Source organism: Pseudomonas canadensis, from assembly GCF_000503215.1.
Classification (GTDB): Bacteria; Pseudomonadota; Gammaproteobacteria; order Pseudomonadales; family Pseudomonadaceae; genus Aquipseudomonas; species Aquipseudomonas canadensis.
This window is the reverse complement of the sequence record NZ_AYTD01000013.1, coordinates 1-55,510: the sequence shown is the minus strand read 5'-3', so window position 1 is coordinate 55,510 and position 55,510 is coordinate 1. Positions and strand designations below refer to the sequence as shown.

Sequence of the window (55,510 nt, the reverse complement as noted above, 5' to 3'; positions counted from 1 at the left end):
GCGGCGGCGACCTGGCGATGCTCTTCCGAGGTCGGCGCAAAACGGCGCGACTGGCCATGGGCGAGTTTCTGCCCGGCCAGGGTCCAGCCAATGGTGCCGTTGCGTAGCGCCGACACCGGGTTGGCCACGCCGGCATTGATCAGCGACTGGGTGCCGATAATGCTGCGGGTGCGCCCGGCGCAGTTGACGATGATGCGGGTGGCCGGGTCCGGCGCCAGCTCGCGGGCGCGCAACACCAACTCGGCACCGGGCACGCTGATGCCGGTGGGAATGCTCATGGTCTGGTATTCGTCGAAACGCCGCGCGTCGAGCACCACCACATCGGCCTGGCTGTCGAGCAGGGCCTGTACTTCTTCAGCGGCCAGTGACGGTGTGTGCCGCTGGCTTTCCACCAGTTCACCAAACGCCTTGCTTGGCACGTTCACGTCGATGAACAGCTCGCCACCGGCCTTGCGCCAACCGTCCAACCCGCCTTCAAGCAGGCTGACCTGTGTGTAGCCCAAGGCGCTCAGACGCTCGACAGCACGGGCCGCCAGGCCTTCGCCGTTGTCGTAGACGGTGACCTGGGTGTCACGCCGTGGAATGCGTGAATACACCTCCAGTTCCAGTTTGGACAGCGGTATGTTCGCGGCGAACAGCGGGTGGGATTCGGCAAACGGCGCCTCTTCGCGCACGTCGATCAGGGCGACTTCTTGATGGTCCAACAGGGCCTGGCGAAGCTGGGCAAAGCTGCGGGTGGATGCGGTGGTCATAGGGCAGGGCTCTTTTCTTTGGACAAATCCCAGATATTCGGGAGGAAGGCGTTGGAATAACCGGAGATAAACAGTTTCTCGCTGCCGTCGGGCTGGTACACCGCCCGACGCACCGCACCGATGTTGGCGCCGTACACATGGATGCTGATGGACACCTGGTCGCTGTGGGCATTGCTGACTTGGTGGATGTCACCGACCTTGGGCGACACGGCTTCAACCTGGCCCGGCACCAACTGGATCGGTTTGCCTTCAGGCACCAGGCGGCCATCCGGCGCGCGCTCGAAGCCTTGGGAAAATTCGGCACCGCGCAGCATGCCGATCAGGCCCCACACCCGATGGTCATGAATCGGCGTGCTTTGGCCCGGCCCCCACACAAAACTGACGATGCTGAAGCGCTGGCGCGAGTCGGCGTGCAGCAGAAATTGCTGATAACGCTCGGGATCGGGCTGGGCGAACGCATCGGGGAGCCAGTCATCATGGCTGACCAGTTGCGCCAGCAGTTTGCCGCCCCGGTGCAACAGGTCGCCTTCGCGTGGATTGCCGTCGATCAATTCCGCCAGGGCGCCGATGAAGGCTCTGAGTCTTTCGGGATGCTTGGCCTGGGTCATGACAATTCCATGGTGTGGTCGGTGGTGATGGGTTTATCTAAGCATAATGTTTATAGTTAATATGCTATTTTTTAATGATTAGCTTATAGCTGAAGGTAATTTAGAACCGGTCTGAATAGCGTTAGACGTTATCGATCACAGCGCGGACTATCCAGATAGCTTTCCTGCAACTATGCTTCGCACACATCTTAATGACTGTTCTCTATGTGCGGCCCAAATGAAAATTGACGATATCGATGCCTTTGTCGAAGTGATTCGTTGCCAGTCCATTAGCCATGCCGCTGAGTCGTTGCAACTGACCCAGCCGGCCATTACCCGCCGTGTGCAGAACTTCGAGCAGGCGCTGGGCGTGGAGCTGTTCGACCGTAATACCAAACCCCTCAAACCTACGCTGATCGGTACCCGCGTCTACGAGCAGTGCCGGCTGATCCTGCGCGAGATGGATGCCCTGCGTGAGCTGGTGGCCACCGACGCACCGCCCACCGGCGTGCTGCGCCTGGGTGTGCCGCAGACCATCGGCGATGTAGTGCTGCTGGATGCGCTCAAGCACCTGCGTACCGAATACCCGGACCTGCGCGCCCAGGTCGCCACGGGCTGGGGCAGCCAATTGGTCGGCAAGATCGAGCGCGGCGAGTTGGATGCGGCGGCGGCGTTGTTCCCGGCGGGCAAGATCTTCCCGGACAACATCATCGGCGAGTCCATCGGCAAGATGGAACTGGTGGTGGTGTGTGCCAAGGCCCAACTGCCGAAGAAGCCCTGCAAGCTGGCGGATGTGTACCAGAACGGCTGGATTCTCAACCCGGACGGTTGCGGTTTCCGCGCAGGCTTGCAGCGGACCTTGTCCGACCAGGGGCTGGCATTGCGGGTGAACCTGGAGACTTTTGGCACTGAGCTGCAATTGGGCTTGGTGGCGGACGGCCTGGGCCTTGGCCTGGTGCCACGCCCGTTGCTGGAGCGTAGCGCCCATCGTGAGCAACTGGCGGTAATGCCGCTCAAGGATTTCAAGCCGGTGATGGACCTGTGGCTGATCTATCCGCACTTCCTGGGTAACCTGCAGGGGCCGGTAGATGCATTTGGCAAGTGGGTCGCGGCCTCGTTGCACAAGATCAAGGATGCAGCTTGATATGAAAAAAAATAATAATTAGCTTAGATTAAAATGTGCTTTTTATTATTTTTTTGCATCCCCTAGGCTTGCCTGGAAGTCCTTAAGGCCATCCAGGAAGTTTTGCCATGAGCAGCGTCACCTCGATTTCCAGCGTTTCCACTAATGTTCGCCAGCGCGTCACTTCGGAAGAATGGGAAGTGCGCGTCAAACTGGCCGCCGCCTATCGCCTGGCGGCCTTGTACAAGTGGACCGACCACATCTACACCCACTTCTCCGCCCGTGTACCGGGCCCGGACGAGCATTTCCTGATCAATGCCTTTGGGTTGTTGTTCGATGAAATCAGCGCGTCCAACCTGGTCAAGGTCGACCTCGATGGCACCATCGTCGACGATCCTACCGGCCTGGGCATCAACTACGCCGGCTATGTGATCCACAGCGCCATCCACGGTGCACGCCACGACCTGCAAGCAGTGCTGCACACCCACACCCGCGACGGAATTGCAGTGTCAGCGCAAAAAGACGGCCTGCTGCCGATCTCCCAGCATTCCATTGGTTTCTCCGGGCGGGTGGCGTACCACGGGTATGAAGGCGTAGCCCTGGACCTGGACGAGCGTGAGCGCCTGGTCGCGGACCTGGGAGACAAGAGCGTGATGATCCTGCGTAACCATGGGTTGTTGACCGCAGGCGTCAGTGTCGAGCATGCGTTCCAGCAGCTGCAGCAGTTGGAGCGTGCGTGCAATATCCAGGTCGCGGCGCAGGCCGCGGGGAATGCGCAATTGATCTTCCCGCCGAGGGAGGTGGTGGAGAAGGTCGAGCAGCAGGCGAAGGTGTTTGCCAGTGGGGAAGGCCCAGGTGTGGCGCGGCATTGGAATGCGTTGATCCGGCAGTTGGAGCGCAGTGATACCGACTACAAGAACTGAATCTTCAGTGGGGGAGTTGGCTAACCAACTCCCCTGGGGATCAAGCCACTTGCTGGGCCTGCTCGCGCTCAGCGATCAGCTGGCGAGTGAGGGGAATCAGGCGCTTGCCATAGTCGATGGCATCATTCAACGGATCAAACCCACGGATCAGGAACGTGGTGATCCCCAGATCGTAGTAATCCACCAACGCCTCTGCGACTTGCTCAGCGGTGCCTACCAGCGACGTGGAGTTACCCTGTGCACCGAGCAACCCCGCAATCCCCGTCCACAAGCGCTTATCCAGGCGCGACCCCTGCGCCGCCGCTGCGAGCAACCGGCGCGAGCCTTCATTCGGCGGTTCGCGCCGCACAAAACCATTTTTCTCTGCCAGCTCGGTCGCCTGCTGCAAGATGCGCTCGGCCCGTGCCCACGCCAGTGCTTCGGTCTCGGCAAGGATCGGCCGCAGCGACAGGCTGAAGCGAATGGTGCGTCCATGCTTGGCTGCTTCGGCACGCACCTGGGTCACGATCTCGCGCACTTGTTCGTAGGTTTCGCCCCACAGCGCATACACATCGGCGTGTTTGCCGGCCACTTCGATCGCGGCTTTGGACGAACCACCAAAATACAGCGGGATATGCGGCTGTTGCGGCGACTTCACGGTGGAGTGCGCGCCTTCGACCTGATAGTAGGTGCCCTTGAAGTCAAAAGGCTGTTCGCTGGTCCATTCCTGGCGCACCACGCTCAGGTATTCGTCGGTGCGGGCGTAGCGTTCGTCCTTGCCGATGTGGCTGCCGTCGGCACGCAGTTCGCGGTCGTCGCCGCCGGTGATGATATGCACGGCCGTGCGCCCACCGTTGAACACATCCAGGGTGGCGAACTGGCGCGCAGCCAAGGTGGGCTGGGCGAAACCGGGACGGTGGGCGATTAAGAATTGAAGTTTTTGGGTCACGCTGGCGGCGTGGGAGGCGATCAGTGTGCTGTCCGGGCTGTTGGAATGGAAGGCCACCAAGGCGCGGTCGAAGCCGGCGTCTTCGTGGGCGCGGGCCACGGTCTCTACGTAGTCGGGTTGCAGCGTAGGGCCGCTGCGCGGGTGGATTTCGGAAGCGTGATGGCCGCCAATGTAGCCGATGAATTCAATGCTCATGGTCTGTCCTTGTGTCGTGCGTGAGTGACACCTCCACCGGGCAGGGGGTCGGTTATTCGCCTCCAAAGTAGGTGGCGGGACCGGGGCTGTAAAATGCCGATTGGTTCTAACCTAATTATTAAAATGTTTAATCATGAGTTTGGCTATATATCAATAATTTGCATCTGTGCACCGTCCGCACGCGTCGGCAACACCGGTCGCCTTGGCTTAAAGCCCCACGCGTATCTCGGCACACAGCCCACCTTGCGGCCGATTGCTCAAGGTCAGCGAGCCGCCTATCGCCACGGCCAGTTGTTGTGCAATCGCCAACCCCAGTCCGGTGCCGCCGGTTCCGCGATTGCGTGAACTTTCGACGCGGTAGAATGGCTGCATCACCTGAACCAGTTCGTCTTCGGAAATCCCCGGGCCACGATCCAATACCTTGATCGACAATTCCCCGTCCGCCGTCGAGCCCACTTCCAATTCGGCACTGCCTGCAAACTTCAAAGCGTTGTCCACCAGATTCACCAGCACCCGGCGCAAGGCGTGGGGGCGCGTGTCGAACACGACGGCGCTTTTACCCGTGAGGCTGACCTGTTTGTGCATATCCTGGTAGTCGAACACCAGGCTGTCGAGGAAGGCGTCGAGGTTGATCCGGTGGCTGGTTTCGGTCGCGCCGTGGACGCTGCGCGCATAGGCCACGCCTTCGCGCACCAGGTGTTCCATTTCGCCCAGGTCACTCCAGAGTTTGTCGCGTTCGGCGCAATCCTCCATGAACTCGGCGCGCAGTTTCATGCGGGTGATCGGGGTTTGCAGGTCATGGGAAATCGCCGCCAGGATCTGCATGCGTTCCTTGAGGTACTCGGCGATGCGTTTTTGCATCTCGTTGAACGCGGCCGCCGCGTGGGCGACTTCGGTGGGGCCTTTTTCGTCCAACGGCGTGGGGTGGGCGTTGGGATCGAGGGTTTCCACGGCGCGAGCGAGGCGGGTCAGTGGGCGGATGGCCAGGCGCACGGCGATCCAGGTGCAGCCCAGCAACAGTGCCAGCTGTAACACCAGCACCACAGGAAGCCAGTAGGCGACGGGCAGGGCGGCGGGGCGTACGTCGATCGTGATCGGGCTGCCATCGGCCAGGGTCAGGTGCACCTGGAAGTGTTTCTGCATGCCGGGAATGTCGCGCAAGGTCAGCGCGTAGTGTTCGCCCAGCGCGTCTGCGATGGAGGTGGCGGCCATGGGCACATCATCGCTGCTCATCGGTTCGCCGGTCTCGCCGGCGTTCAGCAGGTAGCGGTAGTTCTGCCGGTCGAGACGCGGCAACCAGCTGGACCGTTCGTTGGCCGGTAGCCGGTCGAGGATTGCCACCGAGGTGGACACATCGTTTTCCAGGTTGCCCAGCATGGCAGTGCGCGCACTGATGTAGCGCTCGTAGAACTGCGCACTGAAGGACAAGCCATGGGCACACAGCAGACTGATCAGGAAGATCAGCGACAGTTGCGACGCCAGGGTGCGCGGCCAGCGAAACCTTAGGCTCATTGCTCGGCCCCGAGGATTTCCACCGGCAGCGAAAACACGTAGCCCTCGCTGCGCACGGTCTTGATGTAGGCCGGTTCGCGGGCATCATCCAGCAGGCGTTGACGCAGGCGGCTCACCAGCAGGTCGATGGAGCGGTCGAACAGGTCGGCATCCCGCCCTTGGGTCAGGTTGAGCAACTGGTCGCGGTTGAGCACGCGTTGGGGGTGGTCGAGGAACACCCGCAGCAAGCGATATTCGGCACCGCTCAAGGCCACCAGGGTGTCGTCTTCGTCAAGCAGGTGGCGGGCGGTGGTGTCCAGGCGCCAGCGGCCGAAGCGGATCAGCCGTCCGGTTTCGCTGACCACCAGGTTCGGCGGTAGCATCCGTGTGCGGCGCAACACGGCGTTGATCCGCGCGAGCAATTCACGGGCGGCGAAGGGTTTGACCAGGTAGTCGTCGGCGCCCATCTCCAGGCCGATGATGCGGTCGGTTTCATCGTTGCGCGCGGTGAGCATCAGTACCGGAGTGGCCTTGTGCTTGCCCACCCGCAGTTCGCGGCACAGCTGCAGGCCGTCGTCACCGGGCATCATGATGTCCAGCACGATCAGGTCCACGGGAGTGGTGTCGAGGAAGCTGCGCATCTGGCGGCCGTCGGCGACCACGGTGGTGCGCATGCCGTTTTTCTTCAGGTAGTTGCCTACCAGTTCGCGGATCTCCCGGTCGTCATCGACGATCAGAATGTGATCGACATGATCCATGCTGCCTTCCTCGTTAAATACTCATTGGGGCGCAGTCTAGCCATTGGCGACGCCCTTGCCTTGTACCCTTTGTATTGCAGTGTATCTGGCGATAAGCAGATACACGACGATGCAAAATGGCGGGTGCGACAGGCTATGTTCATCAGTCAAAGGGCGTGCGAAGCCTTGCCCAGCAGCGTTTCGAACAGCCGCTGGACCTTTGGCTCATCACTGTGGGCCACGTTGAAACGCATCGAGTCACGCTGCGCCGGGTCATAGCCAAACAGCGCGCCGGGCGCCAGCACCATGCCTTGTTTTAATGCCGCCTGGGCCAACAGCTCGCCGTTGACCCCAGGCGGCAGGCGCGCCCAGATAAACATCCCGCCTTCGTAACCCATCGGCAATTCACAACCGCAACGCTTGAGCCATTGCTCCACGCGTCCACCGGCTTCCATCAAGCGCTGCACCATGCGCTTGCGGTGCTTGGCGTAGCTGCCTTCGCTGAGCATGCGGTACACGATTTGCTCGAACAGTTCGGACGTCACGCCGCCGCTCATCAGCTTCATGTTGGTGAGGTTGGCCGCCAGTTGCGGCGCGGCTACCACGAAGCTGACGCGGGCGTTGGCGCTGAGGATCTTGGAAAAGCCCGACAGGTAGGTGACCTGGTCCAGGCCGGCGAGGGCGGCCAGGCGCGGTGGTGGGTTGGGGTGCAGGTCGCCGTAGAGGTCGTCTTCGACGATATGGCAGTGGTACTGCTGGGTCAGTTGCAGTAGGCGGAACGCCTGGCCGGGGCTGAAGGAGTGGCCGGTGGGGTTGTGCAACACGCTGGTGGTCAGGTACAGGCGGGGGCGATGCTCGGCCAGCAGGTGTTCGAGGGCCGTGAAGTCAAAACCGTCGGGGCGCCGCGGGATCGTCACCACCTTGACCCCGTGCAGGGCCAGGTTGGCGTGGAAGTTGAAATAACAGGGTGCATCGAGCAGGACTGTATCGCCGGGACGTGCCAGCAGTCGCATCAGCATGTCCAGGCCTTGCACGGTGTTGGGGGTGGTGATGATCTGTTCCACCGACACCGACAGGCCCTCGCCATGCAGCTTCTGTTGCAGGGCCTGGCGCAACGGCAGCAACCCGGCCGGTGTGCCCAGGCTGGCGATGCGCAGTGACGGCGCCCGCACCACGCTGCGCAAGGTCTGGCGCAGGGCTTCGCTGTCCAGCCAGGATTCCGGCAGGTGTCCGCCGCCAGGGCGCAGGTCGCCGTGGGCCGCGGCCAGGGGGCGGCGCAATACGCTGAGCAGGTCTTGAGGCAGCAGGTCCACCCAGTTCGCAGCGGGCGGACGCACGGTCTCCATCGCCACGAAATAACCACGGCCCTGGCTGGAGGTGAGCAGGTTGCGGCCGCGCAGGCGGTCGAGGGCTTCATTGAGGGTGAACTTGCTCACGCCCAGGGTCTCGGTCAGTTCGCGTACCGAGGGCAATTTGCTGCCGGGCGCCCATTCGCCGTTTTCGATGGCCTGGCTGAACGCCTCGACGATCTGTTGCACCTTGGGGGTGCCTTCTACAAAGGCGATGGCCGATACGAACACGTGATTTCCTTATCTTTGCTGGTGATTTTACCGGTAAAGTCAGGGCGGATTAGGCATCACTTTACCTGCCTTGCGCAATGCCAGCTGCCTAGACTGCGGGCTCTATCCTCAAGGTCCCCGGCCATGACAAGTGCGTTAACCCTTTCCTCGTTCCTGTATTTCCTGCTGTTTTGCGCCACCATGACGTTCAGCCCCGGCCCCATGACCCTGCTGCTGTTGAGCCTGGGTGTGCGTGACGGGTTGCGCCGTTCGATCCCGGCACAAATCGGCGCCAGTGTGTCGTACCTGATTTCGATCCTGATCTTTGCCGTGGGCTTTTCCGAATTGATCAAAGGCTATCCGGTGATCACCCAAGTGATCCAGGTGGTCGGCGTGGCGTACGTCCTGCACCTCGCCTACAAACAGTGGACCAGCAGCGGCGTGGTGATCGAACGGATCGGCCATGTGGAAGCGGCGCGCAACCTGTTCGGCAAGGGCTTGCTGACCGGTTTTTCCAACCCCAAGACCCTCATCATGTTCAGCGCGGTATTCCCGCAGTTCGCCGGGACAGGAGAGCACAGTTCGACGGTGGACATTGCCATCCTCGGGCTGACATTCCTGTTGCTGCAATTCGCCAGCGGCTGCCTGTATTGCTACTTCGGCCAGCGCATCAAGCATGTGTTGGAAAACCCCAAGCGCCGGGTGGTGTTGCAGCGGATCACGGCCCTGTTGCTGTTGGGCGTAGCACTGATGCTGGCGCGGGGCTTTGCCCACTGAGAAGTGAGCTTATGAGCGGTAGTGGCGATCTGCCGTTGCCCTGTTAGACTCCAGGCATTCCTCCAGGATCTCACCTCACCATGTCAGCTGCAGAAGGCACCGGACTTCCGCTCGCTTCACGGCTGTACAAATCCCGTACCCTTGGGCTGACACTCGGTTTTGTCTGTGTGGTGTTCGGGATGTATCCCTTGGACCCCGCTGGGTGGGTGTGGGCCTGGATGGTGATCAACGCGTTTGCCTGGCCGCATGTGGCTTTTCAGTTGACGCTGCGCAGCACCAACGCTCTGCGCAGCGAGCGGCGCAACCTGTTGTTCGATTCCTTTTGCGGTGGGTTCTGGGTGGGCGCCATGCACTTCAATCCGCTGCCCAGCGTGACGACCTTGTCGATGATGACGATGAACAACGTGGCCATCGGCGGTCCGCGCTTCATGCTGGCAGGGTGGGTGGCGCAGGCGCTGGGTATCGGCACCGCGTTACTGATCTTTGCACCCGCGTTCATCGCCGTCACCTCTCAGGGGCAACTCTATGCTTGCCTGCCAATCCTGATGCTGTATCCGCTGGCGTTGGGCTGGATCTGTTATCGCCAGGCGGTGACACTGGCGCGGCACAAGCGCGAACTGCTGGCCCTGAGCCGCACCGACAGCCTGTCCGGCCTGCTCAACCATGGCGCCTGGAAGGACCATCTGGAAATCGAATTCCAACGCTGCCGCCGAGGTCCTGCCGGCGCCGCCATCGCGTTGATCGACATCGACCACTTCAAGACCATCAACGACACCTATGGTCATGTCACCGGTGATATCGTCCTGCGCCAGCTCAGCAAAGTGCTGCGCCAGAACCTGCGTGCCACTGACCTGGCCGGGCGTTACGGTGGCGACGAGTTCTGTGTGATCCTGCCCGACATGCCGCTCAACCGCGCCACTGAAGTGATGGATGCCCTGCGTGACCGTTTCAACGCCCTGGCCTACGCCCAGGACCCGACCTTGCGCGCCAGCTTGAGCATCGGCCTGGCGCCGTATCAACCGAGCCATGCCGACTCCACCCAATGGCTGAACGATGCCGACCAGGCGTTGTACGAGGCCAAGAGCAGCGGGCGCAACCGCGTCAGCTCGGTACAGGGGAGTTGGTTGCGATCGATCTAGTGGAGTAGGGTGTGGCGGCACCTTTCAACAAAAACAAGGATCGGTTCATGCTCTTCACCTTCCCCCGTACCCTCCTGGCCGCCACCCTGGCCCTGTCCTTCGCCCTGCCGGCCTACAGCGCCGAACCCCATAAACAGATCCAGGCGCAATCCGAACAGTACAAGGCCGAGGCCCTGAAACTGCTGGAGCGCCTGGTGAATATCGACTCGGGCTCAGGCTATGAACCGGGCCTGACCCAAGTGCGCGACATTGCCGTGGATGAGCTGAAACAGCTGGGTTTCTCTATCGAGCTGGTGCCGGACAAAGCGGCCAACAACAGCCACGTGGTCGCCACCCTCAAGGGCACCGGCAAAGCCAAGATCCTGCTGATGGCCCACATGGACACAGTGTTCAAGGAAGGCTCGGCCGCCGAACGCCCGTTCCATATCAAGGACGGCCGCGCCTACGGTCCCGGCGTGATGGATGACAAGGGCGGCATCGTCGCCGGCATCTATGCGCTCAAAGTCCTCAAGGACCAAGGCTTCAAGGACTACGCGCAGATCACCTTCCTGCTCGACGCCAGCGAGGAAACCGGCTCCGACGCCGCCTCCGACCTCATCCGCAAAACCGCCAAGGGCCACGACGTCACCCTCAACCTCGAACCCGGCCGCCCCGCCGACGGCCTCGTGGTGTGGCGCAAAGGCAGCGCCACCGCCGTGGTCGAAGTCAAAGGCAAAGCCGCCCACGCCGGCGTCGCCCCGGAACTTGGCCGTAATGCCGCCATGGAGGCCGCGCACCAGATCCTGCAACTGGGCAAGCTAGGGGATGAGGAGAAGAAAACCACCATCAACTTTACAGTGATCAAGGCGGGGGATCGTACCAACGTCATTCCTGACCAGGCCACTGCGAAGGCCGACGTGCGTGCGGCATTGCCGGAAGAGTTTGATCGCATAGAGAAAGACCTGGCGCGGGTCTCGGCGAACAAGCTCATCCCGGAGACCGAAGTGAAGACCAGCCTGCAGCGTGGGTTGCCACCTATGCCGCAAACGCCAGAGTCGGACAAACTGGTCGCGATCGCCCAGGGGATTTATGCGGAGTTGGGTAAGACGCTGACCATTGAAGGCAGCGGCGGGGCGGCGGATGCGAGCCTGTCGGCTGGGGTTGGGACGCCGACGTTGGATGGGTTTGGGATTGTTGGCGGGAATATTCATACGCCGGAGGAATATGCGGAGGTGGAGAGTGTGGTGCCGCGGGTTTATTTGCTGAGTCGGATGATTATGGAGTTGTCGAAGCGGTGATTTTCCGGTGATTGACATCCTTTTTGTGAGCAGGTGTGGTGAGCAGGCTTGCCCTGCGCTGGGCTGCGTAGCAGACCTAGAACAGTCGATGCCGATTTGCCTGAAATCCCCATCGCCTGGATTGGGGCCGCTGCGCGGCCCAGCGCGAGCAAGCTCGCTCACCACAGGGGCCTCCGGCGCCGACGCCCTGCGGCTGATGCCCAGAAAGCCAACGCACTCAATAGAAAATCCATCTGCAATCCCTCGCACTGTGTGATCAGGCGAGGGACTTTGCAGAGGTTTTCAGGTGATATCTGTAGAGCTTATCTCGCTGTTACGTGGGAGGTTTCAGCAGTTTTTGTGCGCGTTCGCCCCAGCACCAGACTGCACAACGCCGGCAGGAACAGCAGCGTCAACACCGTCCCCACCAACACCCCGCCAATCAGCACATAGGCGAGGGACGACCAGAACACCGACAACGTAAGCGGAATAAACGCCAGCGCCGCCGCCAGTGCCGTGAGGATCACCGGCCTTGCACGCCGCACCGTGGCTTCGACGATCGCCTCTCGGATCGCCATGCCATGCTCCTGGTTCTGGCGGATCTGGTCGGTAAAGATCAGCGTGTTGCGCATCAGGATCCCACCAATCCCGATCAAGCCCAGGATCGCGTTGAAGCCGAACGGCTGGTTGAACAGCAACAAGGTCGGCACCGCGCCGATCAACCCCAGCGGCGCCGTGGCGAAGACCATGAACATTACGCCGAACGAGCGTACCTGGAACATGATCACCGTAAGTGTCAGCAGGATCATGATCGGGAACAGCGCGGCCAGGGCGACGTTGGCCTTGGCGCTTTCTTCCACCGGGCCGCCGATGTCGATCTGGTAACCGGCGGGCAGCTTGGCGATCAGCGGTTGCAGGTCTTTGTACACGGCCATTTCCACGTCGGGCGGTTGCACGCCGTCGATGATGTCGGCGCGCACTTCCACGGTGGTCGCGCGGTTGCGGCGCTTGAGGATCGGTTCTTCCATCACCGCCTGGAAATGCCCGACCTGGGCCAATGGCACTGAGGTGCCGGCGCTGTTGGTCAGGGTCATGTTGTTGAGGTTGCCGAGGTCTTCACGTTGGCTGCCCTGGGCACGGGCGACGACGGAGACGGTGCGGTTGCCTTCACGCACTTCGGTGATCGGATTACCGCTGAGCAAGGCATTGAGCTGGGACTTGACCTCGTTAGGCGTGAAACCCAGCAAACGCAGGCGGTCTTGATCCAATACCAGGCGATAGCCGCTGGTGCGCTCGCCCCAATCGAGGAAGGCGTCCTTGGTCAGCTTGTTGGCGGCGACGACTTTGCGCACGTCTTCGGAGACCCCGCGCAGCACGTCCACGTCAGGGCCGGACACACGGAACACCACGGGGAACGGCACGGGCGGACCGAACAGCAACTGCGTCACGCGCACCCGCGCCGCAGGAAACTCACCGGCGGCAATGCGTTCACGCATGCGCAGTTTCAAGGCGTCACGAGCGTGGGAGTCCGGGGTCTGCACGATCAGCTTGGCAAATGCCGGGTCCGGCAGTTCGGGGTTCAGCGACAGGAAGAAACGCGGTGCGCCGCCGCCCACATAGGTGTCGACCATTGTGGTTTGCGGCTCTTGCAGCAGGGCTTTTTCCAACTGCGCAGCCACCGCTTCGGTGCTTTTGAAGGCGCTGCCGGGCGGCATGTACACCTCAAGAATCAGCTCGGAGCGGTCGGAATTGGGGAAGAACTGCTTCTTCACCACGCCCATGCCCAGCACGCACAGCACAAACGCCGACACCACCAGTGCGGTGACCAGCCAGCGCCCACGCACGCAGGCTTCGACCAATGCCCGCAGCTTCTGGTAGTAACGCCCGGCATAGATTGCGTCATGGCCGCCAGGCACCGGCTTGATCTGCGGCAGCAGTTTCACGCCCAGATACGGCGTGAACACCACGGCCACCAGCCAGGACGAGATCAGCGCAAAGCCGACGATCCAGAAGATGTTGCCGGCATATTCCCCGGCACCGGAGCGGGCAAACCCCACCGGCAGAAAGCCGATGATGGTGACCAGCGTGCCGGTCAGCATCGGCGCCGCCGTGGAACTCCAGGCAAAGGTGGCGGCGTGAATACGATCGAAACCTTCCTCGAGCTTCACCACCATCATCTCGATGGCGATGATCGCGTCATCCACCAGCAAACCCAGGGAAATGATCAGCGCGCCGAGGGTGATGCGGTCGAATTCACGCCCGGTCAGCAGCATGATCACAAACACCACCGACAAGGTCAGCGGCACCGCTGCTGCCACCACCAGGCCCACACGGAAACCCAGGGCCAACAGGCTGATCACCATCACCACCGCGAGGGCGACGAAGAATTTCAGCATGAACTCATTCACTGCCAAGCTGATGTTCTTCGCCTGGTCGGAGACCTTGGCGAAGTTCACGCCCAGCGGCAAATCGGCCTGGATCCTGGCTTCCTGGGCCTTGAGGCTCTTGTCCAGTTCCAGGCCGTTCCAGTGTTTCTCCATGATCACGCCCAGCATCAACGCGGGGTCGCCCTGGTGACGGATGCGGTAGCTGGGCGGGTCTTCATAGCCTCGGCTGACGGTGGCTACATCGGCGATGCGCAACACGCGGCCATTGACTTCCAGCGGCACGTTTTCGATCAGCGACAGGCTGTCGAACGCACCGTCGATACGGATATAGGCGCGGGCCCCGGCGGTCTCGACGAAACCCGACGGCGCCACGGCGTTTTGTGCGGCCAATGCAGCAAAAATCTGATCCGGCTTGATGCCCAGGGTTGCCAGGCGCTCGTAGGAAAACTCCACAAACACCCGCTGCGCCTGTTCGCCAAGGATATTGACCTTCTTCACCCCCGGCAGGTTGAGCAAACCCTGGCGCAGGTCTTCGGCCATCTGCACCTGTTGCCGATGAGGCAGGTGTTCGGCTTCCAGAGCGTACAGCGCGAAATACACATCGGAATATTCATCGTTGAAGAATGGCCCGATCACCCCCTTGGGCAGCTTCGCGGCTTCATCACTGAGCTTTTTACGGGTCTGGTAGAACAGGTCCTGGATTTCGCTGGGGCGCGTGGACTCCTTGTAGGTCATGCGCATCGACACGAAACCGGGTTGGGCGATGGTCTCGACGCGGTCGTAGTAGTCCAGTTCCTGCAAGCGTTTTTCCAGGCGGTCGGCCACCTGTTCCTGCATTTCCTGGGCAGTGGCGCCGGGCCAGGCGGCGGTGATGGTCATCACTTTGACGGTGAAGGAGGGGTCTTCCGCGCGTCCCAGTTTGCCGAAGGAGAAGATCCCGGCGGCGAGGATCGCGATGATCAGGAACAGGGTGACCGCGCGATGTTTGACCGCCAGTTCGGAGAGGTTGATACCGCGCATGCTCAGTTGTCCTGTTTGCGGTTGAGGGCCAGTACTTGCGCGGGCAGCAGGCGCACGGCGTCACCGCTGTGCAGCAGGTGTGCGCCGAGGGCAACGATGACCTGGCCGGGGGCAACACCACTGTTGAGCAGCGCGTCTTCCTGGCCGAGGCTGGCGACGTTCACGGGAGCAAAGCTGACTTTGTCATCTGCGCCGATCAGCCACACGCCGGTGCCTTGTCCCGCGTCATGCAGTGCGCCGATGGGCACGCGGGTTTGCTCGGCCTGGCCGTTGCCTTGCAGGCGCACGGTGATGGTGGAACCGAGGGCGAAGCGGTCGACGGCGCCGTGCAGCACGTAGCGGGCACGGTAGGTGCGGGTGGTCGGGTCGGCGCTGGCAGAGAGTTCGCGCAACGTGGCGCTCACCGCTTGGTCAGGCGCGCCGAAGGGGAAGGCCAGGGCTTTCCGTGAGGCCTGGTCGCGCTGGTTTTCCGGCAGGTTGACGATGGCTTCGCGGGCACCGTCGTGGGCCAGGCGCGCCACAATCTGCCCTTCGGCGACCACCTGGCCGCGATCCACACGCACGTCGGTGATGATGCCGTCGCCATCGGCTTTGAGCACGGAGTAGGTGCGACGGTTTTCGATCTGGCTGGCGTCGGATTGCGCCGAGGCCAGCTCGGCTTCGGCGACGCGCAGGTTGGTCGCGGACTGGTCGAAGATCTGCCGCGACACGGCGCCGGTATTGGCCAGGCGCTGGTAGCGGTTTTCGTCGTCACGACGCTGGCGCAGTTGTGCCTGGGCGGCGTTGACGCGGTTCTTTGCCGAGCGCAGGGCCAGTTCGAAGTCGCCGATGTCCAGTACCAACAGGGTGTCGCCACGGGACACGTGCTGGCCAGGATCGACCTTGCGTTCGATGACTTTGCCGCTGACCCGGAAACCCAGGTCGCTTTCGGTACGTGCCGCGACCACGCCGGTATAGGCGCTCTGTTGGGTGCCGGCGGCTTCGACTTTGGCCGCGAGGACCGGGCGCGGTTGAGGGACTTCGGCGGCGGTGTCGGCTTTGCTGTTGCAACCATTGAGGACGATCAATAGGGCCAGGGGCGTGAGAAGACGCAGGGGAAGAGGGTGCATGGCGGGCTCCGGGGATAACCGTTGGGCAAAAAATTATGGACATAATTTTTTACGCATATTATGGTCGAAATATAAATTAATCCAGCCCCCCGGATACACCTCATGACAAATGCCCCGGTCCCCTCGCGAAGCCTGCTGTTTTTACTGGTGGCCCTGACGGCACTGGGTGAGGTTTCGACCCAATTGATCATCCCTGGTCTTGGCGCCATCGAGCAGGCATTGGCAGCGCCAGCCGGCTCGGCATTGATGGCGCTGTCGGCATTTGTCGCTGCCTTTGGTCTCGGGCAATTGCTGTTCGGCCCGCTGTCGGACCGTATCGGCCGGCGTCCGGTGCTGATCGGCGGCCTGGTGCTGTACGTACTGGCGACCTTGTCGATGCTGTTGGTCCACGATATCCACCAGTTCATCGCCGCCCGCGTGCTGCAAGGCCTGGGCGCCTGCGCCGCGTTGGTACTGGCGCGCACGGTGGTGCGGGACGTATGGAAGGCCGAGGCGGGGCCTGCACTGGCCTTGACCATGATCGGCATGCTCTACGCCATTGTGGTGGCACCCATGGTCGGTGGCCTGTTGATCAAACTCTTCGGCTGGCACGCGCCGATCGTCCTGGCGCTGGTGATTGGCAGCGTAGTGTTGCTGCTGGCCTTACTGTTCTTTCGCGAGAGCAACCACTACCTCGATCCCAAGGCCGGCCACTGGCGCACCCTCGGTGGGCAATACCTGGATCTGCTCAAGGGCCGTCAATACCGTGCGTTCGCCGTGGCCTTGGCGTGCACCTATGGCGCGATGTTTGCGGTGATTGCCGGTTCTTCGGCGGTGTTTATCAACCTGCTGGGCTTCAGCACTCTTGAGTACGGGATCAATTTTGGCCTGATCGTGTCGATGCTCATCGTCGGTTCCACCTACACCCGACGCAATATCCTGCGCCTGGGTCCCCAGAGGATTGTGGCGATGGGCGTGACGATGGTGGCCATCGGCGGGGTGTCAGCGCTGGTCATTTATGCGCTGTTTGGCCTGTCGGTACTCGGCCTGGATATTCCGATCGCGCTGGTCACCTTGGGCGGCGGCCTGGTGCTGCCAGGGTCGGTGACGGGTGGCGTCATGCCCAACGCACACCGCGCCGGTCTGGCGGCAGGCTTGATGGGGTTTGCGCAGATGTTCGGCGCCACCTGCAGCGGTGTCTTGCTGAGCCAACTGCGCGATGGCAGTGCCGCGCCGATGATCATCATCCAGGCCTGTTTTGCGCTGACGGCCTTTGTCGCGTTTCATTTGCTGCGTCAGCGCCAGGTCAAGGGATTGTCCTATACGTAGGACGATCCAGGCCGCTTTTGCCGGCTAGTGCCCAACGGCCAGCGGCCTTATGGTGTATGCACTTTGGAGGTACACCATGAAAAAGCTTATCGGCATCTACACCAGCCCTCGCGGCCATTGGGTCGGCGACGGTTTCCCGGTGCGCACGCTGTTTTCCTACGACACCATGGGCAAGCACATCAGCCCATTCCTGCTGCTGGACCACGCCGGTCCAGCGGATTTCACTCCGACCGAACAACGTCGCGGCGTCGGTCAACACCCTCATCGCGGCTTTGAGACCGTGACCATCGTCTACGATGGCGAAGTCGAACACCGCGATTCCACCGGCGCCGGTGGCACCATCGGCCCCGGCGACGTGCAATGGATGACTGCCGCCAAAGGCATTCTTCACGAAGAGTTCCATTCCGAAGCGTTTGCCCGTAGCGGCGGGGCGCTGGAGATGGTGCAACTGTGGGTCAACCTGCCGGCCAAGGACAAAATGGCCGACGCCGGTTACCAGACGATTGTCGATGGCGACATTCCGGTACTGCCGTTGGCCAACGACGCCGGGCAACTGCGCCTGATTGCTGGCGAGTTTGCTGGCACCCAAGGCCCGGCCCGCACCTTTACGCCTATCGACGTGTGGGACTTGCGCCTCAACGCCAGCAAGCCCGTCACTTTGGACCTGCACGAAGGGCGTAATACAGCCCTGGTGATCCTGCGCGGTACGGTGTTGGTCAATGGCGCGGAAGTTGCGCGCCAGGGGCAATTGGCGCTGTTTGAGCGTGATGGTCGCCAACTGACACTGGAGGCCAACGACGACGCCAAGGTGTTGCTGCTCAGTGGCGAACCCATCGACGAGCCTATCGTCGGGCATGGCCCGTTCGTGATGAATACCGAGCAGGAGATTCATCAGGCGTTTGCGGACTTTCAATCCGGTAAATTCGGCCAGATGCACATCTGACAGCTAGTGGTAATCCCCTGTGGGAGCGAGCAAGCCCGCTCCCACATTTCGTTTTGCGCTATACCCGATATCTCCAATTCATGCGATCTTCACGGCATTCACCCTGGAGTCGCCTGGATGCCCTCATTTATCGCTGATCACCCGATGTTGTGCGCCCTGGCGCTGATCTTTATCGACATTGCCGTGTGGCGCCTTATTTCCGTCAACCTCGCCAACTGGAAGCTCGCGGCGCGGTTGGCGATCTTTGCCGTGTACAGCGCCGTGCTGTTCAACGACGGCATGAACCCCATGCAAATGGCACCCTATGCGGACAACACCGCATTGCACCTGGCGGCCACTGCTTTGCAGATCGGCTGGTGGCTGTTCGCGGCGCGCACGCTGACGGTGTTGCTCGGTGCGGTGATGATGCAGCGCGTCGGGCATACCGGGCGCCTGTTGCAGGACCTGGTTGGCGCCGTGATCTTCCTGATCGCGATCATCGCCGCCATGGCCTATGTGCTCGACCTGCCGGTCAAGGGCGTGCTCGCTACTTCCGGCGCGGTGGCGATCATTGTCGGCCTGGCGCTGCAAAGCACGTTGAGCGATGTGTTTTCCGGGATTGTGCTCAACACCACCAAGCCGTATCAGATCGATGACTGGATCTCTATCGACGGCACCGAAGGCCGCGTGACCGATATTGACTGGCGCGCCACGCGTCTGCAAACCTCCCAGGGCAGCCTGGCGGTGATCCCCAACTCCCTGGCGGCCAAGGCCAAGATCATCAATTTCTCGCGCCCGGCGGACATGTTCGGCCTCTCGGTCAGCCTGCAAGTCAGCCCCCATGCGCGCCCGCAAACGGTGATCGAGGCGCTGGAGCGGGCGATGCAGGGGTGTCGGCCGCTGCTGGGCAAGCCGGCGCCGAGTGTGGCGTTCAAGACCTCGGCCAGTGGTGGCGTCGAGTATGAAATCAGCGGCTTTGTACCGGCCATGGCCCTCAAGCGGGAGGTGCGCAACCAGCTTTACGACCTGGCCTTCCGTCACCTGCAAGCGGCGGGCGTCGGCCTGCTGTCGGCCACTGAAAGCAGCGCGCCGCCGGCGATGTCCGCCGCACGCGCGCTGCTTGAGCGCTCGTCGATTTTCTCCACCTTGCGCCAGGAAGAGAAAGACACCTTCAGCCAGAACATGACCCTGCACACCTACCGTGCCGGCGAGATGATCCTGCCGGCCGGGGAGGTCAGTGATCATTTGTTTATCGTCGAATCCGGGGTGGTCTCGGTGATGCTGACCAAGGGTGGACACAAGTTCGAAGCCGGGCGGATGGGGCCGGCGGAGGTGATTGGCGAGGCGGGTATTCTGTCAGACCAGGCGGCGCTGGCGGATTTCTCAGCCAAGACCTTCTGCACCCTGTACCGCATCGAGAAGGAATACTTGAAGCCCTGCCTGGATGCGCGGCACGACATCAGCGAGGCCATGAAAACCTTGCTGGATTTCCGCCTGCACGCCGCGCAGGCCTTGACTCAGGACGCGCCGGTGGTACCCGTCAAGAAGGGTTTCCTGCAATGGTTGCGCAATCGCGGGTTGTAGCCGGTCAACGCGCCATGGCGATGCGATAGCGCTGGTCAAAGTCATTCGCCAATTGTTCCAGCGTTACATCCCCCAGCCGCGCCAGCAACAACGACTGAGCCTGGTCAAAGGCATCGGTCAGCGCTGCGTTCACCGCCTGTTCCACCAGGCATTGCGGGTGGTCGGTCGACAGGCCGATGGCAAATATCGACGGCGTGCCCAGGGCGTTGTGAATCTCCAGCAAGGTGATCTCACTCAGGGGCTTACCCAGGCTCCAGCCGCCCTGGTGACCTTTCTCCGAGCGTACATACCCTTTTTCCCTGAGCAGCCCGAGTGTGCGCCGCACCACTACCGGGTTGGTGCCGAGCATTTGCGCGATAGTCTCCGAGGTTGCGCGCTCTTCATGGCGACCCATGTGGATAAGTACGTGGAGCATGCGCGACAGTCGGGTGTCATTTCTCATCAATAAACCTCAGGGTGATTCGGACCAAAGTATCGTTCGTAACCTAAAAAGTTGCGAGAGTCTTGACGCAGTATTTTCACGTAACATATGGTGTGTCGTGAAAGCATTCGGACAACCGAATGCATAAAGCAGGGATCACCATCATGATGTACGACGTCATTATCGTGGGCGGCAGCTATGCCGGTCTGTCAGCGGGCTTGCAACTGGCAAGGGCGCGACGCCAGGTGCTGGTGGTTGATGCGGGGCAACGGCGCAACCGTTTTGCGGCAACGTCTCACGGTTTCCTCGGCCAGGATGGCCAGGCTCCGGAGGCCATCGTTGCTCAAGGCCGCAGCCAGTTGATGCAGTACCCGACGGTCACTTGGGTGCAAGACAGCGTGATTGAGGCGAGTGCAGAATCACAAGGGTTTGCCGTTCGCAGCGAATGCAACGGTACCTTTCACGCCAAACGCCTGATCCTGGCCACTGGGGTGGTGGACACGTTGCCCGCCATCGAAGGCCTCGAACAGCGGTGGGGCAAGCACGTTTTCCATTGCCCTTACTGCCACGGCTACGAGCTGGACAAAGGCCGCATCGGTGTGTTGGCAACTTCACCCCTGGCCATGCACCACGCACTGATGCTGCCGGACTGGGGCACCACCACGTTGTTCACCCAAGGCGTGTTCACCCCGGATGCCGAACAACAGGCGCAGTTGGATCGGCGTGGCGTCAGCGTGGAAAGCGGCGCGGTACGGCGCATCTTCGGCGAGCGAGCCGACCTGCAGCTGGACGATGGCCGAGTGTTCAGCCTCGACGGCATCTTTACGATGTCTCGCACCCAAATCAGCCCTTTGGCCGCGCAACTTGGCTGTGAGTTTGACGACGGCCCCACCGGTGCTTACCTGCACACCAATGACATGCGCCAGACATCCATGCCTGGCGTGTTTGCCTGTGGCGATGCGTCCCTCGCCGCCGGATCCGTAGCGCTGGCCGTGGCGGAGGGCGTGCGCGCCGGAGTCGGCGCGCATTTTTCGTTGATCAACGGTTGAGGTACACCGGGCTGTCCGTGGACAACGAAGCCTTTACCGCCAGGTTCATGATCGGTGATCAACACTGCGCGCCGGCGGGTACAGCGTCTATTTGCTGTCAAGGAAGCCCAGTACGGCCGCATTGAACAACGCCGGGTCCTGCAGGAACGCAAAGTGGCTGGTGTTCGGCAGGATCAACAGGCCAGCACTTGGAATGGTCGCTGCCATGTACTCGGTGTGTTCGCGCTTGATTGCTTCGTCATGGTCGCCGTCGGCAATCAGGATCGGCGTCTTGATGCTCTGCAGTTGGGCGTCGGTCCAGTTCGGCTGGCTGGCCCACATATGGCTGATCTGCTCGACAAACGCGTCGTACTCTTTAGGCGTCGGCGACAGTTTGGCGTACTCCTTGCCAGCACGTTCGATAAAGGCGGCGAAGGTCGGATTTTTTTCCACGGCGTCCTTCACACCCGAGGTCTGGGTGTTGGCGGCGAAGGCGAATACTTTGCCGATACGGTCCGGGTGACGCAGGGCCAGGTCGATGCCGATGATGGCGCCGTCGCTCCAGCCGACGATATCGGCGCGGGGGATCTTCAGGTGGTCGAGCACGGCCACCACATCGTCGGCCATCAGGTCATAACCGTAAGGTTTGTCATCCCGCGAACTGCGCCCGTGGCCACGGCTGTCGATACTGATCACCGTGTGCTTGGCCGCCAGCGCCTTGACCTGGTTGCCCCAGTAATCGGAGTTGGACAAACCGCCATGCAGCAGCACCACGGGTGAGCCATGACCGGTGCGGGTGTAGTAGACCTTGATGCCGTTGACGGCAGCGTAGCCGGTTTTCGCGCCCGTCACGGCGGCGGGAGTCGGCGGCAGGGTTTCCCAGCGTTCAGCGGCTTGAGCCGCAGAAAAAGACAGCATCAGGCAGGCAACTGCTAACAGGCGACGTGACATAGCGGTTCCTTCTTTGCGATGAGTAGGGGCTGAACTCTAGCATCGGCTCCTACACGGCAAATACGCATTTTTGCCTATCAAAACCGGCCTTTCGAAAGAAAAAAATGCAGTTATATCAATGGAATAAAAGCATCTAAACGACCTTGTGGGTGATCAGGCCATTGGCACAATCGATCAGCGTGTTGCTGGTCGAGCGTGGTTGCCAGCGCAGCTGCAGGCGGGCTTTTTCCGTCGAGTGGCTAATCCGACGAGGGTCATTTTGTTCAATACCGCGATCTGACTCGCCGTTTACCGTGGCCACACCATCACGGTTTCGAACAAAAAGGAGTTGCAATGAGCTTGATTATTTCCATGGCTGCCTTCGCCCTGGCCACGTCCATCACGCCGGGTCCGGTGAATGTGGTGGCGCTGAGTTCGGGGGCTCGCTTCGGTTTTGTCGCCAGCCAGAAGCATGTGTTCGGTGCTGCCGTCGGCTTCACGCTGTTGCTGGTGTTGATTGGGCTGGGCTTGCATGAGGTGCTGGTGCGCTGGCCGATTTTGACCCAGTTGATCCAGTGGGGCGGGGTGGCCTTCCTGCTGTACATGGCCTGGAAACTGGCCGCGGACGATGGCCGGCTGGATGCCGAGGGCGCCGCAACGGCGCCGTCGATGGTCTATGGGGCGATCATGCAATGGCTCAACCCCAAGGCGTGGCTGGCCTGCGTGGCCGGGATGGGCTTGTTTGTGGCGGATGGCGATGCCGCACAGGTCTGGCTGTTTGCGGCGCTCTATCTGGTGATCTGCTACCTGTCGGTGGCGTGCTGGGCCTACGCTGGTACATTCCTGCGCCGCTACCTCGGCAACCCTCAGGGCGTTCGCGTGTTCAACCGCTCGATGGCCGCGTTGCTGGTGGCCAGTGTGGGTTATTTATTGATGGCTTGAGCCGGTCGCGGTACTGCCCCGGTGTGGCAGCAAAATGCTGCTTGAAGGTGCGCTGGAAGTGCGCCTGGTCGGCAAAGCCTGCGGCCAGCGCGACATCGGCGATCAGTTCCCCCTGGCGCAATTGCGCGCGGGCAAACTGGATACGCTGGTTGACCAGGAATGCATGGGGCGTCAGGCCGTAATACTGCTTGAATGCACGGATCAGGTAGGACGGTGAAAGCTCGGCTGCTACACAGATATCTTCCAGTTTGAGGGCGTCGGTGCAGTGTTCGCGGATGTAGTCGGCGGCGCGTTCCAGCTTGTGGTTGACCTCACGCACCGGCGTGCCGGAGGGGTTGAGGCGCTGTTGAACTTCAGTGAAGTAACTCACCAGCGCGCTCTGTTTTTGCAGGTGTTCGGCCTGTTCATCCGCCAGTATCCCGTACAACTCCAACAGGCCATCGTAGAGCACCGTGTCCCGGGTGTAGGGCGTGTTGAATGGGCGGTAACCCTGGTCCGTGCCGAACCCCAACTGGTGCTGCAAGTCGGTCAGCCAGGGCGTGTCGATGTACAGCATCTGGTAGGACCACGGCTCATTGGCGATGGGGTTGCAGGCGTGTACGTCGCCAGGGTTCATCAACACCACCGTGCCGGCGCTGATCTCAAACGTTTCGGCGCCGTAGTGGTAATAGCTGCGTCCGGTGGTGACTACTCCGATGGAGAAATGCTCATGCGCGTGACGGCTATAGGTCACCTTGCGCCCATCGGCGATGGTGCGCGCTTCAACGAAGGGCAGGCGCTCGTCGCGCCAGAAGCGGGGCGAATCCAAAGGGTGAGTGATGGCGTTCGGCAACATGAAGAGGGTTCCATCCTGAGCGACGTCGAGCGGCGATCATTACACAGCCCGGCGCCCCATCGCCATGCTTGTCAGACCAGCAACGCCGCGCGGTCGCCATTGGGCACCAGGCGATTGATATACGCTGTCCACGGGTCGTACCCGCCAGCCGCCTGTTCAAGCGTGAGCGGGTTGGCCGCACGCTCGCGCAGCGCCGCACTGCCCAGCAGCAGTTGGCGCTGGACGATCAGCGTCGCCAAAGCGCTGGAGCGTGCGGAGTTGAATGTCTGCGGCGCGCGGGGCCTGCGCTCATCCGGGTTGCGCCATTGGGGCATGGGCAGGGTGAGGTCGAGTTTGCGGATGATCACTTCGGGTTGCAGCGACGGGAGCGCAGATTTATCGGGCGCACGGCCTTCTGCATAGGCGGGCCAGTTGAATCGCTTCCACGCATGGGGCCTGGGCGTGTTGCCCTCGGCAGTCGCCTGGATGACGTTGGCGTATTCAAGGTCGCGTCGCGGCAGGATGACATGGTGCAGGGGGAAAAATTCATAGAAATACCGGTCGCTGAAGTACTGGACATAAACCAGTGTTGCAAACCGGCCATGAGTGGCTGCCTTGCTGAGGCTGAAGCACTCAACCTGTCCATACTCCAGTGCTTCGCGTCTTGGCAGTGACAAATGTGACAGCCAGTGAGTGACGGTCTCCACATACGCCACCTGCAATTGATCCAGCCTACGGGTGAAGGCGTTGCCAAATCGGGCGTTGATGTTGTTCAGTTGGTGGAAGTTCTTCGCCACTTCCGGGTAGTCGAGGCTGCCTTCGGACGTGCGCCAACGCTTGGCCTGAGCTTTCAGCTCACCTGCCATGTGCAGTTCAACCAGGGTGTACTGCTTTGTATCCGGCGGCGATTCCAGGATGGGTGCTTGCAGCTCTGTCTGTTGCGGGTAGACCCGTTGCAGGTCTTGAAGCGCTGTCTCGTGAAGCGAAGTGAACGCTGAAGAGAAGGTCTCCAGCGCATTTTTCAGGCGCTCGCGTTGTTCGTTGAGCGCCTTTATGGCGTCGTTGGTCTCAATGGCGGTGTAAGTCTCGCCCTTTGCCAACACGCCGTTGGCGACCGCCCAATCAACAATCGGCGCGGTTACATTGTTATGGTTGAGAAATCGTGTCCATCTGGCTGACGCCGGCATGTGGGCGAGGGTCATTAAGTCGTCGTAGCTCAGTTGACGCGACGAGCCCGACAATTCCTGCTCGGTGTACATGACGTAGTGTTTGAACAGCACCCAGGCTTGGGAGGTCATGAAGGGCAATGCTTCTGGAATATTTCGAATCAGGAACTCCGGCGATTTGTTGGACAGCAGCACGTGTGCGGCCAGGGCTGCTGTTGGGCGTGAAAGCGCCGTCAGGCTGGCTTCGATGATTTCGCGGACGAACGCAAGGGACTCCCCCCATAGGTAGCTGTCCGTCAGGTCGAACACGTTGATCGAACCCTGGGGTGCATTCAATGCAGGGTCCAGGCTCAGTATCAGCGCGGCCAGCACCAATGCCTTACGGCTGGCACGGGTGGTGGTTTCACCGGCGTCGCGCCCATGCCAATCGACCTGGTTTGACAACTCTTCGCCGAGCGCCAGGGCGCGGGTGGAATGCAGTAGGTGAGACAGCAAAAAGTCTGCTTCGGCGCGCACGTCGTGCACAGGCCTGTCTTTCAGGATCGGTTCGCTAAGGTAGGTAAACAGGTGGGAGTACGTCTGCGGAAGGGTGCGCCGACTGATATCGAGGATCAGCTGGTTTTGGGGCCGCGACAAGGTCCAGCGTGAAGGTTGCGCCAGGGTCAGTGCTCCCCAGTACTGGCTGGACTGAGGTTTGATGGTCAAAGGGATTGCCAGCAGGCGAGCGGTCTTAAGTGCTTCACCCGCGTTGCTGGGGGCTTCGACGTCACAGAGCGCGAGCGCCTGCTTGAGGGAGACCTCGCCATTACTGCGCAATTCGCCTCCGTTGTTTCGGACGGCAATCAGCAGCGGCGGTAGCAGCGCTCGCAGGCGCTCGTTCTCCAGTACTTCAGCACTGAGTTGCTTCCACTGCCCGTCCAGCCCCCGGGCGCCCATATGCGCAACGGTGAGTAACACATGGCTTCCCGGGTCAATGCCTTTAGCATCGCGCAGGGCGATGAAATCCGGGTGCTCTGTCAGCTTCACCAGCAATTGACGGGCCTTTTCCAGCCCAGGCCCGAAGACATCCGGGTCCATGTCGACGATCCGGTTGAGCTCGATTCTATCCGCCGCTTGTTTACCTAAAGCGGTTTGTTGCAGCGCGACCTGCATGTGGTAACGATCATTTAGCAGGCCCAGGTAGTAGCGATGGGCATAGACCGCAGAGAAGGAGCGTGCCCATTCACTGATGTAGGGCACGACAGGTGGCGACCATTGGCGTAACAACGCCAGCAGTTGCGTCAAATCGCCTCCGCTGGCAGGGCGTTCGATACCGTAGACGGACAACAAGGAGGCCACGCTGAATGTCTCATCCTGGTACACATTGCTCTGGAGTGTGGCGGCCAGTCGCTCCAACTCTTGCCACCGAGGTGTATCCGAGGGCGGAATATAACGAGTGTTGTTCTGACGGCTGGGCGGGAGGATGCACAGCGCGCGCATTTCGTAATCGTAATAGTAGCTGGCGGTTTTTTCGGCATCCCTGTCGAGGCCCAGTTTCCCGATAAGCGCACCCAGCAGTCGGGTCGCGTATTTCATGGTATGGGCCAGCAGCGAGTCAGAGCGCAAGGCGATGTGTTTGCGGTACACCTGGAGCCAATCAAAATCTTGGTCGCCGTTGCGGGTTTCCTCCAGTACGCGAATCAACTGCTGGTAGTCCAATTGCTGGTTCTTCAGCTCGCTATGAATGACCGACTTGCTGTGGCCGCTGTCATCAATGCCAGGAAAACCGTTGAGCGCGTGTAGCTCATCGACAATCACCTGCACCTGCAAGCTGTTGTCGGGCAGCGGGTAGCCATGGAAGGCAAGGGCCAGTTTCAAGGGCAATGTGCGGTCCTCGATCTCGAAACGGTTGCCCAGATAGGGCATGCCAACGTTGCCGGTGTCGATGACTTGGGTGATCGCCAGGATCGGGTACGCCACTTCCCGCCATCCCGAATCATCAGCCAGTGTGAAGGTGTGCAACGGCGCGTGGTAGGGCGCCTGTTTCCTCGCTTGTAAACGGGTGCCTTGCAGAAACAACGTTGGCAGGTCCAGGTCAAGAGCATCTGCCCAATCCAGAAAGGCCGGTTGATTGATCGCTTTCCAGTACACGGCCAGCCAACTGCTGAGTAGTGAGTCTTCGGGAATGGTGACGCGCAGCTCATGCAGCGAGCGCGGCGGGGTTGGGCCTAATGCCACTGACAGTGTGTTGATCAGGTTGGCGGCCAGGGTCTGGCTGGCCTTGAGTCCCATGCTTTGTGCCTGGCTCAGATAGTCGGGTGAAGGGGAGAGGTTTTCAACGGGTTGGGTGAAATGACGCAGATGCTCCATGGCGATGAGGCTCGCTGAGTAAAGGGAGCTTACATCGTCCAATGCCCTGGCGTTGGACGACAGGGGGCGCTTCCTCTCGGGCGGTGGCTTAAATCAGCCGCTTGAGTAGGCGGTTAGATATCCCTTCGTTGCCGAAACCAACGGCCACCTTGTCGGTTTCGCCCAAATCAAGTGGCGTGCTGAACACGCGGTGATCTCAGCGCCCGATGTTGCTGAACTGCAACGCCTGTACCTCCAAGAGCGCTTCACTGGCCTGGGCATCGGCTATCGACTGTTGACGGCGGCCGAGGAGCGGGCGGCGCAAGGGGGCGCTTCATTGTTGTGGGCGACCGTGTGGGTGGGGAATGAACGGACCCTGGGAGTTTATCCAAAACGTGGCTACGTGTTACTCGGTTCGCCGACGTATAGCTTCCAGGGCGAAACCCATCAGAACCGCTTGTTTGGCAAAGCGCTGTCTCTCACAACTGCATAGGCAGAAATACCCGGCTGCTACCCTCAGGTTTGCAGGGCACTTCACCGAACGAGAATACGCTCGGCATCGGGGGTTGGTTGGTCGCTGATTTCAACATGCGCTGCGTTCATCTCTAGAGCGCCATGACCATTTCATGCCACGCCATGCCACCGTGATCCGACGGCGAAGGTCGCACATAGTCATAGCCCATGCGCTCGTACAACGGCACGTGATGTTTTTTGCACATCAAGTGAATCGCCTGCTTGCCCATGGTGCGCATGCGCTGCACAAACTCTGTCATCAACGCCTTGGAATAGCCCTTACCCTGATGCGCCGGGTCGACCACCACCGACATGATCACCACATTCGGCGCCTCGGCCGAATGGCCCACCAACTCCTTGAACGCCTCGTCCGACATCACCACGTCATAAGCGCAACCGCAGTTGATGAAACCCACGGTTTGGCCCTCGGCCTCCAGAATCAAAAAGCCTTGCGGGTACTGCGCAATGCGCGTGGCGATCTTTTCCAGGGTCGCGGCTTCGTCGCCTTCGTAGGCGCTGATCTCGATGTCAAAGCAACGGGCGGCGTCGGCGGCTACGGCGTTGCGGAAGGTGAGGGCGGGCATGGACGTTTCCTGAGGCGTTGAGCGAGAGGCCACATGATAGACAAACATCGACCCCAGCAACACAAAACCCCCTGTAGAGCACTCCCTAAAGACCTGAATGGGCTTGTTGTGGTGAGTGAGCTTTCTGTGGTGAGCGGGGCAAGCCCGCTCACCACAACAAGCCGGTTTGCCATAAAAAAGCATCTGACGAGCTATCCAAAAATTAGAAAACCCGCCAAGGCGGGGTTTCTGATTGCTCAAGTTGCAGGCGGCGAATGTATCAAACCCCGCCCACCAGCTTCCCCCCCTCCATCCGGCGCTTATACGCACTGTCCCGGCTCGCCAACCAGAAATACAACGGCGACGTCACCACCAACCCAACCACCCAGGACAAGTCCGCCCCGTTGATGTGTTCCGAAATCGGCCCCACATACAGCGGCGTATTCATAAATGGAATCTGCACCACAATGCCGACCGCATACGCCAACAGCGCCTGTGGGTTGTACCGCCCGTAAATCCCGCCATCCACGCGGAAGATCGAGGCAATGTCGTATTTGCCCTTATGGATCGCGTAGAAGTCGATCAGGTTGATCGCCGTCCACGGCACCAGTACCACCAGTAGCACCAGCACCATGTCGACGAAGTGGCCGATGAAGTCCTTGGAGGCAAACACCGCGGCAATCGCACAGGCCGCCAGCACCAGGATCGAGATCACCGCGCGGCTTTTGGCCGTTGGAATCCAGCGGTAGGCAAAGGTCTGCACCAGGGTGATGATCGACAGTACGGCACCGTACAGGTTGAGGGCGTTGTGGCTGATCACGCTGAGCAGGAACAGCACCAGCATCAATGGGCCGATCGCGCCGGTGGCGAGTTTGACCGCGTCCATGGTGTCCATGCCGACTGGCGTGGCGAGGACGGCGACGGCGCCGAAGATGAACGACAGGCTGGAGCCCAGGGCCGAGCCGAGGTAGGTGGTCCAGAAGGTGGATGCGACCGGCACGTCTGCCGGCAGGTAGCGGGAGTAGTCGGACACATAAGGGGCGAATGCGATTTGCCACAGCGCCGCCAGGGACACGGTTGCCAGCCAACCGGAGATGTTGAATTCACCGCGGGTCAGGAAGTCGGTGGTTTGCACGTGAGTAAAAATATAGCCAAACCCCAGCACGATCCCGGCGCCCAACACCCAAGTGCCGATGCGGTTGAGCACGTGGATGAAGCGGTAGCCGATGATGCCGATGATCCCGGAACCAATGGCGCCGATCACGATGCCCACCGGCACGGGCACCGCGTCGACTACGCCGTGCAGGGATTTACCCGCAAGTACGATGTTGGAGGCGAAGAAACCGATGTACATCACGCCGGCGATCACCACCACCAGCAAGGCGCCGAGGGAGCCGAACTGGGCGCGGCTCTGGATCATTTGCGGGATGCCCATTTGCGGGCCCTGGGCTGAGTGCAGCGCCATCAGCACGCCGCCGACCAGGTGGCCGACGAGGATGGCGACGATGCCCCAGAGGAGGTTGAGGTGGAACAGTTGCACACCCAGCGCACCCGTGACGATCGGCAGCGGCGCAATGTTGCCGCCGAACCACAAGGTGAACAGGTCTCTTACCTTTCCATGGCGATCTTCCGGAGGCACGTATCCAATCGTGTGTTTTTCGATAAGCGGGGCGGAGGATGTTGCAGTGGTGACCATGACGAACTCCAAGGCAAGGTGAGTACGTTGACGTACTTCGCTGTGCGCCACGTGCGCGGCGCTTTGTTGTTGGAGTGATGATCTGCAATGGGCGCAGGGAGGTAAATTAGTAAGTTTGTTGCTATAGACCTTAAAAAATATAGCTCGCAGCCGTGCCGCGCTCCGGTATGTTGCCTACACCTGTTTAGCGGGCGAAGTCCCACGTTTCTGGAGGTCCCGATGGCTGCGTACAACCTGCGCCAACTCAGATATTTCGTCACCACGGCCGAATGCGGCAGCGTCGCCGAGGCCTCGCGCAAGCTGTACATCGCGCAGCCGTCGGTGTCCACGGCGATCAAGCAGTTGGAAGACAGCTTTGGCGTGCAGCTGTTTATCCGTCATCACGCCCAGGGGGTGTCGCTGACGCCCAGCGGCGCACGCTTCTATCGCAAGGCCCTGGAACTGCTGCGCGTAGCCCATGAGTTCGAGCAGAACGCCCTCGCGGACAATGACGTGGTGGCGGGGCAAATCGATATCGGCTGCTTTGAAACCGTGGCGCCGCTTTACCTGCCCCGCTTGATCGCCGGCTTCAAGGCGCGTTGGCCGGGGGTGGAGATCCGCATTCGTGATGGCGAGCAGCAGGAACTGGTGCAGGCGTTGACGGCGGGCAGTATCGACGTGGCGATGCTGTTCGAACATGACCTGGGCACGACCATCGAAACCACGCCATTGATGCCGCCGCAGCAGCCCTATGCGCTGTTGCCGGCGGATCATCGTTTCGCGCAGCAGGCCAAGGTCTCACTGGCGGACCTGGTGCTGGAACCGATGATCTTGCTGGATGTGCTGCCGAGTCGCACCTACTTCGTGAGCATCTTTGAAGAGCGCGGGCTGACGCCGAATATCGTGTTCAGCTCGCCGTCCATCGAGATGGTGCGGGGGATGGTGGGGCGGGGGTTCGGGTTTTCCATCCTGGTGACCAAGCCGTTTACCGAATACACCTACGATGGCCAGAAAGTGTTGTGTGTGCCGTTGGCAGAAACGGTGACCGGTTCAGGCTTGTCGGCAGTCTGGCTTCGCCGCGCGCCGTTGACCAAGCCGGTGCAACTGTTTGTCGATTACTGCCGCGAAGAACTCGCCCGACTCCTCGCCTAGGGCTCCGGCCGTAGGAACCGAGCTTTTGTAGTGAGCGAGCTTGCCTCGCACGGGGCAAGCCCACTCACCACAAAAACAAGGCCACAGGGATTTGCATGAAGTGTTCAGGCGCGAATCGAGTCCAGCATCCGCCCCAGCATAGCGTCACACCCCGCCAGTTGCTCCAGGCTGACAAACTCATCCGGCTTATGCCCCTGGTCCATGCTCCCCGGTCCGCACACCACCGTGGGAACGCCCACGGCGTCAAACAACCCACCTTCAGTGCCAAACGCCACCGTGCCGAACGCCCGCGAGCCGGAAAACGCCGCGATCAACTCCGCCGCCTGGCTGCGCTCATCGGTGACCAAGCCTGGGTAGGCCGACAACTCAGTAAAGTGAATCGCACTCTGCGCACTCACCGCCTGCATGCGCGGCAACACCTGCTGCTCGGCGTAGGCCTTCAGTTCTTCAGCCACTTCGGCGGGGTCCTGCGACGGCAACGCACGCACTTCAAAATCGAACCGGCAATCCGCCGGGACGATATTCAGGGCCTTGCCACCGCTGATCACACCGGTTTGCACCGTGCTGAACGGCGGATCAAACCGCGCATCCTGGGTCTCCCGCAGCCGCTGGCCAATCCGTCCCAGCTCACCAATCAGCTCGGCAGCATGCTCAATCGCATTCACGCCATACGGTGCGTAGGCCGAATGGCATGCCTCGCCGTGCACGTCGCAGCGCATCGCCAACTTGCCCTTGTGGCCGAGCACCGGCTTGAGTTCGGTCGGTTCGCCGATGATGCACAGCATGGGTTTCACTGGCCGTTCTTCAAGCACCTTGAGTAACGAACGCACGCCCAGGCAACCGACTTCTTCGTCATAGGACAGTGCGATGTGCACCGGCATCCGCAACGGCGCCGCGACCAACGCCGGCACCAGTGCCAACACGCAGGCGATATAACCCTTCATGTCGGCGGTGCCGCGCCCGAACAGCTTGCCGTCGCGTTCGGTCAGCTCGAACGGCGGTACGGTCCAGGGCTGGCCGTCCACCGGTACCACATCGGTGTGCCCCGACAGCACGATCCCCGGCAACTCAACCGGACCCACGCTGGCAAACAAATTGGCCTTGCTGTGATCTTCGTTGTAGACCAACTCGCTGGATACCCCGAAACCGGCCAGGTAATCGCGTACAAACTCGATCAGTTGCAGGTTGGATTCGCGGCTGGTGGTGTCAAACCCCACCAGCGCCTGCAGCAGTTCGCGGCTGGTGCTCATCGGTCGTCTCCGGCCACGCCGTAGCCAGGGGAGCGGTCCGGGGCAAGGGCGCGGTCGATGTAGTCCTGCAATTGCGGGCGATAGGCCTCCCAGAGCTTTTGCAATTCAAGGATCGGTTGTTCATCGGCCCAATCCACGCGCAGGTTGATGATCGGCCAGGTCAGTTCGCCCACCACCACCAGCGCGGCGGAGTGCACCGGGCCGGCTTCGCCACCGGCGGCGATGGCGGCATGCATCGCCGCTAGCAACCGGTCCGCCAACTGGCCTTCACCTTGCTCGAAGGCCGTGATCATCGCCTCGATCACCGTGCGGTCGGCGAGCATGTTGCCCGCCGCCACACATTGTTCGCCCGACACGGCGTTATGGGTGCCGAGGGTTTCGCTGCCGCTGAAATGCACGCTGCGGCCCAGGTGATCAATCGCCGTCAGTTGCCGGTACTGGCTGTAACCGTTGCGCGTCAGCGCCTTGTCGACCGCATCGGCGGGTGCGAGGCCTTGCTCCAACAGGTCCAGCACGTCCGGGCCCAGGGCCGGGAGGGTGATGTTCTGGGTCGACACCGCGCCCACGCCGGGCCGCAGCCACGGGCAACGGGCACCTACGGCAATGCTCGATGAGCTGATGGCAATGCCCAGCTGGCCGGTTTCGGCACAACGGCCGACGATTGAAAAGGTCATGTGCGGCTCCTTACTCTGGAATAACGGCGATCACATCGATTTCCATCAACCACTGCGGCTGACCGAGCGCCGATACGACCAGCCCGGTGGAAATCGGGAACACGCCCTTGAGCCATTTGCCGACTTCCTGATACACCGGCTCGCGGTAGCGCGGGTCGATCAGGTAGGTGGTGGTCTTGACGATATGCGACAGGTCGGAACCGGCCTCTTCCAGCAGTTGCTTGACGTTTTTCATCGCTTGCTCAGCCTGGGCGCGCGGGTCGCCAAGGCCAATCAGGTTACCTTCGAAATCCGTGCCCACCTGGCCGCGCACGTACACGGTATTGCCGGCACGTACGGCCTGGCACAGGTCGTTGTCCAGGCTCTGATTAGGGTAGGTTTCCTTGGTGTTGAACATGCGGATGCGAGTGTGAGTAGGCATCAAAAACTCCGGCAATAAAGGGATCAGGCGCTGACAGGGGAGGGACGAACCACCGGGGCGGCTTCGCGGTATTCAAGGTATTGACGCTGGATGGCGATGTGGTCGGCCACATACTTGGCGTCATGCCAGACGCCCCAGATAAACGATGAACCCCGACGCGATTGCCATGGCAAGCCGAGGAAGTAGATCCCGGCTTCGCTGGACACGCCGCGCTGGTGCTGGGGCTTGCCGGCTTCGTCGAAGGCGGCGACCTTCAGCCAGCTGTAGTCCACGGCAAACCCGGTGGCCCAGATGATCGAGGTGACACCGGCCTGGGCCAGGTCCAGTTCCAGGATCGGGTGCTTGATGCAGTCGGCGTCAGGGAATACGCGACGGGCTTCGGGCTCCAGCGGCAGATCGACGCCGTTACGCTCGATATAGGCGTCGGCTGCGTCCAACAGGGCCAGGTAGTTTTCATCGCCGCGTGCCAGGTTTTCCACCAGGTTCGGCTGGAAGCTGGCGACACTGCCGTTGAAGGCTTGCGTGAGGCCGACCAGGGTCATGCCTTGCTGGGCCAGCTCACGGAAGTCGATGGTCTTGCCGCCGTGTGCGCCGCTGACCGCGATGGTCACGTGCTCACGGCCGGGTTTCATGGCCGCCTGGTCCCACTCGCCCAGCACCCCCAGCCACCAGCAGAAGTCGCGATTGCGATAGGCGCGGGGCGGGCGGTCGTGGGCACCGACCGAGAGATACACCTGGCGTCCGGAGCGCTGCAATTCATCGGCGATCTGCACGCCGGAGGAACCCGCGCCCACCACCAGCACCGCACCGGCCGGCAATTGCGCGGGGTTGCGGTAGTCGGCGGAGTGGATCTGGTGCAGCGCGCTGTCTTTCGGCGCGATGGCCGGAATCACTGGTTTTTGGAACGGCCCGGTGGCGGCGACCACACGGTTGGCCTCGATCACGCCTTCGCTGGTGTGCACGGTAAAGCCTGGGCGGCCGACATTACGCACCACGGACAGCACATCCACGCCGGTACGGATCGGCGCATTGAACTTGCGGGCATAGGCTTCAAAGTAATCCGCCACATGCTCTTTCGGCGCAAATCCATCCGGAGCGACCGTGTCGAATTCCAGCCCCGGAAAGCGGTCATGCCAGGCCGGCCCATTGGCCACCAGCGAATCCCAACGCCCGGTGCGCCAGCGCTCGGCGATACGGCTGCGCTCCAGCACCAAGTGGGGCACCCCTTGCTTGCTCAGATGCTCGCTCATGGCCACGCCAGCTTGGCCGGCGCCTACCACCAGCGTGTCTGTTTTTGTTATTGCTTGAGTCATGTCTCTGTCCTTGCGTAATGCAGTTGGATTCAGCGTTGGCATGACTTCAAGGCTAGGGGGAGGGGGGTTATAAATAAAATATTATTAAGCTGGGAAGTGAGCATAAATATCGGATGCAGGGCTGACCAAGCGACTGGCAAGCAGCGTCTTTGGTGAACCCGCTTACCACTAAAACTCCCCGGAATACTTCACCGCTGCCGCCGCCCGCGACGGCACATCCAGCGTGCGCAACAACGACGACACATGGATGCGCACGGTAAACGGCGAGATATCCAGGGCCTTGGCGATTTCCTTGTTGGTCTTGCCTTGGGCGATCAGGCGCAGCACGTCCTGTTGGCGGGCGGTGAGGGTGTGGGTGTCCAGCGGCAGCAGGCCGGAGGGGGCGAACTTGACCAGCACTTCGCCTTCGCGGATGGCCAGCAGGGCCTGGCCGATCTCATCGGGGGCGATGTTCTTGCCAATGAAGCCATCTGCGCCCAGGGCCATGACCTGATCGATCAATGCCGGGTCATCCACCATCGACACCACGATCAACGTGGTGCGCCGCAGTTGCTGGCGCAGGTCGACCAGTTGGCTCATGCAGGTCAGGCCGGGGAAGCGCAGGTCGAGGATCAGGGTATCGACCTCGCCGCCTTCTCGGATCAGCGCGAGCACCGTTTCCAGGTCGCCAGCTTCCTGCATCAAAGCGTCCGGCAGTATGCGCTGTACGGTGCGCAACATGGCCTCGCGAAACATTGGGTGATCGTCGGCGATGATGATGCGACCGGTCATAGGAGTGCTCCTTCCTGGGGCAAGGCTGTGCAGTTGCATGCTACCTTACCACCGCGCCCTGGGCCTGCCTGGGGTGTGTGAAGGAATTGATGACTGCCGCACAAGGACGTAACCCCATGAGCCTTGAGACCAACTCCGAACTCGATCAAGCCAACCTGCGCATTGTGGTGGCCAGCATTGCCATTGTGTATATCGGCGCGCTGGGCTTCCTGCCCGGACAGTCGGTGGACACCTACCTGCCGGTGATCCTGTATATCTTCCTGTTCCTGCTGGCCTCCATAGTCTTGCGCCAGGTGATTGTGCGCTGGCCCGGGCATTATCCGGCACGGCGGATCTTCGGCATGCTTCACGACTACACCGGCACCTCGTTCGGTATGGTGGTCGGCGGCGAGGCGGCCTTGCCATTGTATGCGGTGATGGTGTGGGTCAACCTCGGCAATGGCATGCGCTACGGCTCGCGATACCTGGCGATTGCCACGGCGTTGGCGTTGCTGGCGCTGCTGATCGTGTATCGCCTCACACCGGTGTGGCAGGCGCAACCTTTCATGGTGCTGATGCTGATGATCACCAGCACGGTGATCCCGGTGTACGCGCATATCCTGCTGGAGCGCACGCGCAAGGCATCTGAGCAGGCCATCGCCGCCAACCTGGAAAAATCCCGTTTCCTCGCCCAGGCCAGCCATGATTTGCGCCAACCCATCCACTCCATCGGCCTGTTCACCGCGTGCCTGCGCGAAGCCCGGCTGGGCGATGAAGAGCGGCGCCTGGTGGATAACATCGACCGTTCGCTGCTGAACGTGTCGCAATTGTTCCGCTCGATTCTCGACCTCTACACCCTCGACAACGGCCGCCTGCTGCCTAAATACCAGGCGGTACACCTGGGCGAGTTCCTTGCCGACCTGGTGCGCCAGAACGCCGAGGCCGCGCGCTGGGCGGGGGTGGAATTGCGCCTGCGGCCGTGCGCGCACTGGGTGCTGGTCGACCCGGCGCTGTTGGCGACCATGGTGCAGAACGTGCTGTCCAATTGTTTCAAATATGGCGCGCATCGTCCGGTGCTGATCGGCGTGCGCATTCGCGACGGCGGCTTGGCGGTGGAGATTCATGACCGGGGGCGAGGGATTGCCGAGGAGCATCTGTCAAAGGTCTTCGAGGAGTTTTATCGGGTACGCCACCTGCGTGACAAAGACGTCGAAGGCGTGGGCCTCGGGCTGTCCATCGTCAGGCGTTTGGGGCAGTTGATGGGGGTTCAAGTGAGCCTGCGTTCACGAGTGGGTCATGGCACTTCCGTAAGCCTGTATGGCCTCACCCTGGCCACCGCGCCGCGAGCAACGGCTCCGCGTGATGACACGCGCCAGGCCGGGTTGCTCACCGGGTTGAAGGTGTGCCTGGTGGAAGATGACCACAACGTGTTGCTCGCCACCCAGGCGCTGCTGGAGCGCTGGGGATGCGAGGTGCAGGCGGCGTCCTCGGGGCGTGATCTGGTGAGTGATTGCGACATCATCGTCGCCGACTACGATCTGGGTAACCACGCCACCGGTATCGAATGCATTGATGCCCTGCGCGAACAACGTGGCTGGGCGGTCCCGGCGCTGATCCTCACCGGGCACGATGTGGAGAAAATCCAGGCCGCGTTGCACGACCGTCAGATCGCCATTCTCTCCAAGCCTGTGCGCCCCGCTGAACTGCGCGGTGTTCTGCGGGACCTGAGCCAGGAGGCGGTTACTGGGTGAAGCCCTGAAGGGGGTTGCCGCGTGCACCTTTGGGCTGGCAGTAGGCGGCAGGCTTCATCAGCCCAAAGCTCGCCACCGCGAACGCTCCGCCGCTGGCACCGCTGGGCACTGAGCAGTTGTATTCGCCGGAGGCGGCACTGGCGACGTAGTAGGTGGTCATCGAGTCGCTGCGCACATTGGAGATACGCTTGACCGGCTCACCCAGGTTGGTTTCCGACAGCGTCTTGAGGTGGTCTTCGGTAGGCTTGATGTTGCTGCAGCCGGCCACGCCGATGATCAGGGCACCCAACAGGGTAAGGCGGGTAACAGAGGATTGCAGTTTCATGGTGCTTCTTCCTTGGGGTTGTTATGGTTTTTCCAGCGCACAACGCGCCCACGCGCAAGAGATGCACGGTGCCGAAGGAGCGCTGGAAGTGTCGGGGAATATAGCGCCGCAGGGGGGAGGGGTCGATTAGCACAAGTGTGCTAATGGCACGATGATTTCATGGAAGGAGCGTGAAATGCTGGAGATAAAACGGGCTACCCCAGAACACGCCCAGGTGGCGTTCGACATCCGCTTGCAGGCCATTCGCGGCCAATGCATCGGCGCGTACACGCGCGAGCAAATGCTGCTGTGGACGCGGGGTAAGGCCGAAGATGGTTACAGCGCGCTGATGGATAAACCGTTTTACCTGGGGTGGGTGGAGGGTCAGGCGGTCGTCACTGGAATGCTTGATCCGGACAACAATGAAGTCGGCGCGCTGTTCGTCCTGCCGGATCACACCGGATGCGGCTATGGCAAGGCGATGCTGGATTTTCTAGAGGACCAGGCGCATAAGCGGGGCATCCCCACATTGGTGCTGGATTCGACGCTGAATGCAGTGGATTTCTACCGCGCGCACGGGTATGCGGGAGATGAGGAGGCGGTCTATCACTCACCATCAGGGTTGCAGTTGGCCTGTATCCCGATGACTAAACACCTTACGACCTGACACCCAACCCCTGTAGGAGCCGGCTTGCCGGCGAAAAAATCACGGACGCCGCACTCATCCAGAACACCAGTGTCATCGTTGCCGATTTTCGCTGGCAAGCCAGCGCCTACAGTGGAACTGTTTCAATCATCAAAACGTGCCTGTAGGCGTTCGATGACCTGCGCCACCGAGGCTCCGTGGATTACCGGTGGTGTGAGGCTCTCGCCAAACTCACGCCACACAAACAGCGTTAACTCCGCGCCATCGGTCAACGTTTGCGTCGGGGGCTGCGAGCCAAAATCCTGCAGCAAGCGATACCGATCATCCCGCCAGAATGCTTCCTCCACCCAGTCGTACACCGGTATGAAATGAAAATGCAGCGGGAATCCCGGCATGTGTCCATAGCGGCTGATGTACAGCCATTTCGGCTTGAGCTGCGCTTCTACCACTCGCTGGGTTTTCGCCAGCAGCCCACCCAACTCGGCCAGCGCTGCTTCCGGCATGTCGGCCAGGGAATGGATCGGTCTCTTGGCGCCCAACATCAGGTAGCCGGGCAACGCCGAGGCCAGGTGGTGGTTGAGCAGCCAGTGTTCGGTTTCGTGAAGGATGTACGCGGGGTCGATGTGCATAAGCGAATCCAGGGGAGCGGTGCGAGCAGGATACCTGTATCCCAGAAAAGCGTTTGATCTGTGCCTATCGCCCGTTGCTCCAGATGATTAGCCTCAAGCCTCGCTAAATAACCATCGAGCCCACCATGGAACTCACTGCCGTCCCTTTTGGCACCACCGACTGGTCTACTGTCGAACCTGCCATTCACCCAGGCATTACCGGCAATGCGTTATGGCGCACCTGCCACTTCGGCACAACCCGCGTGCGCATGGTCGAATATACCCCCGGCTACCTTGCGGATCACTGGTGCTGGAGAGGGCACATTCTGTTGTGCCTTGAAGGCGAGTTGCACACCAAATTGGAAGACGGCCGTCAGTTCACCCTGACGGCCGGAATGAGTTACCAGGTGGGCAATGACATGGAAGGCCATCGCTCATCGACGACTAGTGGGGCGAAGCTGTTTATTGTGGATTGAGGCGCACGATCAACTTGCCGAAATTGCGACCTTCCAGCAGCCCGATGAACGCTTCGGGTGCCCGCGCCAGTCCGTCGACAATGTCCTCGCGCCATTTGAGTTTGCCTTCGGCGATCCACTGCGCGGCGTCGTGCAGGAATTTGTCCTGCTGCTGATCGACAAACTCGGTCTGGATAAACCCACGCACGGTCAGGCTCTTGGCGAGAATGTCATGCATCGTTGCAGGCAATCGGTCCATCGTTGCTTCTTGAAGGGCGTCATCGTTGTAATGAGCGATCAGCCCGCACACGGGTATACGCGCAAAATCATTGAGCAGCGGTCGCACGGCATCCCAGACAGGTCCGGCGACGTTCTCAAAGTACACGTCGATACCCTGGGGGCACGCCATGGCCAGCTGTTCGGCAAAGTCCGCTGCGTGATGGTCAATGACCGCATCAAAGCCGAGTTCGTCTTTCACGAATGCGCACTTATCCGCTCCCCCGGCAATGCCCACGGCACGAGCACCGTGCAGGCGGGCGATCTGGCCGACCACTGAACCGACTGCACCGCTGGCGGCTGCGACGACTACGGTGTCGCCGGGTTTGGGTCTGCCGATATTGAGCAGGCCGGCGTAGGCCGTGAAGCCCGGCATGCCCAGCACGCCGAGGGCGGTGGTCAGCGGTGCGACGCTTGGGTCCAGGCGGCGCAGGTCTTGTCCGTCAGACAACGCGAAGCGCTGCCAGCCGGCGTAGGCCAATACGATATCGCCTGCGTGCCAATCGACGTGACGTGAGTGCTTGATACGCGCCACGGTGCCGCCGACCATCACCTCACCGATGCCCACCGGCTCGGCATACGATTTGGCTGCACTCATGCGCCAGCGCATGTAAGGGTCGAGAGACAGGTAAAGGTTTTCCAGCAGCACCTGTCCATCGTTCGGCTCGGGGATCGGTGCGTACTCAAGGCGGAAATCGCTGGTTTTCGGGCGACCTTCGGGGCGAGCGGCCAATACGACGCGCGGGTTCTGGGGGTTATCCATGATGTTTCTACTCACTGATTGAACAGGCTGAGCAGCGTAGTCATACGATGGGTATCAAGGTAGGCTGATAGCGGTTGATTCAGAGTTATGCCAAACATGATATCCGACGCGTTCGAACCTTATTTGCTGCGCACCTTTGTTGCGGTGTGTCATCACGGCAGCCTCAGTGGCGCCGCGCACCAGGCGGGCAGGGCGCAATCGGCGCTGAGCGCGCAGATTCGCCGGCTGGAAGAATTGCTCGGGCAACGCCTGTTGCGTCGCACCGGGCGTGGCGTGGTGCCGACCACTGAGGGCGAACTGTTGCTCAGCTATGCCACACGCATCCTGGCGTTGGGCGAAACAGTGGCGACACGCTTGAAGGAGCGTACGGTAATGGGCACGGTGCGCGTCGGCCTGTCGGAAGACGTCGCCGTCTCAGCATTGCCAGCCGCCCTGGGCCGCTTACGCCGTGCCAGCCCCCACGTGCACATGGACATCACCGTGGACCACGGCGATGCACTTGCTGAACGCTGGCACGATGGTTTGCTCGACGTTGCCATTGGCGTGAGCTCGGTATTTGCCGCCGACCCCGTGCATACCTGGAATATGCCGTTGTATTGGGTGTGCGGGATCGATGACGAGATCGACCCGGCGTTGGCGTTGGATGTCATCGTGTACGCCGAACCTTGCGCGTGGCGGCGCCTGATGTTCGACGCGTTATTGACTGCCGGCCGCGATTTCCGTGTCACCGTCACCAGCCCGAATATCGGCGTGATCATGGCTGCCGTGGAAAGCGGCTTGGGCGTCGCGTTGTTGCCTGCCGAAAATATCCGCCCGGACACCATGCGCGTGATCGCACTGGGGCCCAACGGCAGCCCGGCGTTAAGCGTCAATTATGGGTTGTTCGCGGTACCGCGTCAGACCGACAGCATTCGCGCCACGGTCGAGTTGCTCAGCGAGAGTTTTCACCTGATGACGCAGCCAAGGGCAGGTGGCCTGATCCGTAGCGATACACCCCACCCGACGCCCGCGCCAAGCCGATAAAACGCTCGTTTGGTGTGGTGAGCGGGCTTGCCCCGCGCTGGGCTGCGAAGCAGCCCTAAAACCATCCACTGCGTTCTGTCAGAGGGAATTGAGTGCTCTTGGTTGGGGCCGCTTCGCGCCCCAGCGCGGGGCAAGCCCGCTCACCACAGTAAGCTCGCTCACCACAACAGAACTGACAAACCTTCCGAACCCGTCAGCCACAGTCCCCATCAATGCATCTTGCTGTGATCCATCCCGTCCACGCCACGGGCCGGTGCCTTCACTTCAATCGCCTGCTGCTCGCCCTTGGCGTTCTGCACTGTCAGGGTCAGCGGCACCTGGTCGCCTTCCTTGATCTGGCCGGTCAGGCCCATCAGCATCACGTGGTAGCCGTTAGGGTCGAGGGACACGGCCTTGCCGGCGGGCAGGGCTACCGAATTCACCGGGCCCATGCGCATCACGTCGTCCTTCATGCTCATTTCATGGATCTGCACGTCCTTGGCCACCGGCGAGGCCACGCTCAACAGTTGGCTGTCGCTGTCGGCGGTGACGGTCATGAACGCGCCGCTGGACGGCTGGCCCGGCACGGTGGCGCGTACCCAGGCGTCGGTTACTTCCACCTGGGCGCTGGCGTGGGCGGCAAGGCCCAGCAGGGTCAGGCCGATGAGGGTGCGTTTGAGGTGTTGAACGGCAGTCATTAGCAGACCTCCATGACGGTGAGCAGGTCTTCTGCGCACTCTTTAGCGGTAAGGGATGCCTGCAGGCCCAGGCGCAGGTTGCCACGGGTGTCGAACACGAAGCTGGTGGCGGTGTGGGACAGTGTGTAGGTGTCGCCGGCGGGGATCTTTTCATAAAAGATCCCGAATTCCTTGGCGGCCACGGCGATTTCTTCCGGGGTGCCGTACAGCGCCTCGAAGCTCGGATCGAAGGCTTTGACGTACTTGTCGAGAATCTCGGGGGTGTCGCGTTCCGGGTCTAGGGTGATGAACACCACCTGCATGATTTCGCCGTCGCGGCCCATCAGCTTCTTGGCCTGCGCGGCGCGCGCCAGGGTGGTCGGGCACACCGCCGGGCATTGGGTGAAACCGAAGAACACCACCGGCATCAGGCCACGGAACGAACTCAAGGTGACGGTTTCGCCGTCGGTGTTCTTGAGCTTGAAGGTACGGCCCATGATCTTGTCGCTCAGGTCCTTGCCGTACTTGAAGTTCAGCTTGGGGCTGTAGTCACAGCCGCCCAGCAGGCTGCCCAGGCCCAGCAGGCCCATTCCGGTCAGCACTTTGCGGCGGGTGAATAAGGTACTCATCAACGTGCATCCTGTGAAACGCCTGCATTGCTCTGGATCAATACGTCAGGCTTTGAGGGCGCCCAGTCTACCAACCCTGGGAAGTGCACGTAATCTGCGACGTTCTGCCACAGGGGCCTGCGACACTTCATCCTTTGGCGGCTCTGGTGGTAGAGTCGCCGCCATGAAATTGAGCCACCCCGACCGTTCCCTGATTGCCTGGGCCCTGTACTTCTGCGTGCTGATGAACCTGTTCGTCTGCGGTTTGGGGCATGGGCAGATGATGGGCCAGGAACTGAATGGCATCGGCGGGGCGTTCTGTTCGGTGGACGGCAAGCCGGCACCACTTTCCGACAAAGGGTTGGGCAGCCCGTCTTCCGGCAACATCTCGAACTACTTTGCTTGCCCGGTCTGCAACGCCTTGACGGTTGCGCTGGTGTTTCTGGTGGGTCTCGCCTGGCTGTTGGGCCTGCGGCAAGCCCCTCGACCCGCTCACCAACGGCGCAACAAGGCGCCACCGCGTTATGCCTGGCCTTCGGCCAACCCTCGCGCTTCCCCCACTTTCTGACGTATGCCTTGGGCCTCCCGTGATCGGGCGGCATTCCATCGTCATGACTGTGAGTGCGTTTCATGAACCACCTGTTGCCCGCAGGCGCCAGCCGCCTGGTCAGCAAGGCGTCCCGCCGCCTGCACGCGGAACCGGCGCCGCCTGAATACCCGAGTAATTCCCGCAGCTTCGTGCACCTGGATGCGCGGTTGTTGCCGTATTGGCACACCCTGTTCGATATCTGCCCGGCGCTGCTCAAGCTGGATCCGCCTGAAGGATTGAACCTGTTTCGCAGCTTCATGACCTGGGCCTATCGCAACCGGCCGCCGCTGGATTGGACCTATCACCTGAATGTCTGCCGTTGGCTGCTGGGATCGCCGTATCGGTCGCAGATCGACGACGAGCCGATCGAGGCGTTCATGGCGGCGGCTGCGGCGCGTTGGGTCAATACGGATGAAAGTCAGGCCCAGGGTGTGGCCCTGGCCTGGCAGTCGTCACGGGTTGTAGATTGGAAAGACGCCCGGTCTGCAGGGGACGAACAGCAGGCGTTGCCGCCGCCGCCCGGGGATTTCGCCTGGTGCCCGTTAAAGGCGCCGGACAGTTTCAGTGGGTGGTTGTCGGTGCCTTGAGAGGCTGTTACGGCGTGGCCGACCTGGCCTGCGCGCACCCTGCACCCGGCGGAAATGCTCGCTGATGACGGGTATGAACACGGCGACTGGGGGCTGGCGCCCGCGCCGCCGGGAACGAATGAGCCGTCAACTGCCTGAGCGGGTTTTTTGCTGAGTTTCTTTTTGCTGGCGGTCGGCAGGTTTAGCCGGCTTGCTCGGCTGCTTTGCAGTTTCTTTGGTTTTCTTGTCGCTGTCGGAGGGGCTGCTGGGGTAGGTTCCCGGCGGCAGTGCTGAACCGGCAGCGCTGTCGCCACTCAACGCGCTAGCAGCTGGTTCGGGGTTATCGCCAAATGCGGCGTAGGCGGGGCCGGCGAGCAGAGCTGACAGGCCGACTATAAGTAAAATCCTTTGGGGCAATCTGGTCTTCATGATGCAATCCCCTATCGTGATGCATCAAGAGCCTGAGTTTCCTCCAGGCTCGGGTCATGCCTCGATCAGGCCGCCATTGGCTTGGTCGACTGCAATTTTTTATGCGCCGCTTTCATCGCTTCCATTTCAGCGCCCAACTCTTCAAGCAACGCTTTGCCCAGCAGTTTTTTCGCCTGCGGGAACATCTCGGTTTCTTCTTCCTCGATGTGGTGTTCCAGCAGCTCCTTGACCACTTTTACGCGACCGGAAAACTCCGTAGTCGAAGGTTCGGTCTGCTTCAGATCCGGCAGTACCAAGGAATCGACAGTGCGGTGCTCCTCTTTGGCTTCGTGATACATGATGTCCTGCTCCTTGCCACCGGCCTTCCTGAACGCCGGGTAAAGAATTTCCTCTTCGAGCTTGGTGTGCAGGCTTATTTCCGCTTCCAGCTTGGCCAACAGCTCAGTGCGTTTTTTAACCCCGCGTTCGGTGGATTCACTCAATTGGGTCAACAGGGCCTTCACGCGTTCATGGTCGGCTTTGAGCAGGTCAATGGCATTCATGGGTGACACCTCACGGAAATATTCAGGGCATGTCGAAATGCATGCCTCGTCCCGTACTCAGGTGCATCAGTTGTACCAACTTGAGCTATTTTGAATTCATCAAGTAATTCAATGGCCTACGATAAGCTGAAGGTGGAGCGTGTCGTGCAGGTTGCATGGTGTTGCCTGTGACACGTTGCATTCCACAACCCGTGTCAGTTGACGCAAATTTTAATGAACCCTCGCAGCCATCGCTTGACCTAATGCATACGACCTAGGAGGTGAAGCATGGAAATTCAATACATCTGGATCGGGTTGGCGGTGATTCTGCTGCTCTTGGAACTATGGGCCATCAATATCGTACTGCGCAGCACGGGGGGCTGGGAGTCGAAAGGATTGTGGCTGGTCATTCTGATTTTTGTGCCGTTGTTTGGGCTTATCGCCTGGGCGATGTTCGGGCCCAAACGCGAGATGCCCGAGCAGCGTAAAAGTTGAGTCAGGCCTAAATAGACAACAGGCGCCATTGCGGCGCCTGTTTTCGTTCTGCTCGGAGTCAGCCGGCTACAGCTTTGGCGATGGCCTCGCTGAACGCTGACAAATCGTCCGGTGTACGCGACGTGATCAACGTCCAGCCATTGGCCTGGCATTCCTTGACCTCGGCATCGACCCAGCCTGCGGCGCCGGCGTTTTCCAAGTCGATACGTACACTTTTATAGGAGGTCAGGGTCTTGCCCTTGATCACACCTGCATCGATCAAGGCCCATGGCCCGTGACAGATTGCCGCCACGGTTTTACCCGCTTTGACGAACTCATTGATTAACGTCAGCGCCGCCGCATCCTGGCGCAAGGTATCCGCGTTAACGGTGCCGCCGGGGATCACCAGTGCATCGAACTCGCTGCCCGATAGCTCGGACAGCGCCGCATCGGACTCTACCGTCTTGTCTTTCTCGGTATCGCCGACGAAGGTCTGGGTCGTGCCGCCTTTGCTGGAACCGTGGGTCACTGTCGCGCCATAGCCGCGCAGCGCTTCCAGGGGCTTGAGCAGTTCATCGCGCTCGATACCGGTGTTGGACGTGATGACCAGAATCTTCTTGCCGTTAAGGTTTGAACTCATGATCGAGTGTCTCCTGATGGGGGGGGAAGGATGGATGGGGTATGGGAGAGTTGATCCGGCCCGGGTGGCAAAGGTTTAAATTAATTTGCGCTTATTTCTTGGATGGTTGGCGCGGTCAATTTCCTTGAACTATCCAAGGCTGAAGGCTTCTGCTGCATAGGTGCCCGATATTTCTGCGGGCATTCATTGATTGGAGAATCACCATGACTGCCGATAAGACCCCAGCACCCATCAGCTCCGAAGAAGCTCAGCAGGGCACTGATAAAGCCACAAAAGGCCAGACCCTGGAGCGCCCAAATCCCAACACCGAAACCGTCGATAAAGTGCTGACGCCCACCTCGATCAAGGACACCGAGCGCCAGACCAATGCCATCAACGAGCAGGCCGCCAAGGCCGAGCGCAAGCTGGGCCATTAAACATGGCCCGTTCTATCACCGCGTTGGAGTTGGGCATCGAACTCAAACCCGACGATGATGACGGCCTCTTCAAGTGGTTTATCGCCAGCTTCCTGATGGGCAAGCGCATCCAGGCACCGATTGCCGCACAGGCCTACAAGGTGATAGTTGAAGAGCAGGGCCGCGACACGGCGCGCAAGCTGCAGCACTGCACATCGCGTGAGTTGGTCGCCATGCTCGGGCGCGCGCATTACGTGCGCTATGACGAAACCACCGCGCAACGTTTGCTCGACCTCAGCGCCAAGTTGAATGCTGAGTACGCGGGAAAGATTACGCATATGCGCAGGGCCAGCGAGAGCCGAGCGTCCTTCGAAAAGCGCCTTGGGGAATTCGATGGTGTGGGGCCCAAGACCATCGAGATTTTCATGCGCGATGCCGCCAAGGTGCTGTTTTGACGGCAACCCTGTTTGTGGGCTGTGCCGGCTGGAGTTTGCCGCGTGAGTACTGGGCAGCATTTGCCGACGAGGGCACGCATTTGGAGCGTTATGCTTCGCGCTTCAATGCGGTGGAAATCAACAGTTCGTTCTATCGTCCGCACTTGGCGAAGACGTACGCGCGTTGGGCACATTCGGTGCCGTCGGGCTTTGGTTTTTCGGTCAAAGTGCCCAAGCGCATCACGCATGAATTGCGCTTGCAGGGCTGCGAGGCCGCACTGGATGCGTTTCTCGGGCAATGCCTGCAACTGGGTAAAAAGTTAGGTTGCCTGCTGGTGCAATTGCCGCCTTCGTTGAATTACGAACCGGTTGTTGCCAACGCATTCTTCACGCTGTTGCGCCGACGGTTTACAGGCGCTGTCGTATTGGAACCACGGCACGCGAGTTGGTTAGCGGCTGAAGAGATGCTGCAGGATCTGCAGATTGGGCGAGTGGCTGCCGACCCGCCGGTCATCGAGGCGGGAAATGCTCCGGCCGGTTGGCAGGGCGTGCATTATTGGCGCCTGCACGGAGCACCGCGTATCTACCACAGTGGTTATGGGCCTGAACGCATTCAGGCGTATGCGCGTTTATTGAGTGCGTCTGTTGCGGCTGGCATTCCCACCTGGTGCATCTTCGACAATACCGCCAGCGGTTTGGCCACGCCCGACGCGCTGTGCCTACTCGACTTCCACGCGTAGCACTTCCAACCCTAGTTGCTCATACGCCTCCACACTTGGTACATGCCACTCGGTAATCAACGTGTGAATACGGCTGCACGGTGCCACCACAAAAGGCTCCACGGCACCGAGTTTATCGGCCATGGTCACCGCTACCACATGGGAGGCGCTGTCGAGCAGAGCTTGTTTGACCGCCACCTCATCAAAATGCAGCGAGCTGATGCCCACTTGCGGATGCAGCGCACACACGCCGGTGAACAGTAAATCGGCCTTGATGCCCTGGATCATGCGCACAGTTTCATGGCCGCTGGTGGACAGGGTCGCCGGGTTGAGCTGGCCGCCCGTGAGGATCACTTTCACATCGGGATGGTCGGCCAAGGCGATGGCGATCATGGGCGATGTCGTGACCACAGTGAGGCGAATCGAGCGCGGCAATGACTGGGCAATCTGCAGCGTGGTAGAGCCGGAATCGAACAGTACGATCTGCCCATCTTCCACACGGTCGGCGGCCAGCCGCGCAAGGTGACGCTTGGCTTCGCTGGTCTCGCCGACGCGAGTGAAGAAGTCTTTGCCGGTGTCTTTGGGCCGGGGCAGGGCGCCACCGTGGACGCGTTGCAACAGGCCGGCGGCCGCGAGTTCGCCGAGGTCGCGGCGGATGGTGTCCTGGGACACGGCAAAGTGTTCCACCAGCTCCGAGGCGGTGACTTTGCCATCGCGCTCTAGCAGCAACAGGATTTTCTGTTTGCGCAAAGAAGGCAGGTCGATGTCGTGATGAGTGTTGTGCATGTTTGTGCGCTTTTTTGCAGGTTTCTGCGAGGTTAGCCGTACGGCTATCTAAACGCAATGGCTGGTTGCGCAGGCGATGGGCGGTTACTCTCAGCATTCAGTTCAGGGAGAGGTGACCTAGATGTCGTTGATTACAACCATCGAAGATTTACGCAAGCTCGCGCAAAAACGTGTCCCACGCATGTTCTACGACTACGCTGATTCCGGCTCCTGGACTGAGAGCACTTACCGGGCAAATGAAAGTGATTTTGCCAGCATCAAGTTCCGCCAGCGGGTGGCGCGCAACATTGATGAGCGCTCGATCCGCGCCACGATGATCGGCCAGGAGATGGCCATGCCGGTGGCACTGGCACCCACCGGATTGGCCGGTATGCAGCACGCCGATGGCGAGATTCTGACCGCGCGCGCCGCCGCCGCATTTGGCCTGCGCTACACCTTGTCGACCATGAGCATCTGCTCCCTGGAAGACATCGCCGAGCACGTCGGCCAGCCGTTCTGGTTCCAACTCTATGTGATGCGCGACCGCGGCTTTATCGAACAACTGATCGAGCGGGCCAAGGCTGCCGGTGTGGATGCGCTGGTGCTGACCCTCGACCTGCAGATCCTTGGCCAGCGTCACAAGGATTTGATCAATGGCCTGTCGGCGCCGCCGAAACTGACCTTGCCGAATATCCTCAACATGGCCACCAAGCCGCGCTGGGTGATGGGCATGCTCGGCACTAAACGCCGGGGGTTCGGCAACATCGTCGGGCACGTGAAAGGCGTGGCAGACATGAGTTCGCTGTCTTCCTGGACCGCCCAGCAGTTCGATCCGCGCCTGAGCTGGGATGATGTGGAGTGGATCAAGAAGTGCTGGGGCGGCAAGTTGATCATCAAGGGCATTCTTGATGTAGAAGACGCTCGCCTAGCGGCGAACGCCGGTGCCGACGCACTGGTGGTGAGCAACCACGGTGGCCGTCAACTGGACGGTGCGCCTTCGAGCATCAGCCAGTTGCCGGCGATTGTCGAAGCGGTGGGTGAGCGCATTGAGGTATGGCTCGACGGTGGCATTCGCTCCGGCCAGGACGTGCTCAAAGCGATGGCATTGGGCGCCAAAGGCACCATGATCGGCCGCCCGCATTTGTATGGTTTGGGCGCGATGGGCGAGGCGGGTGTGACCAAGGCGCTTGAGATCATCGCCCGTGAGTTGGACGTGTCGATGGCATTGTGTGGGTATAACGATATACGCGATGTGAATCGCGAGATTTTGTTGCCCGGTACATTTCCTGAAAGCTTTTGCTGAGCAAAAAAAACGTAAAAATATAAAAAGAGTTGTCCACGAAAACCGTGGGTATCTCTGTGGATAACTTTGCGAAGCCCCGGCAGGGTTGGCGATTTCGGCAGAGGTCATTATTTGATCAACTTCTGTTTTGGCCCAGTATGGGCAGGGTTTGCGCTTGACACGCAAGCGCGAACCCAGTGCCGAAATACGCTTTTACGAGTCTGCGCTTCGACCTGTGGAGTGTGTGGCAACCTGGTCCGGCATCTTCGCGTGCATCAGTTTTTCCAGCGCCTGGCCATAGCTGCGACCGGCCAGGCTCATGCTGTTGTTATGGCTGGCACCGGGCACCAATAACAGCCGCTTGGGTTCCTGGGCAGCTTCAAACAATTGCTGGCTGAAACGCGGCGGCACGTAGCGATCATCAAGGCCATGCACCACCAGCAGCGGCATATGGATATCGGCAATCTTGTCGATGGAATCGAATTTCTGCGACAGCAACCAGCGCACCGGCAACGAGGTATTCGCCACGGCCGTGGCCACATCTGCCAGCGACGTGAAGGTGGATTCGATCACCAGCCCGCGCACCGGCAGTGGAGTCTGTTTGCCCAGCTCGGCAGCCAGGTCGATGGCCACCGCGCCCCCCAGGGAATGTCCGTAGATCAGGCGTTTATTCGGGTCCGGTTGCAGCACCTGGAAACGTTCCCAGGCGACGCGCGCGTCTTCGTAAACCGTGGTTTCCGAAGGCAGCTCGCCGTGGCTCTGGCCGAAGCCGCGATAGTCGATAGCCAGTACCGAATAACCCAGGGCGTGCAGCTGCTCGATGCGAAACAGTTGCCCGGTGAGGTTCCAGCGCACGCCGTGCAGGTAGAGGACCGCGGGCGCGTCTTTGTTGTCCGCCGGGTACCACCAGCCATGGATATTCTGTCCGGCTTTGAAACTGGCCGGCTTGAGTTCGAACTCTTGCACCGCCTTGGGCAAGCCGCTGTACCAACTGGCGGTACCCGGCTCGATGCGAAACACCAGTTCGCGCTCCTTGTGTTGCAGCACCGCGCAACCCACCGGCAGGCCGACGATCAACAACGCCATGCACACCATGGGAAACCAGCGCAGGCTCAGGCGCGAGAGAAAACGAGAGGACATGAAGGTTCCAGGAAAAAGGTGAAGCAGGGGTTTTACCAGATGGCCCAGCCAGGCAGGAATTAATTCGACAGCCGTCAACGGGGATTGCTTGCAAAGTATTACAGCATTGAACAAGGCGCGCCGAGGTTGTTAGGGTGGGCGGCCCGAACAGGAGAGCAAGCACATGGATTTCACAGGCAAAATTGCAGTCATCACCGGCGGTGCACGCGGGTTGGGTCTCAGTTACGCACGGGCTTTGGCCCAGGGCGGCGCACGGGTGGTGATCAGCGATATCGGTGCCGACAATGCCGGCGCGGGCAGCGATGCCTCGGTGGTCCAGGCCGCGGCAGAAGCCTTGCAGGCCGAAGGCTTGAACGTGATCGGCCACGGCGGTGACCTGTCCACGAACGCGGGTTGCGAGCAACTGATCACCTACGCCATCGAGGCCTTTGGCCAACTCGACATCCTGATCCACAACGCCGGCTGGGTCGGTTACCAGAACATCGCCGACCTTGACGCCGCGTTCCTGCAACGCGCCATGGACATCAATCTCTACGCACCGCTGTGGCTGTGCAAGCACGCCTGGCCGCACCTGCTGCGCTCATCTGCGCCGCGCATCATCCTCACCACCTCCGACCGCGCCATGTACGCACAGTATGAGCAGACCGGCCTGGTGGCCTACAGCGCGGGCAAGATGGCGCAACTGGGGATCATGAACGCGTTGAGCCACGAAGGTGCTGAGGCCGGGATCAAGGTCAATGCAATCTCACCGGTCGCCAAGACGCGCATGTGGGGCGTGACCGAAGAACCGGACGAACTCAAGCCCGACTGGGTGACGCCGGGCGTGCTGTTTCTCGCCTCCTCACAGTGCGAGGACACGGGTTATATCCTGCGCGCCAGCAACGGCCAATTCACGGCCACGCGCTTCACCGAAAACCCAGGGGTGGACTACCCGCGCAACCTCGCACGGATCAAGGCGAGTAGCGCCGAAGCAGTCGCTGCTGCCTGGAACAGCATCAAACAAACACAACCCTTTTCTTGAGAAACCCGAGCATGGACAACAGCCCCGTTCGCATCACCGCCGAAGAGACCCTCTCGGAAAACTGGTACCTGCTGAAAAAATACAGCTTCGACCTGCGCCGCCGCGACGGCAGTTGGCAAACCCAGACCCGCGAGGTATACGACCGCGGCAATGGCGCGACCATCCTGCTGTACAACCGCGAGCAGCGCACGGTGTTGCTGATCCGCCAATTTCGCATGCCGACGTTCGTCAATGACTACCCCGGCTACCTGATCGAGGCGGCGGCCGGTTTACTCGACAACGCCAGTCCCGAAGAACGTATTCGCCTGGAAGCGGAAGAGGAAACCGGGTATCGCGTGGGGCATGTGGAGAAGATCTATGCGGCGTTCATGAGCCCGGGGTCGGTGACGGAGCGGATCCACTTTTTCATCGGTGAGTATCAGCCGGGGGATCGGGTGGGGAGCGGCGGTGGGCTGGAAGAGGAGGGTGAGGATATCGAGGTGCTGGAGCTGGGGTTTGAACAGGCGCTGGGGATGGTGCAGAGCGGGGAGATTGTGGATGGGAAGACCATTATGTTGTTGCAGCATTTGGAGTTGCGGATGCTCAAAGAAGGGTGGTGAATTCGCTGATTAGCGGGTGAATACGATCATTGTGGTGAGCAGGCGGTGCCGAATTAACTAAAAAAACCATTGCCTGGATTGGGGCCGCTGCGCGGCCCAACGCGAGCAAGCTCGCTTGCCACAGGAGTGGGTCTCGCTTTATTAAGCGTCGTTTAGTTTTTTTCATTTTTCATTTGGAGGATTCCATTTTTCAGTATTGATACGACATGTCTCAGCCAAGTGATTCCGTCGGGCCATTCGCTGCGATAATAATAATAGCAACCGATATCACTGAATAAGTAATTTTCGAGCTCTTGCTCTGTCGTTCCACTTCGCATTAGCTTATCTAGTTCTTCTTGCACTTCTAATAGCGTATCTTCAGATGATTCGGAGATAAAATATTTAATAACGTCGTCCGCTTTTTTGTGGTCATCAACCCAGTCTTGATTGAAGTAACCCGCAAGAAATTGCTGTAGCTCAGGATAGTCTTGATTCATGGGTTTGGAAATCCAGTATGAATTCGGTAGCCAGTATGCATTTTATGATCTCTACGGATTATCAGTTGAATTTCCTTTCCCGGAAGCGCTGTTGTGCTGTTCTTTTTAAAGCTCGTGCCTACGGGGTAGTTGGTTTTTTGAGTGATGACGGTTTGATTCTTTGTTCCCTTTAAAAATTTATCGATTTTTGCTTTGTTTTGATCCAGTACAGTCGATACTTCATGCTCTGCGCTGGCTCTGTCATGGAAAGTAGAGGCGGCTGGGATGTGTGGTTCTTGTTTCAAACGGTCCAACAATTGTTTGTCGCTTCTACCTATGTGCTTTTCCATTAAATGTCCTCCTGCCTTCTCATGTGCATCTAAACCTCCTCCCGGAACTATTACGCTATAGGGCCCTTCAGGACAGTTCGCGTTCTTACAGTTTAGGCCTAGAGGATCTATCCATCCGATTGGATTCTGCGCGTACTGATACGCGTTGATGCCTCCTGCCAGTTTCACCGGATCAGGCGTCAGGTAGCGACCGACATCCGGATTGTAGTAGCGATGACGGTTGTAGTGCAGCCCACTTTCTTGGTCGAAGTATTGGCCTTGGAAACGAAGCGGATTGTCCACTTTTCCTATGTCGAGACGGCTGATTTCGCCGTAGGCGCGGTAGTGCGCGGACCAGACGATTTCGCCGTTGGTATCGGTGAGTTCCTGCGGGGTGCCGAGGTGGTCGAGTTGGTAGTGGTAGGGCTTGGTTTCCTTTGGACCAAAGCCTTCCAGCAGCGCCAATGGCCGGAAGCTGTCGGGCTCGTAGAGGTAACTGCGGTGGCGATCCGTCTGGTGTTCGGCGATGAGTCTGTCGCCTTGCCAGAAAAACTCGGTAGTTGTGCTATCAACGGTCTTGCTGATGCGCCGCCCAAACGGGTCGTAGCGATAGCTGGCGGTCTGGCCGTTGGGTTTTTTGATGCCGATCAGGCGGTGCTGGCAGTCGTAGCGGTATTCAGTAACGAGTTGATGGCCTTTGCCACGCCGTTCGCGGATAAGGTTGCCGAAGGCGTCGTAGTCGTAATGGTGGTCGCCTTGGATCATCAGGCGGTTGCCGGCCACGATGTCGGGGCCGGGGCGGTTTTGCATGAGCAGGTTGCCGGCGGGGTCGTGGCCGAAGCGTTCTTGCTCGCCTTGCGAGTGGTTGGCCCGGGTGAGGCGGTTTAGCGGATCGTAGTGGTAGTGGTGGTCGCCTTTGTGGGTGTCGAGCAGGCGGGTGAGGTTGCCGGATTTGTCGTAGTCGTAGTGGCGTTGGTAGAGGGTGTGTTGCTGTTGGGTAACGGCGTGGGCGTGCAGGCGTTGTTGATCGTCGTAGTGGTAGTGGCTGATCAGTTGGCCTTGTTGGCGTTGGTGTTCCTGACCGGCCTTGAACAGGTGGGAGGTAAGGGTTTCACAGTTCAGTTCGACGGTGACTAGGTGGCCGCCTTTGCCGTGGTTGAACGCCACCCGATTGCTGTCGGGCAGGCGTAGGTTTTGCAGTTGGCCGCAGGCGTCGTAGCCATAGCGCAGCGTGCCCCAGCCTTGGTGTTCGGCGGTGAGACGGTTTTGGCTGTCGTACTCGTAGGCCAACGCCCAGTGGCCATCTTCGACGCTTAGGAGATTGCCTTGACGGTCGTAGGTGTAATCGACATGGTTGCCGTCGGGCAGGGCTTTTCTTACGAGCCGTCCGACATAATCGCGCTCGTAGTGGGTAACCAGCTGACTACCGTCATCGCCATGCTCGGTCTTTTCCTGCAGGTTGCCGTTGAGGTCGTAGAGGTAAGCAGTGCGCTGGCCGTCAAAGCCGGTTTCCTGTTGGATCAGGCCATTGGTGTGATACTGGAGTCGGTAGGTTTCGCCCACCTCATTTTCGATCTCGGTCAGCAATAACCGCACATTGTCGTAACGGTATTTGATCTGAGTGCCATCGGCGTTGATGCGCCGGCTGATCAGGTGCAGGCCATCGGCGTATTCGTAGCGAGTGACGTGGCCGAGTTCATCGCGTTCGGAGGTGATTTTTCCGTACGCGTTGTAGGTATATTTACGCGTATCACCGCTCGGCAAGACGATTTGGACTAATCGTCCTACGTGGTTCCACTCAAATTGCGTGAGCGCGCCGTGTTCGTCTTCCAGGCTGATTTTTCGCCCGAGATCGTCATAGCGGTAGCGCTTGACTCCGCCATTCGGCAACTGCTCTTCAAGCAATTGCCCGTGCTCATTCCAGACCAGTCGGTGACAGCTGTGATCCGGCAGCCAAACCTGCGTCAGTTGTCCGCGTTTGTTGTAGCTGTAGTCAGTAGCGTTGCCGTCAGGATCGGTCCTACGCGTAACGTCGCCCTGGTCATTACGCTCATACTTCCAAACCGCTTCACCACGCCGCACAACCCGTACGAACCCATTGTCATGCTCGTAGGTCGTCGGCTCATCATTCCCCCGAAACAACGCCACCAAACGCCCAGCTTCGTCGTACTGGTAGGCCGTGATCGCCCCCAACGGATCTTGCTCAACCGTCAGCCGGCCTTTCTCATCGTAGGATTTGAAGTGCTCAGCACCGTCAGGATCCACCCGCTGCACCAGCCGCGCCCGCTGGTCATGCACATAGACTTCCTGGCTGCCATCGGCGTT

The 55,510-nt window shown here is 60.5% G+C and carries 55 protein-coding genes and 1 pseudogene (1 of these 56 cut by a window edge); 25 read left to right on the top strand and 31 right to left on the bottom strand.

All coding sequences use genetic code 11. The features are described 5' to 3' along the window. Nucleotides 1–752, bottom strand: the beginning of a protein-coding gene (locus U367_RS0108905; RefSeq protein WP_028616636.1) for a rhodanese-related sulfurtransferase. It extends 832 nt beyond the left edge of the window; the window shows 752 of its 1,584 coding nt (coding positions 1–752); it begins with the start codon at nt 750–752; the stop codon falls past the left edge of the window. Then, entirely contained in the window at nt 749–1,360 is a 612-nt protein-coding gene (locus tag U367_RS0108900; RefSeq protein ID WP_028616635.1) for a cysteine dioxygenase family protein, read from the bottom strand. Before U367_RS0108900 ends, U367_RS0108905 begins: the two co-directional genes overlap by 4 nt. Before the next feature lie 217 nt (nt 1,361–1,577). Here U367_RS0108900 and U367_RS0108895 point away from each other — a divergent pair, with 217 nt between their 5' ends. Together U367_RS0108895 and U367_RS0108890 are read left to right on the top strand one after the other, a co-directional pair. Continuing rightward, the gene (locus U367_RS0108895; RefSeq protein WP_016980074.1) at nt 1,578–2,483 is read left to right on the top strand and encodes a LysR family transcriptional regulator; all 906 of its coding nucleotides are present in this window, start codon (nt 1,578–1,580) and stop codon (nt 2,481–2,483) included. A 107-nt stretch (nt 2,484–2,590) separates the two neighbouring features. Next, nucleotides 2,591–3,385, top strand: coding sequence for a class II aldolase/adducin family protein (locus U367_RS0108890; RefSeq protein ID WP_028616634.1), 795 nt, complete (start codon nt 2,591–2,593; stop codon nt 3,383–3,385). A 40-nt stretch (nt 3,386–3,425) separates the two neighbouring features. Here U367_RS0108890 and U367_RS0108885 read toward each other — a convergent pair whose 3' ends face one another. From U367_RS0108885 to U367_RS0108870, 4 genes are all read right to left on the bottom strand, one after another. Further along, entirely contained in the window at nt 3,426–4,508 is a 1,083-nt protein-coding gene (locus tag U367_RS0108885; protein ID WP_028616633.1) for an LLM class flavin-dependent oxidoreductase, read from the bottom strand. A 207-nt stretch (nt 4,509–4,715) separates the two neighbouring features. After that, complete coding sequence (locus U367_RS0108880; protein ID WP_028616632.1) at nt 4,716–6,020, bottom strand: ATP-binding protein; 1,305 nt, start codon at nt 6,018–6,020, stop codon at nt 4,716–4,718. Then, the gene (locus U367_RS0108875) at nt 6,017–6,757 is read right to left on the bottom strand and encodes a response regulator (RefSeq protein WP_028616631.1); all 741 of its coding nucleotides are present in this window, start codon (nt 6,755–6,757) and stop codon (nt 6,017–6,019) included. The genes U367_RS0108880 and U367_RS0108875 overlap by 4 nt, the downstream gene beginning before the upstream one ends. 146 nt (nt 6,758–6,903) lie before the next feature. Beyond that, nucleotides 6,904–8,316 (bottom strand): aminotransferase-like domain-containing protein, encoded by a 1,413-nt coding sequence (locus U367_RS0108870; RefSeq protein ID WP_028616630.1) that lies wholly within the window; start codon nt 8,314–8,316, stop codon nt 6,904–6,906. Between the two features lie 123 nt (nt 8,317–8,439). Between U367_RS0108870 and U367_RS0108865 the strand changes: the two genes are divergently transcribed. The 3 genes from U367_RS0108865 to U367_RS0108855 all read left to right on the top strand — a co-directional run bounded on the left by U367_RS0108865 (nt 8,440) and on the right by U367_RS0108855 (nt 11,488). Next, complete coding sequence (locus tag U367_RS0108865; RefSeq protein ID WP_028616629.1) at nt 8,440–9,072, top strand: LysE family translocator; 633 nt, start codon at nt 8,440–8,442, stop codon at nt 9,070–9,072. 80 nt (nt 9,073–9,152) lie between these two features. Next, the gene (locus U367_RS0108860) at nt 9,153–10,211 is read left to right on the top strand and encodes a diguanylate cyclase (RefSeq protein WP_028616628.1); all 1,059 of its coding nucleotides are present in this window, start codon (nt 9,153–9,155) and stop codon (nt 10,209–10,211) included. Nucleotides 10,212–10,258: 47 nt separating this feature from the next. Continuing rightward, entirely contained in the window at nt 10,259–11,488 is a 1,230-nt protein-coding gene (locus U367_RS0108855) for a M20/M25/M40 family metallo-hydrolase (RefSeq protein WP_028616627.1), read from the top strand. 302 nt (nt 11,489–11,790) lie between these two features. On the opposite strand, the gene U367_RS0108850 is transcribed toward U367_RS0108855, so the two are convergent. Together U367_RS0108850 and U367_RS0108845 are read right to left on the bottom strand one after the other, a co-directional pair. After that, on the bottom strand, nt 11,791–14,874 hold the full coding sequence (locus tag U367_RS0108850) for an efflux RND transporter permease subunit (protein WP_028616626.1): 3,084 nt from the start codon (nt 14,872–14,874) through the stop codon (nt 11,791–11,793). Nucleotides 14,875–14,876: 2 nt separating this feature from the next. Continuing rightward, nucleotides 14,877–15,983 (bottom strand): efflux RND transporter periplasmic adaptor subunit, encoded by a 1,107-nt coding sequence (locus tag U367_RS0108845; RefSeq protein ID WP_028616625.1) that lies wholly within the window; start codon nt 15,981–15,983, stop codon nt 14,877–14,879. A 102-nt stretch (nt 15,984–16,085) separates the two neighbouring features. Here U367_RS0108845 and U367_RS0108840 point away from each other — a divergent pair, with 102 nt between their 5' ends. From U367_RS0108840 to U367_RS0108830, 3 genes are all read left to right on the top strand, one after another. Next, a complete protein-coding gene (locus U367_RS0108840; RefSeq protein WP_028616624.1) occupies nt 16,086–17,291 on the top strand; it encodes a multidrug effflux MFS transporter in 1,206 nt (401 codons plus the stop codon). 76 nt (nt 17,292–17,367) lie between these two features. Then, nucleotides 17,368–18,234 carry a pirin family protein gene (locus U367_RS0108835; RefSeq protein WP_028616623.1) on the top strand — a complete coding sequence of 289 codons (867 nt, stop codon included), beginning with the start codon at nt 17,368–17,370 and terminating at the stop codon, nt 18,232–18,234. Nucleotides 18,235–18,351: 117 nt separating this feature from the next. Further along, complete coding sequence (locus U367_RS0108830; protein WP_028616622.1) at nt 18,352–19,797, top strand: mechanosensitive ion channel family protein; 1,446 nt, start codon at nt 18,352–18,354, stop codon at nt 19,795–19,797. Nucleotides 19,798–19,801: 4 nt separating this feature from the next. Here the strand turns inward: U367_RS0108830 and U367_RS0108825 are convergent, their stop codons facing one another. Next, nucleotides 19,802–20,239, bottom strand: coding sequence for an Rrf2 family transcriptional regulator (locus U367_RS0108825; RefSeq protein ID WP_028616621.1), 438 nt, complete (start codon nt 20,237–20,239; stop codon nt 19,802–19,804). A gap of 143 nt (nt 20,240–20,382) precedes the next feature. Here U367_RS0108825 and U367_RS0108820 point away from each other — a divergent pair, with 143 nt between their 5' ends. Then, a complete protein-coding gene (locus tag U367_RS0108820; RefSeq protein WP_028616620.1) occupies nt 20,383–21,267 on the top strand; it encodes an NAD(P)/FAD-dependent oxidoreductase in 885 nt (294 codons plus the stop codon). A gap of 87 nt (nt 21,268–21,354) precedes the next feature. Here U367_RS0108820 and U367_RS0108815 read toward each other — a convergent pair whose 3' ends face one another. Next, nucleotides 21,355–22,197, bottom strand: coding sequence for an alpha/beta fold hydrolase (locus U367_RS0108815; RefSeq protein WP_028616619.1), 843 nt, complete (start codon nt 22,195–22,197; stop codon nt 21,355–21,357). A gap of 333 nt (nt 22,198–22,530) precedes the next feature. Between U367_RS0108815 and U367_RS0108805 the strand changes: the two genes are divergently transcribed. Beyond that, nucleotides 22,531–23,118: a LysE family translocator gene (locus tag U367_RS0108805; RefSeq protein ID WP_028616617.1), complete on the top strand. Its 588-nt coding sequence runs from the start codon at nt 22,531–22,533 to the stop codon at nt 23,116–23,118. On the opposite strand, the gene U367_RS0108800 is transcribed toward U367_RS0108805, so the two are convergent. Beyond that, nucleotides 23,060–23,953, bottom strand: coding sequence for an AraC family transcriptional regulator (locus U367_RS0108800; RefSeq protein WP_028616616.1), 894 nt, complete (start codon nt 23,951–23,953; stop codon nt 23,060–23,062). The genes U367_RS0108805 and U367_RS0108800 overlap by 59 nt on opposite strands. A 71-nt stretch (nt 23,954–24,024) precedes the next feature. Further along, a complete protein-coding gene (locus tag U367_RS01000000129965; protein ID WP_073860008.1) occupies nt 24,025–27,447 on the bottom strand; it encodes a hypothetical protein in 3,423 nt (1,140 codons plus the stop codon). A gap of 127 nt (nt 27,448–27,574) precedes the next feature. Here U367_RS01000000129965 and U367_RS1000000130755 point away from each other — a divergent pair. Continuing rightward, nucleotides 27,575–27,919, top strand: a pseudogene (locus tag U367_RS1000000130755) (GNAT family N-acetyltransferase); the annotation flags it as partial. A gap of 112 nt (nt 27,920–28,031) precedes the next feature. On the opposite strand, the gene U367_RS0108785 reads toward U367_RS1000000130755, so the two are convergent. Both U367_RS0108785 and U367_RS0108780 read right to left on the bottom strand, forming a co-directional pair. Further along, nucleotides 28,032–28,523, bottom strand: coding sequence for a GNAT family N-acetyltransferase (locus tag U367_RS0108785; protein WP_028616615.1), 492 nt, complete (start codon nt 28,521–28,523; stop codon nt 28,032–28,034). 259 nt (nt 28,524–28,782) lie between these two features. After that, nucleotides 28,783–30,198 (bottom strand): purine-cytosine permease family protein, encoded by a 1,416-nt coding sequence (locus U367_RS0108780; RefSeq protein ID WP_028616614.1) that lies wholly within the window; start codon nt 30,196–30,198, stop codon nt 28,783–28,785. Between the two features lie 219 nt (nt 30,199–30,417). Between U367_RS0108780 and U367_RS0108775 the strand changes: the two genes are divergently transcribed. Continuing rightward, entirely contained in the window at nt 30,418–31,329 is a 912-nt protein-coding gene (locus U367_RS0108775) for a LysR substrate-binding domain-containing protein (RefSeq protein ID WP_028616613.1), read from the top strand. A 104-nt stretch (nt 31,330–31,433) separates the two neighbouring features. Here U367_RS0108775 and argE read toward each other — a convergent pair whose 3' ends face one another. The 5 genes from argE to U367_RS0108750 form a co-directional block, all read right to left on the bottom strand. Continuing rightward, nucleotides 31,434–32,579: an acetylornithine deacetylase gene (gene argE, locus U367_RS0108770; protein WP_028616612.1), complete on the bottom strand. Its 1,146-nt coding sequence runs from the start codon at nt 32,577–32,579 to the stop codon at nt 31,434–31,436. After that, nucleotides 32,576–33,253, bottom strand: a complete 678-nt coding sequence (locus U367_RS0108765; protein ID WP_028616611.1) for a DUF1028 domain-containing protein — start codon at nt 33,251–33,253, stop codon at nt 32,576–32,578. The genes argE and U367_RS0108765 overlap by 4 nt, the downstream gene beginning before the upstream one ends. Before the next feature lie 10 nt (nt 33,254–33,263). After that, nucleotides 33,264–33,674: a RidA family protein gene (locus U367_RS0108760; protein WP_016969085.1), complete on the bottom strand. Its 411-nt coding sequence runs from the start codon at nt 33,672–33,674 to the stop codon at nt 33,264–33,266. Between the two features lie 23 nt (nt 33,675–33,697). Further along, nucleotides 33,698–35,029, bottom strand: coding sequence for a flavin-containing monooxygenase (locus U367_RS0108755; RefSeq protein WP_372514689.1), 1,332 nt, complete (start codon nt 35,027–35,029; stop codon nt 33,698–33,700). A 126-nt stretch (nt 35,030–35,155) separates the two neighbouring features. After that, nucleotides 35,156–35,758: a LuxR C-terminal-related transcriptional regulator gene (locus tag U367_RS0108750; RefSeq protein ID WP_028616609.1), complete on the bottom strand. Its 603-nt coding sequence runs from the start codon at nt 35,756–35,758 to the stop codon at nt 35,156–35,158. Between the two features lie 116 nt (nt 35,759–35,874). Here U367_RS0108750 and U367_RS0108745 point away from each other — a divergent pair, with 116 nt between their 5' ends. After that, entirely contained in the window at nt 35,875–37,488 is a 1,614-nt protein-coding gene (locus U367_RS0108745) for an ATP-binding response regulator (protein WP_028616608.1), read from the top strand. Here the strand turns inward: U367_RS0108745 and U367_RS0108740 are convergent. Continuing rightward, entirely contained in the window at nt 37,478–37,813 is a 336-nt protein-coding gene (locus tag U367_RS0108740) for a hypothetical protein (protein WP_028616607.1), read from the bottom strand. The two genes, U367_RS0108745 and U367_RS0108740, sit on opposite strands and share 11 nt — an antisense overlap. A 175-nt stretch (nt 37,814–37,988) precedes the next feature. On the opposite strand from U367_RS0108740, the gene U367_RS0108735 reads away from it, so the two are divergent. After that, entirely contained in the window at nt 37,989–38,459 is a 471-nt protein-coding gene (locus U367_RS0108735) for a GNAT family N-acetyltransferase (RefSeq protein WP_028616606.1), read from the top strand. Between the two features lie 122 nt (nt 38,460–38,581). Here the strand turns inward: U367_RS0108735 and U367_RS0108730 are convergent, their stop codons facing one another. After that, nucleotides 38,582–39,067: an HIT family protein gene (locus U367_RS0108730; protein ID WP_028616605.1), complete on the bottom strand. Its 486-nt coding sequence runs from the start codon at nt 39,065–39,067 to the stop codon at nt 38,582–38,584. Between the two features lie 125 nt (nt 39,068–39,192). On the opposite strand from U367_RS0108730, the gene U367_RS0108725 reads away from it, so the two are divergent. Continuing rightward, nucleotides 39,193–39,522: a DHCW motif cupin fold protein gene (locus tag U367_RS0108725; protein ID WP_028616604.1), complete on the top strand. Its 330-nt coding sequence runs from the start codon at nt 39,193–39,195 to the stop codon at nt 39,520–39,522. Here U367_RS0108725 and U367_RS0108720 read toward each other — a convergent pair. Beyond that, nucleotides 39,509–40,540: an NADP-dependent oxidoreductase gene (locus U367_RS0108720; protein ID WP_028616603.1), complete on the bottom strand. Its 1,032-nt coding sequence runs from the start codon at nt 40,538–40,540 to the stop codon at nt 39,509–39,511. The genes U367_RS0108725 and U367_RS0108720 overlap by 14 nt on opposite strands. 87 nt (nt 40,541–40,627) lie before the next feature. Here U367_RS0108720 and U367_RS0108715 point away from each other — a divergent pair, with 87 nt between their 5' ends. Further along, nucleotides 40,628–41,563, top strand: a complete 936-nt coding sequence (locus U367_RS0108715; protein WP_028616602.1) for a LysR family transcriptional regulator — start codon at nt 40,628–40,630, stop codon at nt 41,561–41,563. A 209-nt stretch (nt 41,564–41,772) separates the two neighbouring features. Here the strand turns inward: U367_RS0108715 and U367_RS0108710 are convergent, their stop codons facing one another. Together U367_RS0108710 and U367_RS0108705 are read right to left on the bottom strand one after the other, a co-directional pair. Then, a complete protein-coding gene (locus U367_RS0108710; protein ID WP_028616601.1) occupies nt 41,773–42,240 on the bottom strand; it encodes a copper chaperone PCu(A)C in 468 nt (155 codons plus the stop codon). Next, entirely contained in the window at nt 42,240–42,848 is a 609-nt protein-coding gene (locus U367_RS0108705; RefSeq protein ID WP_016976099.1) for an SCO family protein, read from the bottom strand. Before U367_RS0108705 ends, U367_RS0108710 begins: the two co-directional genes overlap by 1 nt. 163 nt (nt 42,849–43,011) lie before the next feature. On the opposite strand from U367_RS0108705, the gene U367_RS0108700 reads away from it, so the two are divergent. After that, nucleotides 43,012–43,395, top strand: coding sequence for a DUF2946 domain-containing protein (locus U367_RS0108700; protein ID WP_028616600.1), 384 nt, complete (start codon nt 43,012–43,014; stop codon nt 43,393–43,395). Between the two features lie 62 nt (nt 43,396–43,457). Then, nucleotides 43,458–44,003 carry a putative natural product biosynthesis protein gene (locus U367_RS0108695; protein WP_028616599.1) on the top strand — a complete coding sequence of 182 codons (546 nt, stop codon included), beginning with the start codon at nt 43,458–43,460 and terminating at the stop codon, nt 44,001–44,003. Between the two features lie 126 nt (nt 44,004–44,129). On the opposite strand, the gene U367_RS1000000130745 is transcribed toward U367_RS0108695, so the two are convergent. Both U367_RS1000000130745 and U367_RS0108690 read right to left on the bottom strand, forming a co-directional pair. After that, nucleotides 44,130–44,411 carry a hypothetical protein gene (locus tag U367_RS1000000130745; protein WP_073860007.1) on the bottom strand — a complete coding sequence of 94 codons (282 nt, stop codon included), beginning with the start codon at nt 44,409–44,411 and terminating at the stop codon, nt 44,130–44,132. Between the two features lie 65 nt (nt 44,412–44,476). After that, nucleotides 44,477–44,953 (bottom strand): hemerythrin domain-containing protein, encoded by a 477-nt coding sequence (locus U367_RS0108690; RefSeq protein WP_028616598.1) that lies wholly within the window; start codon nt 44,951–44,953, stop codon nt 44,477–44,479. A 267-nt stretch (nt 44,954–45,220) separates the two neighbouring features. Here U367_RS0108690 and U367_RS0108685 point away from each other — a divergent pair, with 267 nt between their 5' ends. Then, entirely contained in the window at nt 45,221–45,427 is a 207-nt protein-coding gene (locus U367_RS0108685; RefSeq protein ID WP_028616597.1) for a PLDc N-terminal domain-containing protein, read from the top strand. A 58-nt stretch (nt 45,428–45,485) separates the two neighbouring features. Here U367_RS0108685 and U367_RS0108680 read toward each other — a convergent pair whose 3' ends face one another. Continuing rightward, nucleotides 45,486–46,046, bottom strand: coding sequence for a type 1 glutamine amidotransferase domain-containing protein (locus U367_RS0108680; protein WP_028616596.1), 561 nt, complete (start codon nt 46,044–46,046; stop codon nt 45,486–45,488). 203 nt (nt 46,047–46,249) lie between these two features. Here U367_RS0108680 and U367_RS0108675 point away from each other — a divergent pair, with 203 nt between their 5' ends. The 3 genes from U367_RS0108675 to U367_RS0108665 are packed head-to-tail and all read left to right on the top strand — an operon-like array spanning nt 46,250 to nt 47,615. Further along, the gene (locus U367_RS0108675) at nt 46,250–46,462 is read left to right on the top strand and encodes a hypothetical protein (protein WP_028616595.1); all 213 of its coding nucleotides are present in this window, start codon (nt 46,250–46,252) and stop codon (nt 46,460–46,462) included. A gap of 2 nt (nt 46,463–46,464) precedes the next feature. After that, nucleotides 46,465–46,896 (top strand): hypothetical protein, encoded by a 432-nt coding sequence (locus tag U367_RS0108670; protein ID WP_028616594.1) that lies wholly within the window; start codon nt 46,465–46,467, stop codon nt 46,894–46,896. Next, nucleotides 46,893–47,615 (top strand): DUF72 domain-containing protein, encoded by a 723-nt coding sequence (locus tag U367_RS0108665; protein ID WP_050587849.1) that lies wholly within the window; start codon nt 46,893–46,895, stop codon nt 47,613–47,615. Before U367_RS0108670 ends, U367_RS0108665 begins: the two co-directional genes overlap by 4 nt. Here the strand turns inward: U367_RS0108665 and U367_RS0108660 are convergent. Next, nucleotides 47,595–48,380 (bottom strand): DeoR/GlpR family DNA-binding transcription regulator, encoded by a 786-nt coding sequence (locus U367_RS0108660; protein WP_028616592.1) that lies wholly within the window; start codon nt 48,378–48,380, stop codon nt 47,595–47,597. The genes U367_RS0108665 and U367_RS0108660 overlap by 21 nt on opposite strands. Before the next feature lie 121 nt (nt 48,381–48,501). On the opposite strand from U367_RS0108660, the gene U367_RS0108655 reads away from it, so the two are divergent. Beyond that, on the top strand, nt 48,502–49,662 hold the full coding sequence (locus tag U367_RS0108655) for an alpha-hydroxy acid oxidase (RefSeq protein WP_028616591.1): 1,161 nt from the start codon (nt 48,502–48,504) through the stop codon (nt 49,660–49,662). 192 nt (nt 49,663–49,854) lie between these two features. Here the strand turns inward: U367_RS0108655 and U367_RS0108650 are convergent, their stop codons facing one another. After that, entirely contained in the window at nt 49,855–50,781 is a 927-nt protein-coding gene (locus U367_RS0108650; RefSeq protein WP_028616590.1) for an alpha/beta hydrolase, read from the bottom strand. 163 nt (nt 50,782–50,944) lie between these two features. Here U367_RS0108650 and U367_RS0108645 point away from each other — a divergent pair, with 163 nt between their 5' ends. Both U367_RS0108645 and U367_RS0108640 read left to right on the top strand, forming a co-directional pair. Next, nucleotides 50,945–51,802 (top strand): SDR family NAD(P)-dependent oxidoreductase, encoded by an 858-nt coding sequence (locus U367_RS0108645; RefSeq protein WP_028616589.1) that lies wholly within the window; start codon nt 50,945–50,947, stop codon nt 51,800–51,802. A gap of 11 nt (nt 51,803–51,813) precedes the next feature. After that, entirely contained in the window at nt 51,814–52,401 is a 588-nt protein-coding gene (locus U367_RS0108640; protein ID WP_028616588.1) for an NUDIX domain-containing protein, read from the top strand. Between the two features lie 152 nt (nt 52,402–52,553). Here U367_RS0108640 and U367_RS0108635 read toward each other — a convergent pair whose 3' ends face one another. Further along, on the bottom strand, nt 52,554–52,877 hold the full coding sequence (locus U367_RS0108635) for a contact-dependent growth inhibition system immunity protein (RefSeq protein WP_028616587.1): 324 nt from the start codon (nt 52,875–52,877) through the stop codon (nt 52,554–52,556). Beyond that, on the bottom strand, nt 52,874–55,510 hold a 2,637-nt coding region (locus U367_RS01000000129960), incomplete at its 5' end, for an RHS repeat-associated core domain-containing protein (protein WP_032864166.1). The genes U367_RS01000000129960 and U367_RS0108635, both read right to left, overlap by 4 nt.

Bases quoted from the DNA above. Each gene is read 5' to 3' on its own strand.
- U367_RS0108830 (WP_028616622.1), top strand. From the start codon at position 18,352: ATGCCCTCATTTATCGCTGATCACCCGATGTTGTGCGCCCTGGCGCTG.
- U367_RS0108680 (WP_028616596.1), bottom strand. From the start codon at position 46,046: ATGAGTTCAAACCTTAACGGCAAGAAGATTCTGGTCATCACGTCCAAC.
- U367_RS0108695 (WP_028616599.1), top strand. From the start codon at position 43,458: ATGAACCACCTGTTGCCCGCAGGCGCCAGCCGCCTGGTCAGCAAGGCG.
- U367_RS0108685 (WP_028616597.1), top strand. From the start codon at position 45,221: ATGGAAATTCAATACATCTGGATCGGGTTGGCGGTGATTCTGCTGCTC.
- U367_RS0108715 (WP_028616602.1), top strand. From the start codon at position 40,628: ATGCCAAACATGATATCCGACGCGTTCGAACCTTATTTGCTGCGCACC.
- U367_RS0108820 (WP_028616620.1), top strand. From the start codon at position 20,383: ATGATGTACGACGTCATTATCGTGGGCGGCAGCTATGCCGGTCTGTCA.
- U367_RS0108735 (WP_028616606.1), top strand. From the start codon at position 37,989: ATGCTGGAGATAAAACGGGCTACCCCAGAACACGCCCAGGTGGCGTTC.
- U367_RS0108780 (WP_028616614.1), bottom strand. From the start codon at position 30,198: ATGGTCACCACTGCAACATCCTCCGCCCCGCTTATCGAAAAACACACG.
- U367_RS0108850 (WP_028616626.1), bottom strand. From the start codon at position 14,874: ATGCGCGGTATCAACCTCTCCGAACTGGCGGTCAAACATCGCGCGGTC.
- U367_RS0108835 (WP_028616623.1), top strand. From the start codon at position 17,368: ATGAAAAAGCTTATCGGCATCTACACCAGCCCTCGCGGCCATTGGGTC.
- U367_RS0108660 (WP_028616592.1), bottom strand. From the start codon at position 48,380: ATGCACAACACTCATCACGACATCGACCTGCCTTCTTTGCGCAAACAG.
- U367_RS0108900 (WP_028616635.1), bottom strand. From the start codon at position 1,360: ATGACCCAGGCCAAGCATCCCGAAAGACTCAGAGCCTTCATCGGCGCC.
- U367_RS0108815 (WP_028616619.1), bottom strand. From the start codon at position 22,197: ATGTCACGTCGCCTGTTAGCAGTTGCCTGCCTGATGCTGTCTTTTTCT.
- U367_RS0108765 (WP_028616611.1), bottom strand. From the start codon at position 33,253: ATGACCTTTTCAATCGTCGGCCGTTGTGCCGAAACCGGCCAGCTGGGC.
- U367_RS0108700 (WP_028616600.1), top strand. From the start codon at position 43,012: ATGAAATTGAGCCACCCCGACCGTTCCCTGATTGCCTGGGCCCTGTAC.
- U367_RS0108860 (WP_028616628.1), top strand. From the start codon at position 9,153: ATGTCAGCTGCAGAAGGCACCGGACTTCCGCTCGCTTCACGGCTGTAC.
- U367_RS0108720 (WP_028616603.1), bottom strand. From the start codon at position 40,540: ATGGATAACCCCCAGAACCCGCGCGTCGTATTGGCCGCTCGCCCCGAA.
- U367_RS0108800 (WP_028616616.1), bottom strand. From the start codon at position 23,953: ATGTTGCCGAACGCCATCACTCACCCTTTGGATTCGCCCCGCTTCTGG.
- U367_RS0108845 (WP_028616625.1), bottom strand. From the start codon at position 15,983: ATGCACCCTCTTCCCCTGCGTCTTCTCACGCCCCTGGCCCTATTGATC.
- U367_RS0108655 (WP_028616591.1), top strand. From the start codon at position 48,502: ATGTCGTTGATTACAACCATCGAAGATTTACGCAAGCTCGCGCAAAAA.
- U367_RS1000000130745 (WP_073860007.1), bottom strand. From the start codon at position 44,411: ATGAAGACCAGATTGCCCCAAAGGATTTTACTTATAGTCGGCCTGTCA.
- U367_RS0108740 (WP_028616607.1), bottom strand. From the start codon at position 37,813: ATGAAACTGCAATCCTCTGTTACCCGCCTTACCCTGTTGGGTGCCCTG.
- U367_RS0108705 (WP_016976099.1), bottom strand. From the start codon at position 42,848: ATGAGTACCTTATTCACCCGCCGCAAAGTGCTGACCGGAATGGGCCTG.
- U367_RS0108645 (WP_028616589.1), top strand. From the start codon at position 50,945: ATGGATTTCACAGGCAAAATTGCAGTCATCACCGGCGGTGCACGCGGG.
- U367_RS0108725 (WP_028616604.1), top strand. From the start codon at position 39,193: ATGGAACTCACTGCCGTCCCTTTTGGCACCACCGACTGGTCTACTGTC.
- U367_RS0108875 (WP_028616631.1), bottom strand. From the start codon at position 6,757: ATGGATCATGTCGATCACATTCTGATCGTCGATGACGACCGGGAGATC.
- U367_RS0108785 (WP_028616615.1), bottom strand. From the start codon at position 28,523: ATGCCCGCCCTCACCTTCCGCAACGCCGTAGCCGCCGACGCCGCCCGT.
- U367_RS0108670 (WP_028616594.1), top strand. From the start codon at position 46,465: ATGGCCCGTTCTATCACCGCGTTGGAGTTGGGCATCGAACTCAAACCC.
- argE (WP_028616612.1), bottom strand. From the start codon at position 32,579: ATGAGCACCAGCCGCGAACTGCTGCAGGCGCTGGTGGGGTTTGACACC.
- U367_RS0108885 (WP_028616633.1), bottom strand. From the start codon at position 4,508: ATGAGCATTGAATTCATCGGCTACATTGGCGGCCATCACGCTTCCGAA.
- U367_RS0108865 (WP_028616629.1), top strand. From the start codon at position 8,440: ATGACAAGTGCGTTAACCCTTTCCTCGTTCCTGTATTTCCTGCTGTTT.
- U367_RS0108825 (WP_028616621.1), bottom strand. From the start codon at position 20,239: ATGAGAAATGACACCCGACTGTCGCGCATGCTCCACGTACTTATCCAC.
- U367_RS0108635 (WP_028616587.1), bottom strand. From the start codon at position 52,877: ATGAATCAAGACTATCCTGAGCTACAGCAATTTCTTGCGGGTTACTTC.
- U367_RS0108640 (WP_028616588.1), top strand. From the start codon at position 51,814: ATGGACAACAGCCCCGTTCGCATCACCGCCGAAGAGACCCTCTCGGAA.
- U367_RS0108650 (WP_028616590.1), bottom strand. From the start codon at position 50,781: ATGTCCTCTCGTTTTCTCTCGCGCCTGAGCCTGCGCTGGTTTCCCATG.
- U367_RS0108890 (WP_028616634.1), top strand. From the start codon at position 2,591: ATGAGCAGCGTCACCTCGATTTCCAGCGTTTCCACTAATGTTCGCCAG.
- U367_RS0108840 (WP_028616624.1), top strand. From the start codon at position 16,086: ATGACAAATGCCCCGGTCCCCTCGCGAAGCCTGCTGTTTTTACTGGTG.
- U367_RS0108745 (WP_028616608.1), top strand. From the start codon at position 35,875: ATGAGCCTTGAGACCAACTCCGAACTCGATCAAGCCAACCTGCGCATT.
- U367_RS0108750 (WP_028616609.1), bottom strand. From the start codon at position 35,758: ATGACCGGTCGCATCATCATCGCCGACGATCACCCAATGTTTCGCGAG.
- U367_RS0108775 (WP_028616613.1), top strand. From the start codon at position 30,418: ATGGCTGCGTACAACCTGCGCCAACTCAGATATTTCGTCACCACGGCC.
- U367_RS0108730 (WP_028616605.1), bottom strand. From the start codon at position 39,067: ATGCACATCGACCCCGCGTACATCCTTCACGAAACCGAACACTGGCTG.
- U367_RS0108760 (WP_016969085.1), bottom strand. From the start codon at position 33,674: ATGCCTACTCACACTCGCATCCGCATGTTCAACACCAAGGAAACCTAC.
- U367_RS0108710 (WP_028616601.1), bottom strand. From the start codon at position 42,240: ATGACTGCCGTTCAACACCTCAAACGCACCCTCATCGGCCTGACCCTG.
- U367_RS0108690 (WP_028616598.1), bottom strand. From the start codon at position 44,953: ATGAATGCCATTGACCTGCTCAAAGCCGACCATGAACGCGTGAAGGCC.
- U367_RS0108895 (WP_016980074.1), top strand. From the start codon at position 1,578: ATGAAAATTGACGATATCGATGCCTTTGTCGAAGTGATTCGTTGCCAG.
- U367_RS0108755 (WP_372514689.1), bottom strand. From the start codon at position 35,029: ATGCCAACGCTGAATCCAACTGCATTACGCAAGGACAGAGACATGACT.
- U367_RS0108855 (WP_028616627.1), top strand. From the start codon at position 10,259: ATGCTCTTCACCTTCCCCCGTACCCTCCTGGCCGCCACCCTGGCCCTG.
- U367_RS0108805 (WP_028616617.1), top strand. From the start codon at position 22,531: ATGAGCTTGATTATTTCCATGGCTGCCTTCGCCCTGGCCACGTCCATC.
- U367_RS01000000129965 (WP_073860008.1), bottom strand. From the start codon at position 27,447: ATGGAGCATCTGCGTCATTTCACCCAACCCGTTGAAAACCTCTCCCCT.
- U367_RS0108880 (WP_028616632.1), bottom strand. From the start codon at position 6,020: ATGAGCCTAAGGTTTCGCTGGCCGCGCACCCTGGCGTCGCAACTGTCG.
- U367_RS0108675 (WP_028616595.1), top strand. From the start codon at position 46,250: ATGACTGCCGATAAGACCCCAGCACCCATCAGCTCCGAAGAAGCTCAG.